The organism is Brachybacterium horti, from assembly GCF_054777615.1.
Genome location: NZ_BAAHAM010000001.1, coordinates 783,780 through 841,450, shown reverse-complemented (window position 1 = coordinate 841,450; position 57,671 = coordinate 783,780). Strand labels below are relative to the sequence as shown.

Annotated in this window: 44 protein-coding genes and 2 pseudogenes (2 of these 46 cut by a window edge); 27 read left to right on the top strand and 19 right to left on the bottom strand. The window is 73.1% G+C overall.

Features of this window, described 5'->3' with window-relative positions:
* The 11 genes in view from ACYVAP_RS03855 to ACYVAP_RS03805 are tightly spaced (at most 1 nt apart) and all read left to right on the top strand, a layout consistent with a single transcriptional unit that may run on beyond the window.
* Positions 1–647: the final stretch of a tyrosine-protein kinase domain-containing protein gene (locus ACYVAP_RS03855; protein WP_498859614.1), read on the top strand. Its footprint begins 925 nt before the window's first position; the window shows 647 of its 1,572 coding nt (coding positions 926–1,572); its start codon lies off the left edge, out of view; its stop codon occupies positions 645–647.
* Positions 647–1,603, top strand: coding sequence for a glycosyltransferase family 2 protein (locus ACYVAP_RS03850; RefSeq protein WP_498859613.1), 957 nt, complete (start codon positions 647–649; stop codon positions 1,601–1,603). The genes ACYVAP_RS03855 and ACYVAP_RS03850 overlap by 1 nt, the downstream gene beginning before the upstream one ends.
* Positions 1,600–2,646 carry a CgeB family protein gene (locus ACYVAP_RS03845; RefSeq protein WP_498859612.1) on the top strand — a complete coding sequence of 349 codons (1,047 nt, stop codon included), beginning with the start codon at positions 1,600–1,602 and terminating at the stop codon, positions 2,644–2,646. The genes ACYVAP_RS03850 and ACYVAP_RS03845 overlap by 4 nt, the downstream gene beginning before the upstream one ends.
* Positions 2,634–3,767, top strand: a complete 1,134-nt coding sequence (locus ACYVAP_RS03840; protein ID WP_498859611.1) for a hypothetical protein — start codon at positions 2,634–2,636, stop codon at positions 3,765–3,767. Before ACYVAP_RS03845 ends, ACYVAP_RS03840 begins: the two co-directional genes overlap by 13 nt.
* On the top strand, positions 3,764–4,474 hold the full coding sequence (locus tag ACYVAP_RS03835) for an acylneuraminate cytidylyltransferase family protein (protein WP_498859610.1): 711 nt from the start codon (positions 3,764–3,766) through the stop codon (positions 4,472–4,474). Before ACYVAP_RS03840 ends, ACYVAP_RS03835 begins: the two co-directional genes overlap by 4 nt.
* Complete coding sequence (locus ACYVAP_RS03830) at positions 4,471–6,717, top strand: N-acetylneuraminate synthase family protein (protein WP_498859609.1); 2,247 nt, start codon at positions 4,471–4,473, stop codon at positions 6,715–6,717. Before ACYVAP_RS03835 ends, ACYVAP_RS03830 begins: the two co-directional genes overlap by 4 nt.
* Positions 6,708–7,826: a glycosyltransferase family 4 protein gene (locus ACYVAP_RS03825; protein ID WP_498859608.1), complete on the top strand. Its 1,119-nt coding sequence runs from the start codon at positions 6,708–6,710 to the stop codon at positions 7,824–7,826. Before ACYVAP_RS03830 ends, ACYVAP_RS03825 begins: the two co-directional genes overlap by 10 nt.
* On the top strand, positions 7,823–8,971 hold the full coding sequence (locus ACYVAP_RS03820) for an ABC transporter permease (protein WP_498859607.1): 1,149 nt from the start codon (positions 7,823–7,825) through the stop codon (positions 8,969–8,971). Before ACYVAP_RS03825 ends, ACYVAP_RS03820 begins: the two co-directional genes overlap by 4 nt.
* Positions 8,968–10,920: a glycosyltransferase gene (locus tag ACYVAP_RS03815; protein ID WP_498859606.1), complete on the top strand. Its 1,953-nt coding sequence runs from the start codon at positions 8,968–8,970 to the stop codon at positions 10,918–10,920. The genes ACYVAP_RS03820 and ACYVAP_RS03815 overlap by 4 nt, the downstream gene beginning before the upstream one ends.
* Complete coding sequence (locus ACYVAP_RS03810; protein ID WP_498859605.1) at positions 10,917–11,873, top strand: glycosyltransferase family 2 protein; 957 nt, start codon at positions 10,917–10,919, stop codon at positions 11,871–11,873. The genes ACYVAP_RS03815 and ACYVAP_RS03810 overlap by 4 nt, the downstream gene beginning before the upstream one ends.
* Position 11,874: 1 nt before the next feature.
* Positions 11,875–12,999 carry a glycosyltransferase family protein gene (locus ACYVAP_RS03805; protein WP_498859604.1) on the top strand — a complete coding sequence of 375 codons (1,125 nt, stop codon included), beginning with the start codon at positions 11,875–11,877 and terminating at the stop codon, positions 12,997–12,999.
* A gap of 7 nt (positions 13,000–13,006) precedes the next feature.
* On the opposite strand, the gene ACYVAP_RS03800 is transcribed toward ACYVAP_RS03805, so the two are convergent.
* From ACYVAP_RS03800 to ACYVAP_RS03785, 4 genes are all read right to left on the bottom strand, one after another.
* A complete protein-coding gene (locus ACYVAP_RS03800; RefSeq protein WP_498859603.1) occupies positions 13,007–13,777 on the bottom strand; it encodes a capsular polysaccharide synthesis protein in 771 nt (256 codons plus the stop codon).
* A 113-nt stretch (positions 13,778–13,890) separates the two neighbouring features.
* Complete coding sequence (locus ACYVAP_RS03795) at positions 13,891–14,739, bottom strand: glycosyltransferase family 2 protein (RefSeq protein ID WP_498859602.1); 849 nt, start codon at positions 14,737–14,739, stop codon at positions 13,891–13,893.
* Positions 14,736–15,602, bottom strand: a complete 867-nt coding sequence (locus ACYVAP_RS03790; protein ID WP_498859601.1) for a glycosyltransferase family 32 protein — start codon at positions 15,600–15,602, stop codon at positions 14,736–14,738. Before ACYVAP_RS03790 ends, ACYVAP_RS03795 begins: the two co-directional genes overlap by 4 nt.
* Positions 15,599–16,753, bottom strand: a complete 1,155-nt coding sequence (locus ACYVAP_RS03785) for a glycosyltransferase family 4 protein (RefSeq protein ID WP_498859600.1) — start codon at positions 16,751–16,753, stop codon at positions 15,599–15,601. The genes ACYVAP_RS03790 and ACYVAP_RS03785 overlap by 4 nt, the downstream gene beginning before the upstream one ends.
* A gap of 23 nt (positions 16,754–16,776) precedes the next feature.
* On the opposite strand from ACYVAP_RS03785, the gene ACYVAP_RS03780 reads away from it, so the two are divergent.
* Positions 16,777–18,771: an ABC transporter ATP-binding protein gene (locus ACYVAP_RS03780; protein ID WP_498859851.1), complete on the top strand. Its 1,995-nt coding sequence runs from the start codon at positions 16,777–16,779 to the stop codon at positions 18,769–18,771.
* A gap of 6 nt (positions 18,772–18,777) precedes the next feature.
* On the opposite strand, the gene ACYVAP_RS03775 is transcribed toward ACYVAP_RS03780, so the two are convergent.
* Complete coding sequence (locus ACYVAP_RS03775; RefSeq protein WP_498859599.1) at positions 18,778–20,034, bottom strand: glycosyltransferase; 1,257 nt, start codon at positions 20,032–20,034, stop codon at positions 18,778–18,780.
* A gap of 500 nt (positions 20,035–20,534) precedes the next feature.
* Here ACYVAP_RS03775 and ACYVAP_RS03770 point away from each other — a divergent pair, with 500 nt between their 5' ends.
* Positions 20,535–22,034: a sugar transferase gene (locus ACYVAP_RS03770; protein WP_498859598.1), complete on the top strand. Its 1,500-nt coding sequence runs from the start codon at positions 20,535–20,537 to the stop codon at positions 22,032–22,034.
* A 2-nt stretch (positions 22,035–22,036) separates the two neighbouring features.
* Positions 22,037–22,462, top strand: a pseudogene (locus ACYVAP_RS03765) (VanZ family protein); the annotation flags it as partial.
* Positions 22,463–22,508: 46 nt separating this feature from the next.
* Here ACYVAP_RS03765 and ACYVAP_RS03760 read toward each other — a convergent pair.
* Positions 22,509–23,399, bottom strand: a complete 891-nt coding sequence (locus ACYVAP_RS03760; protein ID WP_498859597.1) for a nucleotidyltransferase family protein — start codon at positions 23,397–23,399, stop codon at positions 22,509–22,511.
* A 69-nt stretch (positions 23,400–23,468) separates the two neighbouring features.
* Here ACYVAP_RS03760 and manA point away from each other — a divergent pair, with 69 nt between their 5' ends.
* The 3 genes from manA to ACYVAP_RS03745 are packed head-to-tail and all read left to right on the top strand — an operon-like array spanning position 23,469 to position 26,142.
* Positions 23,469–24,671, top strand: a complete 1,203-nt coding sequence (manA, locus tag ACYVAP_RS03755; protein WP_498859596.1) for a mannose-6-phosphate isomerase, class I — start codon at positions 23,469–23,471, stop codon at positions 24,669–24,671.
* On the top strand, positions 24,668–24,976 hold the full coding sequence (locus tag ACYVAP_RS03750; RefSeq protein ID WP_498859595.1) for a PqqD family peptide modification chaperone: 309 nt from the start codon (positions 24,668–24,670) through the stop codon (positions 24,974–24,976). Before manA ends, ACYVAP_RS03750 begins: the two co-directional genes overlap by 4 nt.
* Complete coding sequence (locus ACYVAP_RS03745; protein ID WP_498859594.1) at positions 24,973–26,142, top strand: hypothetical protein; 1,170 nt, start codon at positions 24,973–24,975, stop codon at positions 26,140–26,142. Before ACYVAP_RS03750 ends, ACYVAP_RS03745 begins: the two co-directional genes overlap by 4 nt.
* On the opposite strand, the gene ACYVAP_RS03740 is transcribed toward ACYVAP_RS03745, so the two are convergent.
* Entirely contained in the window at positions 26,105–26,674 is a 570-nt protein-coding gene (locus ACYVAP_RS03740; RefSeq protein WP_498859593.1) for a low molecular weight phosphatase family protein, read from the bottom strand. The two genes, ACYVAP_RS03745 and ACYVAP_RS03740, sit on opposite strands and share 38 nt — an antisense overlap.
* A 343-nt stretch (positions 26,675–27,017) precedes the next feature.
* Here ACYVAP_RS03740 and ACYVAP_RS03735 point away from each other — a divergent pair, with 343 nt between their 5' ends.
* Positions 27,018–28,724 carry a choice-of-anchor G family protein gene (locus ACYVAP_RS03735; RefSeq protein WP_498859592.1) on the top strand — a complete coding sequence of 569 codons (1,707 nt, stop codon included), beginning with the start codon at positions 27,018–27,020 and terminating at the stop codon, positions 28,722–28,724.
* Positions 28,725–28,823: 99 nt separating this feature from the next.
* Here ACYVAP_RS03735 and ACYVAP_RS03730 read toward each other — a convergent pair whose 3' ends face one another.
* Positions 28,824–29,897, bottom strand: coding sequence for a TlpA family protein disulfide reductase (locus tag ACYVAP_RS03730; RefSeq protein ID WP_498859591.1), 1,074 nt, complete (start codon positions 29,895–29,897; stop codon positions 28,824–28,826).
* Positions 29,898–29,970: 73 nt separating this feature from the next.
* On the opposite strand from ACYVAP_RS03730, the gene ACYVAP_RS03725 reads away from it, so the two are divergent.
* Positions 29,971–31,425 carry an aldehyde dehydrogenase family protein gene (locus ACYVAP_RS03725; RefSeq protein WP_498859590.1) on the top strand — a complete coding sequence of 485 codons (1,455 nt, stop codon included), beginning with the start codon at positions 29,971–29,973 and terminating at the stop codon, positions 31,423–31,425.
* A gap of 93 nt (positions 31,426–31,518) precedes the next feature.
* On the opposite strand, the gene ACYVAP_RS03720 is transcribed toward ACYVAP_RS03725, so the two are convergent.
* Positions 31,519–33,324 carry a M48 family metallopeptidase gene (locus ACYVAP_RS03720; RefSeq protein WP_498859589.1) on the bottom strand — a complete coding sequence of 602 codons (1,806 nt, stop codon included), beginning with the start codon at positions 33,322–33,324 and terminating at the stop codon, positions 31,519–31,521.
* A 184-nt stretch (positions 33,325–33,508) separates the two neighbouring features.
* Here ACYVAP_RS03720 and ACYVAP_RS03715 point away from each other — a divergent pair, with 184 nt between their 5' ends.
* The 5 genes from ACYVAP_RS03715 to metE all read left to right on the top strand — a co-directional run bounded on the left by ACYVAP_RS03715 (position 33,509) and on the right by metE (position 40,795).
* The gene (locus ACYVAP_RS03715; protein WP_498859588.1) at positions 33,509–34,939 is read left to right on the top strand and encodes an MFS transporter; all 1,431 of its coding nucleotides are present in this window, start codon (positions 33,509–33,511) and stop codon (positions 34,937–34,939) included.
* Between the two features lie 212 nt (positions 34,940–35,151).
* On the top strand, positions 35,152–36,288 hold the full coding sequence (locus tag ACYVAP_RS03710) for a hypothetical protein (protein WP_498859587.1): 1,137 nt from the start codon (positions 35,152–35,154) through the stop codon (positions 36,286–36,288).
* 268 nt (positions 36,289–36,556) lie between these two features.
* Complete coding sequence (locus tag ACYVAP_RS03705) at positions 36,557–37,330, top strand: transglycosylase family protein (protein ID WP_137769582.1); 774 nt, start codon at positions 36,557–36,559, stop codon at positions 37,328–37,330.
* Positions 37,331–37,523: 193 nt separating this feature from the next.
* Positions 37,524–38,465, top strand: a complete 942-nt coding sequence (locus ACYVAP_RS03700; RefSeq protein ID WP_498859586.1) for a methylenetetrahydrofolate reductase — start codon at positions 37,524–37,526, stop codon at positions 38,463–38,465.
* Positions 38,462–40,795 carry a 5-methyltetrahydropteroyltriglutamate--homocysteine S-methyltransferase gene (gene metE, locus ACYVAP_RS03695; RefSeq protein WP_498859585.1) on the top strand — a complete coding sequence of 778 codons (2,334 nt, stop codon included), beginning with the start codon at positions 38,462–38,464 and terminating at the stop codon, positions 40,793–40,795. Before ACYVAP_RS03700 ends, metE begins: the two co-directional genes overlap by 4 nt.
* 419 nt (positions 40,796–41,214) lie before the next feature.
* Here metE and ACYVAP_RS03690 read toward each other — a convergent pair whose 3' ends face one another.
* Complete coding sequence (locus ACYVAP_RS03690) at positions 41,215–42,210, bottom strand: endonuclease domain-containing protein (protein ID WP_498859584.1); 996 nt, start codon at positions 42,208–42,210, stop codon at positions 41,215–41,217.
* A gap of 349 nt (positions 42,211–42,559) precedes the next feature.
* Here ACYVAP_RS03690 and ACYVAP_RS03685 point away from each other — a divergent pair, with 349 nt between their 5' ends.
* On the top strand, positions 42,560–44,182 hold the full coding sequence (locus tag ACYVAP_RS03685) for a GTP pyrophosphokinase (RefSeq protein WP_498859583.1): 1,623 nt from the start codon (positions 42,560–42,562) through the stop codon (positions 44,180–44,182).
* A gap of 113 nt (positions 44,183–44,295) precedes the next feature.
* Positions 44,296–45,147: a PHP domain-containing protein gene (locus ACYVAP_RS03680; protein ID WP_498859582.1), complete on the top strand. Its 852-nt coding sequence runs from the start codon at positions 44,296–44,298 to the stop codon at positions 45,145–45,147.
* Positions 45,148–45,157: 10 nt separating this feature from the next.
* On the opposite strand, the gene ACYVAP_RS03675 is transcribed toward ACYVAP_RS03680, so the two are convergent.
* The 6 genes from ACYVAP_RS03675 to ACYVAP_RS03650 all read right to left on the bottom strand — a co-directional run bounded on the left by ACYVAP_RS03675 (position 45,158) and on the right by ACYVAP_RS03650 (position 51,545).
* Positions 45,158–45,769 carry an NAD(P)-dependent oxidoreductase gene (locus tag ACYVAP_RS03675; RefSeq protein ID WP_498859581.1) on the bottom strand — a complete coding sequence of 204 codons (612 nt, stop codon included), beginning with the start codon at positions 45,767–45,769 and terminating at the stop codon, positions 45,158–45,160.
* An 84-nt stretch (positions 45,770–45,853) separates the two neighbouring features.
* Positions 45,854–47,074: an alpha/beta hydrolase gene (locus ACYVAP_RS03670; protein ID WP_498859580.1), complete on the bottom strand. Its 1,221-nt coding sequence runs from the start codon at positions 47,072–47,074 to the stop codon at positions 45,854–45,856.
* Positions 47,075–47,139: 65 nt separating this feature from the next.
* A complete protein-coding gene (locus ACYVAP_RS03665) occupies positions 47,140–47,901 on the bottom strand; it encodes an ABC transporter ATP-binding protein (protein WP_498859579.1) in 762 nt (253 codons plus the stop codon).
* Positions 47,898–48,953 (bottom strand): FecCD family ABC transporter permease, encoded by a 1,056-nt coding sequence (locus ACYVAP_RS03660; protein ID WP_498859578.1) that lies wholly within the window; start codon positions 48,951–48,953, stop codon positions 47,898–47,900. Before ACYVAP_RS03660 ends, ACYVAP_RS03665 begins: the two co-directional genes overlap by 4 nt.
* Entirely contained in the window at positions 48,950–50,026 is a 1,077-nt protein-coding gene (locus ACYVAP_RS03655; RefSeq protein WP_498859577.1) for an ABC transporter substrate-binding protein, read from the bottom strand. The genes ACYVAP_RS03660 and ACYVAP_RS03655 overlap by 4 nt, the downstream gene beginning before the upstream one ends.
* Positions 50,027–50,156: 130 nt before the next feature.
* On the bottom strand, positions 50,157–51,545 hold the full coding sequence (locus ACYVAP_RS03650; RefSeq protein WP_498859576.1) for an MATE family efflux transporter: 1,389 nt from the start codon (positions 51,543–51,545) through the stop codon (positions 50,157–50,159).
* A 180-nt stretch (positions 51,546–51,725) separates the two neighbouring features.
* Here ACYVAP_RS03650 and ACYVAP_RS03645 point away from each other — a divergent pair, with 180 nt between their 5' ends.
* The gene (locus ACYVAP_RS03645; protein WP_498859575.1) at positions 51,726–55,274 is read left to right on the top strand and encodes an efflux RND transporter permease subunit; all 3,549 of its coding nucleotides are present in this window, start codon (positions 51,726–51,728) and stop codon (positions 55,272–55,274) included.
* Between the two features lie 214 nt (positions 55,275–55,488).
* Here the strand turns inward: ACYVAP_RS03645 and ACYVAP_RS03640 are convergent.
* From ACYVAP_RS03640 to ACYVAP_RS03630, 3 genes and pseudogenes are all read right to left on the bottom strand, one after another.
* Positions 55,489–56,850 (bottom strand): annotated as a pseudogene (locus ACYVAP_RS03640) (MFS transporter).
* 106 nt (positions 56,851–56,956) lie between these two features.
* Entirely contained in the window at positions 56,957–57,448 is a 492-nt protein-coding gene (locus ACYVAP_RS03635) for an NUDIX hydrolase (protein ID WP_498859574.1), read from the bottom strand.
* 12 nt (positions 57,449–57,460) lie between these two features.
* Positions 57,461–57,671 carry the end of a 5-oxoprolinase subunit B/C family protein gene (locus tag ACYVAP_RS03630; protein WP_498859573.1) on the bottom strand. Its footprint extends 1,877 nt past the window's final position, so only the last 211 of its 2,088 coding nucleotides appear in the window; its start codon lies off the right edge, out of view — the gene reads right to left on this strand; its stop codon occupies positions 57,461–57,463.

Genomic DNA, 57,671 nt, shown 5'->3' with positions numbered 1-57,671 from the left:
GCCCGATGATCGCCTCGGAGTTCGGGATCGACGGGGCCGTGGGCCTGTCCCAGCTGCTCGCCGGGAGCGTGAGCATCGAGGACGCCGTCGCGACCACCCCCACCCGCAACCTCACGGTCCTCCCCGCCGGCCAGGTGCCCCCGAACCCCTCGGAGCTGCTGGGCTCGCGCCGCATGAAGGACCTGCTCGACGAGCTCTCCCGCGACCACTTCGTCATCCTCGACGCCCCGCCGGTGCTCGCGGTCACCGACGCCCAGCTGCTCTCCCGCCACGCCGACGGCGCGATGCTCGTGGCCGTCGCCGGCACGACCCGCCGGCAGGCGCTCGAGCGCGCCGTCGAGGCGATCGGCACGGTGGGCGCGAAGGTCCACGGCGTGGTGCTGAACCGCGCCTCGGCGAGCCGCTTCACCCGCATCGCCTACGGCGACACCGCCTACGGGTACGCCTACGGCTACGGCCGCAAGGGCTACGGGCTCACCGGGTACGGCGTCGAGACGGTGCCGGACGAGGACGCGCAGGAGGAGGCCCCCGTGGTCGCTGCGGAGCCGGCCACCGGCGCGGGTGCGACCGGGGCGGGGAGCTCCGCGGGCGCCGAGCCCGCCGGCACCGCCCGGGGCCGCCGCGCGGCGGATCCCCGCGACTCCTGATGCCGCTCACCCGCCTCGGCGCGATCGTCCCCGTGCACGGGGACCTCGAGCCCGTCCTCCCGCTGCTGGACGCCCTCGCGGGCCCCGGTGTGCCCGAGGCGGAGCGGCCCGCGCGGGTGCTGCTCGTCGACGACGCCTCACCGCGCCCCGTCCCCGCGAGCGCGCTGCCCGCCGGGGTGGAGCTCGTGCGGCGGGAGCGCAACGGCGGGTTCGGCGCCGCGGTGAACACGGGCCTGCGTGCCCTGCGCGACGGGGAGTGCGGCGCCGCGATCGAGACGGTGCTCGTGCTGAACTCGGACCTCACGATCCCCGCGGGCTTCGCCGCCGCGATCACCGAGCACGCCGCCCCGTGGATGCCCGCCGTCGTCGGTTGCCGGGCGGAGGACGCCGAGGGCCGCTCCGGGTACGCCGCCCGTCGCTTCCCGACCACCGGCCACCAGGTCGTCGAATGGCTCGTGCCGCTCGCCTCGCAGCGCCACCGCGACGTGCTGCACCGCGCCGTGGGCCACGACCTCGAGGCGGAGTGCGGTCACGGCATGGTCCCCGTGGACTGGGTCTCCGGCGCCGTGCTGCTGCTGCCCCTGGACGAGGTGCTCGCCGCGGGCGGCTTCGACGAGGGCTACTTCATGTACACCGAGGAGGTGGACCTCCAGCTGCGCCTGCGCCGCGCAGGGATCCCCTCCCTGCTCGACGCGGACCTCACCGTCGTGCACGCCGGCGGCGGCTCCTCCGGCGGGGAGGCGCGTCGACGCCGCTGGCTCGTGGGCGCCCGCCTGCGCTACGCCCGCCGTCACGGCCACGTGCACCTGCTGCGCGCGGGGCTCACCGCCGCGAGCATGGCGAACCTCGCCTGGAACTCCGGCCGCCGCCTCGCGGGGCGCGACGTGCACCCCCTCGACACGGCCCGCGAGGAGCTCACGCTCGTGCACCGCGCCGGGAAGGACCTGCCCCGATGAGCGCCACCCCGCCCCACGGCGCCCGCAGCGACCGTCCCGGCCGCCTGCTGCTGGTGACCCCCGCCTTCCACGGCTACTGGCGCAGCATCGCCGAGGCCTTCGAGCGGCGCGGGCACACCGTCGCCGTCCACCGCTACGACGCCTACGACACCGTCGGCCAGAAGCTCCGCCTCAAGGCGACCGTCGAGCTCCCCGAGCGCCTGCACCTGCCCGGGGAGCGGCGCGCCGCCGAGGGCGCCCGGATGACGGACGCCGCGATCGCCGCGCTGCGCGAGCAGCGGCCTGACCGTGTCGTCGTCATCAAGGGCGACGGGCTCGGCGCGCGCTTCTGGGACGCGCTCGAGGGGACCCCGCGGATCCTCTGGCTCTACGACGACCTCCACCGCCACGACCACACCGAGGACTTCCTGCGCGAGGTGGGCCCGGTCGTCGACTACGCCCGCTCCGAGACGGAGCTGCTGCGCGGCATGGGGGTGGACGCCCACTTCGTGCCCAACGCCTTCGACCCGCACCGCGCACGGCCGACGGGCCGCCGCACCGGTGAGCTCGTGTTCATCGGCTCGGGCTACGCGAACCGCATCGAGGTCCTCACCCATCTCGCGGAGCAGGGCCTGCCCGTGCACGTCTGGGGCCGGGACTTCTCCCGCCACGTCGTGGACCGGGCGCGCACCTTCTCGTGGTCGCGGCCGCCGATCCGCGCCTCCCGGGAGGTGCCGCTCGAGCGGGCGTACCAGATCCACGCCGAGGGAGCCGCCGCGATCGCCGTGCACGGCCTGCAGAACGGGCACGCCATGCGCACCTTCGAGATCCCCGGCATGGGCGGGGTGCAGCTCGTGGACCGCGACGACGTCGACCAGTTCTACGACGTGGGCACCGAGGTCGCGGTGTGGCACGATCAGGACGAGCTGGCCGAGCTGGGACGGCGCGCCGTCACGGACCGGGCATGGGGCGAGGCGATGCGGGCGGCGGGACGCCGTCGGACCCTCGCCGAGCACACCTTCGATCACCGGATCCAGGAGGTCGACTCCCTGTGGCAGGACTGAACCACCCCGAGAGCATCGAGATGTGGGAGGCGTGGTCGCGATCGCGCCGCCGCCCGCAGCGGGTGAAGCACGCCGTCACCGAGCGGGCCCGCGGCCTGCGCCGCCGTCCCGGTGCCGAGCAGACCCCTGTCGCCGAGGAGCTGCCGTGGCTGCTGCGCTCCCGCGCCGCGGACGCCGCCGAGGAGGACGGCGCGGCCGACGGCGGCGCGAGCACGGGCCGCCGGATCCTCGTCGCCGCGGACTCCGCGACCCCCACCTCCCGCGCCTCCCTGCTGAGCGGCCTGCTCTACCACCGCGCCGGGATCGACGTGCTCACCCCCGCCGGGGTGCACCTGCCGGAGACCGAGGGCCCCGAGTGGGGGACCCGCGCCCTGCGCAGCCCCGAGGAGGCCGTCGGACCGGGGACCGGGGCGATCGTCTCGATCGGCCAGCACCTGCGGGCCGGCGCCGCCGCGCACGAGCTCGCGCGCCGCCACGACCTGCGCGAGTTCGTCGTCCAGCACGGGGCGCTCACCCCCTTCGCCCCGCCGCTGCCGGAGGGTGCGACCTTGCTCGCCTGGTCCGATGCGGACGCCGCGTTCTGGCGCAGCGGGCGCGGCGACGTCACCACGCGGACCGTCGGCTCCCAGCTGCTGTGGCAGTCCGCCCACGAGGCGGAGGCGCAGTCGCAGGACGTCGACGCCGTCATGGACGCGCAGCGTCCCGTGTTCCTCGGCCAGCTGCACGGCGCCGAGCTGTCCCGCCGGGTGACCGGCGGCGCCGCCGTGCGCTTCTGCCGCGAGCACGACGGCCTGTACCGGCCCCACCCCGCGGAGGTCGACATGATCTCCCGCGCCCAGCACCGGCTCTGGCAGCGGCGCGGTATGGAGTTCGCGAGCACCGACGTGCCCCTGCGGGAGCTCGCCCACCCGGTGGTCTCCGTGTTCTCCACCGGCGTGCTCGAGGCTGCCGCGCGCGGCAGCCGCGCCTGGGTCTACGCCCCCGGGGCGCCCGCCTGGGTGCACGAGCTGTGGGAGCGCTACGACATGCGACGCTTCGGCGGGGAGCCGACGCCCTCGCCCGTGCGCGACGCCGAGGAGCCCGCCTCCCGCATCGCCCGGGTGCTCGAGGACGCCCTGTGACCGCCCTCGTCGTGATCCCCGCGCGCGGCGGGTCCAAGGGCATCCCGCGCAAGAACCTGCTGCCCGTGGGCGGGAAGCCGCTCATCGCCTGGACCATCGCGCAGGCCCTCGAGGCGCAGGAGGGCGGTGCGGAGGTGATCGTCGCGGTCTCCACGGAGGACGCCGAGATCGCCGAGGTCGCCGCCGCCCACGGCGCCCGCGTCATCGAACGGCCCGCCGATCTCGCCACGGACACCGCGCCGACGGAGCCCACCGTGCTGCACGCGATGGACGTCGTCGAGGCGGAGGGGACGGTGCTCGACGCGGTCGTGCTGCTCCAGGCGACCTCGCCCGTGCGCCGGCCGCACACGATCCCGCGCGCCCTCGCGCAGTTCCGCGCCTCGGGGGCGGACTCCCTCGTCGGCGTCGTCGGCGAGTCGCCGTTCTTCTGGCGGCTGCCGTCGGCCCCGGGGGAGAGCGCGGAGGCGGCGTACGACGTCACCGCCCGGCCCCGCCGGCAGGAGCTGCGCCCCGAGCAGCTGCACTACTTCGAGAACGGCAGCCTGTACGTCACGGCGCCGTCGATCTACCGCGACCACGGCAACCGCATCGGCGGCCGGGTCGATCTCTTCGTGCTCGACGAGGTGGAGGGCGTGGACATCGACACGCTCGCCGACGTCGCCGCCGCGGAGAGCATGCTCGCCCGCCTCGGATGGAGGACCGAATGATCCTGGACCGCGTGACCGCCCCCTACGTCGTGGATGCCGAGGCCACGGTGCTCGAGGCGCTCGGCCGCATCAACGACAACCGCGCGCGCGTGGTGTTCCTCGTGGACGCCCACGGCACGCTGCGCGGCGCCCTCAGCGACGGCGACGTGCGCCGCTGGCTCGTGGGGCACACGAGCCCGGACCTCGCCACGCCCGCGATCGAGGCGGCGAACACCGCCGCCGTCTCCGTGCGCGAGGGCACCGGGGTCGAGGAGATCATCGCGCTGTTCGGCCGCGGCATCGATCGCATCCCCGTCCTCGACGAGCGCGGCCGGCTCGTGGCCGTCGCGATGCCCGGGGACCGCACGCTGCTGATCGGTCGGCACACCCTCGGCGAGGGACGGCCCGCGCTGGTCATCGGCGAGATCGGCAACAACCATCAGGGCGACGTGGACCTCGCCCGCACGCTCGTGGACCGCTGCGTCGAGGCGGGCGTGGACGCGGTGAAGCTCCAGCTGCGGGACATGGCCGCGCTGTACCGCTCCGGCAGCTCCTCGAGCGCGGGGGAGGACCTGGGCCCCCAGTACACGATGAACCTGCTCGCGAAGTACTCCCTCTCCGTGGAGGACATGTATCGGGTCTTCGACCACTGCGCCGAGCGGGACGTCGACGTGCTGTGCACCCCGTGGGACGTGCCCTCCGCGGATGCCCTGGCCCGCTACGGCATCCCCGCCTACAAGATCGCCTCCGCGGATCTCACGAACCGCGACCTGCTCGCGCACGTCGCGGATCTCGGCGCGCCGATGATCGTCTCCACCGGGATGAGCACCGAGCAGGAGATCACGGGCGCGGTGGGCGTGCTGCGCGGGCGCGGAGCGCCGTTCGCGCTGCTGCAGACCCAGTCCACGTACCCCGCGCCCTTCAAGGACGTGAACCTGCGCTACATGGACCGGCTCGCGGAGCTCGGCGACTGCCTCGTCGGCTACTCGGGGCACGAGCGCGGCTGGCACGTGCCGCTCGCGGCCGTCGCCCGCGGGGCGAGCGTCATCGAGAAGCACGTGACCGTGGACCGCACCCTCGAGGGCAACGACCACAAGGTGTCCCTGCTGCCGGACGAGCTCGCCGAGATGGTGCGCCGGATCCGCGAGGTCGAGGAGGCCCTGGGCAGCGACCGCCCGCGCGAGCTCTCCACCGGTGAGCTCATGAACCGCGTGAACCTCGCGAAGTCCCTCGTCGCGACCCGGGACCTGCGCCCCGGGGACGTGGTCACCGCGGCCGACGTCGACGTGAAGAGCCCCGGCCGCGGCCTCCAGCCCGACCGCCGCGACGCCCTGCTCGGCGTGACCCTGCAGCGTGACGTGCCCGCCGGCGACTTCTTCTACCCCGGCGACCTCGCCGGCCGCCCCCGCACCCGCGGCGCCTACGACTTCCGCCGCCCGTGGGGCCTGCCCGTGCGCTTCCACGACTTCCGCTCGCTGCTGGAGGTCTCCACCCCGGAATTCCTCGAGTTCCACCAGTCCGCGAAGGACATGGACCTCGACCCGGCGCCGTTCTTCGCCGGCGGGAAGGTGGACGGCTTCTTCACCGTCCACGCCCCGGACCTGTACCCCGGGGACTTCCTCATCGACCTCGCCTCCCCGGACGACGCGATCTGGGAGCGCTCCGTGCGCGAGGTCCAGCGGGTCGTCGACCTCGCCCGTGACCTGCGTGAGCGCTTCACGAGTGAGCGCGAGCCGATCGTCATCGTCACCATGGGAGGCTTCCTCCCGGACCGCCACCTGCGGCCCGAGGAGCGCGCGCCCCTATACGAGCGCGTGGCCCGCGGCCTCGAGCGGGTCGACGAGGAGGGCGTGCGGCTCACCGCGCAGACCCTCCCGCCGTTCCCGTGGCTCATGGGCGGCCAGCAGTTCCACAACCTGTTCATGGAGCCGGAGGACACGGTCGCCTTCTGCGAGGAGCACGGTCGCCGCCTCACCTTCGACGTCTCCCACTCGAAGCTCGCCGCGAACTTCTTCCAGCGCCCCTTCAGCGAGTACATCGAGGCGATGGGCCCGTACACCGAGCACCTGCACATCGTCGACTCCGTCGGCGTGGACGGCGAGGGTGTCCAGGTGGGCGAGGGCGAGGTCGACTTCCAGGACCTCGCCGAGCGCATGGACCGCCTCGCCCCGGACGCCCCGTTCATCCCCGAGATCTGGATGGGCCACGTGAACACCGGCGAGGGCTTCTTCACGGCTCTGGATCGGCTGCAGGAATGGTTCTGACGTCCTCGGGCAGGCACGGCGGGCCGGGCGGGCACGGCACCGCCGGCACGGTGTCGGTCCTGTGGTGCGTCCCCGTCGCGGAGCTCGGGGGCGTGGCCCGCCATGTCCTCGACGCGACGAGCGCCGGCGTGCCCGGCATTCGCGTGGTCGTGCTGTGCCCCGTGGGGCCGCTCGCCGAGGTGCTCCACGAGCGCGGGCACGCGGTGCTCACCGGTCCCGTCTCCCCGGCCGACGGTCCTCGCGCCGCGGTCACCGCGATCCGAGATGCCCTGCGCCGTCTCCGGCCCGACGTGCTGCACACCCATCTCGCCTTCGCGGACCTCACCGGTGTCGCCGCCGTGCGCGGCCTGCGCTCCGCGCGGGGACAGCGCATCCGGCTGGTCACCACAGAGCACGGGATCTCCGGGGTGGCCGGCTACTACCAGTCCGGCCGCGCCTCGGCGACGACCAGGGCGCTCGCGCACCTCGCGCGCCTGCGCGCCACCGACGCCGTCATCGCGGTGAGCTCCTCGACCGCCCAGCAGCTGCGCGAGCAGTGGGGCGCGCAGAGGATCCGCGTGATCCGCAACGGGGTCGACGCCCCCGTCGCGATGCCCGCGCCCGCCCCGGGGCTGCGGGTGCTGTCCCTCGCCCGGCTCTCCCCGGAGAAGCGGATCGACGCCCTGCTGCGCGCCTTCGCCCTCGTCGCCGCCGAGCACGAGCAGGCGACGCTCACCATCGCCGGCGCCGGACCGGAGGAGCACGCCCTGCGCGCCCTCGTCGAGAAGCTCGGGCTCACCGGGCGCGTGATCCTGCCCGGCCACGTCGACGCCGAGCAGGCGCTCGCCGTGCACGACGTCGTCGCCCAGCTCTCCGTCTGGGAGAACCTCTCCTACACGCTGCTGGACGCCGTCGCACACGGTCTCGGCGCGGTCGCGACGGACGTCGGCGGCAACGCCGAGATCGTCCCGCCCGCCTGCCTCGTGGACGCGGAGGACCCGGCCGACGTCGCCGCGGCGATCGTGCGCCAGGGACTCGACCCCGCGGCGCGGCCCGTCCCGGGCACCGCCCAGGGCGTCGAGGCGATGTGCGCGGGCATCGCGACGGTCTACGAGGAGGTGCTGCGGTGAGGGACGTGAAGCTGCTCGACTACCTGCTCGGGTTCCTCCTCGTGGGCATCGGCCTGGCCCCGCTGCCGCAGGTCGGCTTCCCGCTGGACAACCTCGTGGTCGCCGCGCTCGTGGGCCTCGGCCTGCTGCGCAACCCGCAGCACCGGCTGGGCCGCTACGAGCTGCTCGTGCCGCTCGGCCTCGTGGCGCTGTTCTACCTGGGCGTGCACTCGATGTTCGCGGTCGCGAGCCCCGGCGCGGCGGACTGGCAGACCCGCCTGCTGCGGTTCATGGCGATCTCGATGCTCGTGCTCGTCGTGGGCACCGGACGCATCGACGGGCGCTCCCTCGTGTACGGCGTCGCGACCACCCTGCTGCTCAACGTGCCCCTGTTCTACGCGGGCATCGTGCCCTCCCCGTACGGGAACTACCTCACGGGACTCGTGGGGGACAAGAACGTCGCCGGCCTCGCCTACGCGGTGATCGGCCTGCTCGTCATCCTCTACGTGCGCTCGGCCCCGTGGCGGGTGACCTGGGGGCTCGTCTTCGCCACCTGCCTGTGGCTCACCGGCTCCCGCACCTCGATCACGGCGTTCGGCGCCGCGATCGTGTGGGCGCTGCTCGCCCCGAGGCTCCCGGTGATCGGGCGCTGGGTGCTGGGCGTGGTCACCGTCGTCATCGTGGATCTCCTCTCCGAGGACTATTCGCAGATCGGTGTGTTCTCGGACCGCGAGGGCAGTGACCAGCTGCGCGCTCGCATCGATGCAGCCTCCGAGTTGAAGCTGCAGGACGCCGGCTTCTGGGGGAAGGGCCTCGGCGAGGCCTTCGTGGACCTCCAGGACCGCACCTGGTTCTTCCACAACTCCTACTGGACCGCCCTCGTGGAGGGCGGATGGCCCTGGCTCGTGGTCGTCGTGGGCGTCACGGTGCTGATCATCGTGCGGCCGTTCACGAAGATCGCCACGGCGCGGCAGTTCTTCATCCAGGGCGTGGGCGTCGCGATCCTCATCTGCGCGTGGCGCCTCGGCGAGGTCTTCATGACCACGTACTGGGCGATCGCCATGGGCGTCGCGCTCCAGCAGCTGCTCTCCGCGCAGGCCGACCGGGACGAGGCTCGCCCGGAGCACTCGCTGCAGGGCGGACGAGCCGGAATGGAGCCTCGATGATCGACGTCTCCGTCGTAATCTGCGTGCGGAACGAGGAACAGCGGATCCGTCGCCAGCTCGTCGCGCTCGATGCCCAGCAGGACCACCCGGACTTCGAGGTCGTCGTGGTGGACAATGGCTCCACGGACGGCACCGCCCGGGTCGTGCAGGAGTGGATCGACGCCGGTGGCCATGCCGCCGTGCGGGCCCGGCTCGTCTCTGCGGCGCATGCCCGCAGCATCCCCGCCGTGCGCAATGTGGGCATGCGAGCGGCGGAGGGCCGGGTCATCGCCTTCTGCGATGCGGACGACGTTGTGCGACCGGGATGGGTCGGCGCCTTCGCCCGCGCGGTGTCCCCGGGCGTCCTCGCCGGTGGGCACACCCTCGCCCGGAACGCCACCGGGGAGCTCCGGCCCGAGGTCTTCGGTGACGGACTCATCGCCACCACCTACCTCCCGCACGCCAGCGGCTGCAATGTGTCGATGGAACGAGCAGATCTCGAGCGCATCGGCGGCTTCGACGAGTCGCTGCCGCGATACGGCTTCGAGGACGTCGAGCTCTCCTGGCGGGCACAGGAGAGCGGCCTCCGTCTCGTCTACGTACCGGACGCCGAGGTGGACTTCACCTTGAGCGACAACAGTGCCTCGGTGCGGAAGAAGTTCCTGCTCGGGCAGGGCAGGGTGTTCATGGCGCGGCGCTTCCCCGATTACGACTCGCGCCCCCACAGCGTCGCCTCGAACCTGCGGGACCTGGGAGCCGAGGGGACGGGTCTGCTGTCGACGGCGCTGCGCTCCCGGCGGGTCGACCGGCAGGGGGCATCGCGTGCGGTCGCGGCGGCAGGGCGTGTGGTCGGCTCCGTCCGCTACCCGGCCCGACGATTCGGCGTGACCGCTGAGCCCCGGGAGGACAAGGCAGGTTCGCTGCTTCTCGCGATCGCCACGAACAACGGGGACCTCGGGGGCGGAGAGATCATGCTGCTGCGGATCGCCCGGGCGCTCCGTGCGCTCGGCGTGGAGCCGCTCGTCCTCACCCCGTCGACGCCGGGTGACCTGGCCGCGACGGCGCGCGCCGAGGGCCTCGCCGTCACCGAGCTCGAGTGCCGTGACCGACGGGGCTACGCATCGGCGCTGCTGCGCTGGCGCCTCGCGCACCGCGACGTGCCGCTGTGGTGCAACGGGCTGCTCCCGGCGACCGCGACGGCGGGGATCGGCCCGCGGATCGTGCACCTGCACCGCGTGCCCTCGAGCCTCGGGCAGCGGGCCGCCGCCCGCCTCGCCGCCGCCGGCGCGCGGCAGGTGGCGGTCCCCTCGGAGCTGCTCGCGCGCCTGAATCCGGGAGCGCGGGTGCTGCCCAACTGGACCGACGACCTCACTGTGCGGGCCGACGCGCCCCCGCACGTCCCCGTGCGGATCGGGTTCTTGGGCCGGCTCACCGAGGAGAAGGGCGCGCATGTGCTCGCCCGCGCCGTCGAGATCCTGCTCGAGCAGGGCCGGGACCTGCGTCTCGTGGTCGCGGGGGAGGCGCGCTTCGCCGGAGACGGCGACGGCGCCGCACGGGCCGTGGCCCGGCTCGGGCACCGGGTGGAGCTGCTCGGATGGACCTCCCCTCAGGAGCTCCTGGACCAGGTGGACGTCGCCGCCTTCCCCTCGGTGGTGCCGGAGAGCTTCGGGATGGTCGCCGCGGAGGCGATGGGGGCGGGCACGCCCTTCGTGGTCTCCGACGCCGGCGCCCTGCCCGAGGTCGTGGGCGCGGACCACCCCTACGTAGCCCGTGCGGGCGACGCCAAGGACCTCGCTCGGCAGATCGCCCGCGCGCTCGACGCCTCCGAGGAGGAGCGGCGCACAGCCACCTCCGCAGCACGGAGCCGCTGGGAGCAGCGCTACTCGCCGGCCGCGGGCACGGACCGGGTGCGGGCGCTGCTGCGCGCCTGCGGCGTCCCGTTCCCCGTCCCGCAGAAGGATTACGCATGACCGCCGGGCCCGATCCCGTCGCCTCGATCGTCGTTCCCAGCTACCGCGGGGCCGAGCGCCTGCCCGCGCTCCTGGACTCTCTCGCGGCGCAGCAGGAGGGGACCCCGCCCTTCGAGGTGATCGTCGTGGTGGACGGCGTGGACGACGGCTCCGTCGCCGTGCTCGAGGCCGAGCGGCGCCTCGCGCTGCGATCGATCCTCCTCCCGGAGAACCGCGGCCGCGTCACTGCCCTGAACACGGGCTTCGATGCCGCCCGCGGCGAGGTGCTGATCCGCTGCGACGACGACCTCGTCCCGGGCCCGGACTTCGTGAAGCAGCACGTCGCCGCGCATCCTGCCGCCGTTGCCGCGCGCGGAGTCGTGGGTCTGTATCGCAACGTCTACACGTCGACGCCGTACGCCCGTGCCTACGGGGAACGATCCGACGTCGACTTCCGTGCGGCCGCGTACGCCGCACCCGACTCGCTTCGCTGGCGCTACTGGGCGGGGAACTGCTCACTCCCTCGCCGGCTGTGGGAGGACGTCGGCCCCTACGACGCGGCCTACCGGCTCTACGGCTGGGAGGACGTCGACCTCGGCTACCGGATCGCGGCGGCAGGGCACGAGGTCGCCCTGGTCCCCGAGCTCGAGACGACACACCGCGTCGCCGCGGTGACCACGAGCATCCGCGCTCGGCGCGCAGCACAGGCCGCTGCGGCGAGGCAGATCTTCGAGCGCATCCACGGGAAGGACGTGCTCCCGACCGCGGTCCCGGGATGGTCGGCGTGGAACTTGCTCGTACGGGGGGCCAGCGCGGTGTGCAGAGCCATGGGTCCCGCTCGGTGCGGTGCCGTGGTCGATCGGATGCTCCCGTTCCTTCCTACCCCTCTGGGACGAAAGCTGGTCGCTCTGACGGTCGAGGGTGCCGCACTGGCCGGTTACCGCCGTCCGGACCTGGCGAAGGACATGTTCTGAGATGACCCGCATCGCGATCGCTCATGACTACCTCACCCAGCGCGGAGGCGCCGAGCGGGTGGTGCTCTCCCTCGCCCGGGCCTTCCCCGAGGCGCGCATCCACACGCACTTCTACGCCCCGGAGCAGACGTACCCGGAGTTCCGCGACATTGACATCCGCACCGGCCCGCTGAACCGGATCGGCCCGCTCCGGAGGGACCCGCGGCTCGCGCTGCCGCTGCTGGCACCCGCCTCCGCCGCCCTGCGCATCGACGCGGACGTCGTCATCGCCTCCTCCTCCGGCTGGGCGCACGCCTTCCCCACGCGCGGGCGGCGCATCGTCTACTGTCACTCGCCCGCGCGCTGGCTCTACCTGCCGGACGACTATCTCGGGGACGCCGGCCGCTGGGACCCCAAGCGCCTTGCGCTGACCGCCCTCACCCCGGTGCTCACGCCCTGGGACCGCCGCGCCGCCACAAAGGGAGATGTCTACCTCGCGAACTCCACCGTGGTCCAGGAGCGGATCCGGCAGGTCTACGGCCGCGAGGCGGAGATCGTGTTCCCGCCGTTCAGCCCGGACCTCGTCGAGGGCACGCAGGAGCCGGTCCCGGTGCTCGCCGGCTGGGCGGGGGAGAGCGGCACGGCCGGTGGCCACCACCTCGTGGTCTCCCGTCTCCAGCCTTACAAGCACGTCGACGCCGTCATCCGCGCCTTCGACGCGCTCCCGCAGGAGCGGCTGCTCGTGATCGGCCGCGGCCCCGAGCGGGACCGCCTCCACGCGCTCGCCGGCCCGAACGTGCGCCTGGTCGAGGGGCTCTCCGACGCGCAGATGCGCTGGGCCTACGCGAACGCCCGGGACCTGATCGCCGCGAGCCACGAGGACTTCGGCCTCACCCCGCTCGAGGCCGGAGCGCACGGCGTGCCCACGCTCGCCCTCCGCGCCGGTGGCTACCTCGACACCGTCCGCGAGGGCGTGAGCGGATTGTTCTTCGAGGCGCCCGAGCCGGAGCTGATCGGCGCTGCCGTCGCGCGATCGGTGGGCGAGGACTGGGACCCGGAGCGGATCCGCCAGCACGCCGGGGCGTTCTCTGAGGAGCAGTTCATCGAGAGGCTGCAGGGCGTGGCGGGAACTTCCTCGAGAAGGTGACCGCTGCTCAGCGGTAGGAGGAGATGTCCGGCGTCAGCAGTTCTGACAGCGCCAGTCGCTCGTGGTGCTTCAGAGCGAGTGGATGGATGATCTTGGCGAGAAGGTCATTCCAGCTCACCGGGTATGCCAACACCTCGTTTCGGATCCCCCCGGGGTTCTGTGCCAGCAAAGGGGCCAAGTAGTCCAGGCGTCGTTCGATCTCGGCGACCCACTCGCGAGTGAACGTCGAGTCGGCTCGAGTGATCGCCGCACTGCCCCCGGGCACGATCCTGAAGTAGCGCTTCAGATCACGGCCGAGTTTGCGCGGGAGCTGGGCGACCCACTGCGTTGACCGCTCGGGATACCCGAGCAGCCAGTGTCCTTCCCCGTGTGCCTGGTCGAATGCAGGACCCCAGTGATGACGTGGTGCCTTCACATCGCTGTACCCGCCGCCGTGGTGGTGGAGGAGATACGCGCGCAGATAGTCCGACCTGTGCACCAGTGAGAGGTTCTCGTACGCGGGGTGGAGCGGGTGGCCAGGGACTATCCAGTCGTCGATGTTCCGGGGGGTGACCAGGACGATCTCGATCCCCTCCTGCATTCGGCGGAGCTCATCGAGCCCGCGCCGTCTGACATCGGGGAGATCGCCCTCGCCGGTCCACAGGGTGAAGATGCGGCGCGGGATGTCCGGTGCTCCCTCCGATGCGCGCGCGTCCCAGTTGAGGAAGCTCCTGCGGTACATCCCGTGCCTGTACACGTACGGACGCCTCGCGTCGTGGTCGCGCCAGGCGGCTGACATCACCCGAGTCATGGAGTTCTGCGCCAGGAGCCGGCCGCGCTTGGTGGCGACATAACCCGTGTGCTTCACCTGCCTCGCAGCGTGCAGGGCGGATCCCCGGAGATTCGAGGTGTTCACCGTGGCCCCCAGACGTGATGCCGAAGATTCCCCTGCCACCTGCCGAGTGTCCATCCCGTCGCCCGTGCAGCGGCGAGCCGATGCTGCTCGTCCGGAGCCCATAGCCCCGGAACGCCGCGGAGGGTCTTGCGCATCACCTGCCACTCACCCCGCGGTGTTCCCCCGGGGATCCCGCGGTCGCGATGCTTCGCCCACAGCTGCACATACGTCGCCCCATAGCGTCGGAACTGCCGGAAAGCCCCTCGCATCGTGGGTCGTTCGACCCGGTCTAGGAGTGCTCCTCGTGCGAGGGTGATCTCAAAACCTGCGTGCTGAGCACGCCAGCAGAAGTCGACCTCGTCGTGTCCCCCGACGAAGCTCTCATCGAAACCACCGATCGCGTCGATGACTGATCGGCGGAATGCCATGATTCCACCGGGAACGTAGGGAAGGTAATTCTGGGGGCGCTCCATCTCGTAGGTCTCGGGGTCGCGAGTGCTGAGGATGCCCCCGGCGATCCCCAGCCGGGGGTTCTGTGCCAAGGCCTCGGCGAAGGAGGCGAGCACGTGCGGGTGCGCGCGATCGTCGGCGTCGAGTAGCACGATGATCGCTCCCTGCGCCGCCGAGATCCCAGCATTGCGCGCGCAGTTGACCCCTTGGCGTTCGTAGGCGGGAACGACGCGCAGGTCCAGGCGATCGCTGTAGGACAGGGCGGCGCGCGCTGTATCGTCCCCGGATCGATTGTCCGCGACGATGACCTCGAACAGCGGTGCACTCTCCTGGTCGATGAGAGCGGCGAGCTGGTCCCCGATGGTCGCCGCCGCGTTGAAGGCGGGGATCACGACGCTGAGTGCTGGCCCGGTCATCGATAGTCCTTCAGCTGCGGACGGATCAGGTCGGTGAAGAGGATGTGGTCCTGGTGCTTCAAGGACAGGGGCTGCGTGATGTCGCCGAGGATCTCGGTCCATCGGATGGGGTAGTTCGCGGGGGCCGAGTACGGATTTCCCTGGCCGAAATCCGCCTCCCGAAGGCGCGGCTGGAGATAGTCCAGGCGCGCATGCAGTTCTCTCATCCACTCAGCGGTGAACAGTGAACGAGGGCGGCAGATGAAAGCAGAGGTTCCGAGGGCCGCACGGAAGTGAGCGCGCAGATGAGCTCCCAGTGCATGGGGAAGATCGCCGACGTACTCGGAAGTGACCTCTCTGTAGCCGAGCACCCACACCGTCTCGTCAGAATTCACGCGGTCGATGAGCTGTTGGACCGCTACGGATTGAGGCTTGACGTCCAGATAGGCGCCGCCGTGGTGGTGCATGGCATATGCGCGGAGGTAGTCGCTCCGGTGCACCGCATGGAGGTCCGAGAACGCGGGATGGACAGGATGTCCGTCCACGAGCACATCGTCAGGGGATGCGATGAGCCGGACGTCGACGCCGGGCGTCCGGCGCAGGTTTTCCAGCGCCTCTGCCCGGCGCGGGCTCGGCTCGTCTCCGATCCATACGACCCAGAGGGTGCTCGGCACGTCCAGCTGCTCAGCATCAGCCGGGTCCGGACGATTGAGGAAGGTGTGCGGGAACATCCCGTCGATGTAGACGAAAGGATGCTTCTCCTCGAGTCGTGCGTGCCGGACATCGAATCGTCGCCGAGCGTGGCGCTCCGCGGCGCGGCGAACCTTCTTGCTGGCGAGGAAGGCCTGATGTTTGGCCTCCCGCATCGCGTCGTCAAGCATCATGAGAGCTGCACCTCCGAATCCGATTGACCCCCGGTCGGGTCGTCCAACGCGGCACGCACAGCGCGCGCCCACGTCCCCCAGGACGCATTGCCCCTCGCCCACGTGAGCGCGGCTCTCGAGAAGTGCGTGAATTCGCTGTGCAGGATCCGATCCTCAACCACTCGGATGAAAGGCGTCGGAGTTCCGTCATCGACGACGAGCCACCCCGTCCGGCCGTCGACGACAAGATCGGTCTGGCCCCCGATGGCCGAGGCGATCACGGGTAACCCATGGTGGAGAGCGTCGGTCACGACCACGCCCCCGGCGCTGGCGCGGGTCGGTTCCAGGAGTGCATCGTGCGACAGATAGGCCCTGCTCATCGCCGAACGGTCAAGACGCCCGGCGCGACGGACGAACGCCGGCAGGTCACGGTCCACCTCCCCGACCACGGTGAGCCCGATGTCGTGTCCTCGGCGTCGGAGCTCTGTGACGGCCGCCAACGCGACATCCCCACCCTTGCGTTCCCAGTCACTCGCCACGAACAGCAGCCGCAGCTGATCTCGCTCAGGTGGCTGACGCTCATCGGAAGCATCATCGGCGGTCGCGGCGATCGCCGGACCGAAGTGGGCGACATGTACGCGGGTCGCCGGCACGCCGACGTCTTCGACAAGCCTGTCCTTGCTCCAGCGCGTGGCGACGACGAATGACTCGGTCCTCATCGCGACCTGTCGCTCGGTACGCCGAGCCTTCACCTGATCGGAGGCAGGGACGCGCTGGAAGTCCGGATACGTGGCCGCGAGAGAGGCGAAAGAGGAATCGGTGATCTGGAGGATGCGACGGGTCGCCGGCACGTCGACGAGCTCGGGGGTGGCCGCGATCGCGACGATCGGCAGGTGCGCCGGGAGCGCCTCAAGCGCGCGCACCAGGGAGCGGCTGCGCCGGTGCGTCGTGGGCGGTGACCATGACGGCAGGTGGGCAAGGCCGCGTGCGCCCTGCATGCGGGAGACGGCACGGTCCAGGAGCGCTGTCTCCGTGCTGATCGGTGCCACCTCGACTCGCGAGAACTCGGCTCGCAGCGCGTCCATCATGGGGAGAACCACGCCGGACCACGAGCGGGCGGAGGTGAGGTCCCATGGGCTCGCGACGATGATGCCGTCGCCCCGCTCGCTCACGGCGTCTCCCTGACCAGTTGGTCGTGGTGGGCGGCAGGACGTGCCACGAGGTTCTCCTCCGTGATCTCGGGACCGCGGAACGGCGACTCGTCCGTTCCGTCCGTAGGATATGGCAGGTGACGAGGGATGCTGGGCGCGTCGGCCGAATCCCTACCGCACGGTGGAAGGTGGCCATGACATCCGCGAAGTCCGTCGGCATCCGTGCCACGATCGATCAGCTGCGCACCGTCATGGGGATCGTCCCGTGGCGGATGCGGGGAAGTCTGATCGGTCTGTTGGTCACGTCCCTGATCTCGGCGCTCCTCGACCTCGTCGCGGTTGCGCTGATGCTGCCGCTCACCCAGATGCTCATGTCTCCGGCCGCGGTCCCCGGCGTCGTGCAGCGATTCGTGGTGCCGGTCGTCGGGACCGACGACCGGCAGGCGCTGCTGCTCTCGGTGACGCTCATCGTCGGCATCGCCTTCGTGACGAAGAACCTGGGGCTGATCGGCATCCGGTGGTGGAGCCTGGGGGTCGTGAACAGGGCACTCGCGGTGGCTCAGGCGGCGATGCTCGAGAGGTATCTCCGCTCTGACTACGAGGGGTTCCGGCGTCGTTCCCGATCGGGGATGCTGCAGGCGATCACCAGCGCAGTCCCGCAGGCCTTCAGCGGGGTGCTGCTGGGAGGGATCCTCATCATCACGGACGCCCTCGCCATCGTCGCCATCTTCCTGACGCTGCTCGTCATGGCGCCGCTCGCCTCGGTCCTGGCGATCCTCGTCTTCGGAGGCACAGCCCTCCTGGTCGCCAGGGTCTTCAAGCCGTTCGCGTACAAGTACGGCCTGCAGGGTCTCGCCCTCGAACAGGACGCATGGGCCCATCTGAACCCTGCTATCGAGGGCTTCCGCGAGACAAGGATCTTCCGGAGGGAGCCACTGTTCCTCGAACGCTATCGAGTGAACCGGGAGGCGTACGCGCGCACGTCGCAGCGCCAGGGGATCCTCGGGGAGTCCCCGAAATACCTGCTCGAGATCGCCATGATCGTCGGGATCCTCCTGATCGCCCTCCTGCTCTTCGGTATCTACGACGAGGGGACGGCCTTCGGTCTGCTCGCGGTGTTCGCGGCCGGTGCGGTGAGGATCGTCCCCGCGCTCAACCGCGTGGTGGCGACGACGAACAGTCTCCGGTCCGCGATGCCGAATCTTGCGTTCGCAGCGAAGGAGATCGAGGAGCTCGAGAGTGAACCGGGGAGACTCGACCTCAGCCTCGAGGAAGGGCGCCATCCGCCGGTCCCCGACGAGAGCATCGTGGTCGCGGGTCTCGGCTTCCGGTACGCCACGGGAAGCCGGGACGTCCTCGCCGATGTCGACGTCACCATCGAGCGGGGCACCACCGTCGCGCTGGTCGGCTCCTCCGGAGCAGGGAAGTCCACGTTCGCGGATCTTCTCACGGGCCTCCTCCGCCCGAGCGCCGGAACGATCACGGTGGGGGGGATGGACATTGCCGAGGAGCCGCGACGGTGGATGTCCGAGGTCGCTGTGGTCTCGCAGCGTGTCTATCTCTGGGACGCCCCGATCCGCGATCTCATCACCTTCGGTGAGCCGACGAGCGAGGTCGACGAAGCGCATCTCGCCGACGTCGTGCGTCGCGCGAGGCTCGAGGAGTTCGTCGCAGAGCAGCCCGAGGGGCTCGGCCAGTGGGTCGGTGACGGCGGGGTCCGTGTCTCCGGAGGCCAGGCGCAGCGCATCGGGATCGCCCGAGCGCTCTACGCGCGGCCTCGGGTGCTGATCCTCGACGAGGCCACCAGCGCGCTCGACAACGAGACCGAGCACCAGATCACCGAGACCATCGCCGCGCTGCACGGTGAGCTCACGGTCATCGTGATCGCTCACCGTCTCTCCACCGTCAAGAACGCCGATGAGATCCTCTTCTTCTCCGAGGGGCATCTTGCAGGGCGGGGGACGATGACAGATCTTCACCGCCAGGTCCCCGAGTTCGCTCGGCTCGTGGAGCTCGGGCGGCTCGAGGTCGGGGAATGAGCTCGTTCAGCGCGAACGACGTGCCACGTCGAGCGTCGTCTCGATAGCGTCGAGATAGTGCATCTCGAAGACGTCGAGGCCGTAGGTCCGTCGTGCACGCACCGCGGCCGCGTGCGCGGCGGCGGCCACGGCGTCATCGTTCATCGCCGCGAGAACGCCATGTGCCAGGATCTCGTCATCGTCCGAGACGAGGGCGAACAGCCCCTGGTCGATGCCCTCGGCCCCCACGGGCGTCGTGAGAGTCGGGATGCCTCGGACGATCGACTCGACGACCTTGAACTTCACCCCGGCCCCACGGTCGAGCGGCGAGACGGTCAAGCGCAGGCCGGCATAGGCCTCTTCGAGGTCCTCGATGAAGCCGGTGAGCTCCACGCCGGGAATGCCGGTGAGCCGTGTCCGCGGCTCGTCCTCGAGACCACCACCGATGATGCGGAGCGCGGCGTCCGGTCGTGCCTTGTGCACGGTGGGCCAGATCCTCGTGGCAAGCCTGATCGCGGCGTCGCGGTTCTCATGACGGCGGAGTGCACCGACGAAACCTGCCACCGGAGGACGAGCGCTGACATCGGTGAGAGGAGTGCTCGCATCGACCAGGGGCGGTGGGACGACCGTCAGCCGCAGGGCCGGCGCGATCTTCGAGAGGAGGCGACGGTCCTTGTCCGAGAGCACGAACCCGCGGTCCAGGGCACGCTGTGATCGCCCGAGCCGGCGGAGGTTGATCCTGCGGCGCTCATCGGCTCGGTGACGCTCCTCCGGCGAGGCGGCGGCGTCGACGGCTCGTCCGAGCTTCTGGTCGTTGACGTCGTGGAACATGCAGGTGAGGGATGCCGCGGGGGCCAGGCGTCGGATCAAGGGGGCGAGATGGCCGTACTCCTCCCACTGCAGATCCACGACGTCCGCGCTGCGCAGCAGCGCATGGACTGAACGGTCGAGGAGAAGGTCCCCGATGAAGTGCCAGGGGGCGTCGGCCAGCCCGCGCGCGGGGAGCAGGGGCTGCATGCGGTGCACGGCGGTCAGCAGCGTCCGGTGAGCACCTCGATGGTCCCGCGGCCTCCCGAGGAGGAGAGTGGGTGCAGCGGCCGCATGGAGGCGCAGTGTCTCGGCGTTGGCGACCGTGGCAGGGATGAGGACGGTGACCTCTGCGCCGGTCGAGAGATATGCGCGCACGATCCTGGTGAGGAGGAGGCCACCGGCGTGCAGGGGCACCTCGAGCGCAGGAACCGGGGAGACGACGACGATTCGTCGAGGGCTGACCGTAGTGGGCATCGCGCCCCTCTCGCGTCCGTGGGAAGTGCTCCCGGGGGTCAGGACCGGTTCACTGTAACGGCAGACAGGTGCCGTGAGCAGGCCGGTCGACGGTGCCCGCCGGCGACACCTCGAGGGAGACGGCCGCTCGATGCCCGACGTCCCCGTGGGTTGAGCAGGCCATGAGCTGGTGCCGAGCAAGCCCCGAGAGAGAACTGTGAGTTCGGGAGACAGGTCGCCGCCGCGAGGGGACGGGCGTCCTGATGCGGCGGCGTAGCGGCCGGTGCGGAGTCTCGGCGGATGGTGGGCGGAGCCTCTGACGTGGCGCTCCGGACCCGTTCGTTCGAATACCGGTCGGTCACTGAGCAGGTTCGTGCCTGAGCCGCGTGCAACCGGCCACGAATCGGTTGTTTCCCCTGGAAACCGGGCGTTACGATCAGCCTCGGGTGGGGAAGGGCGGCACGACGACGTGGCCGCCCCAGTCCACCCTGCCGCGTCGTCATGGGAAGGGGAGGAGCCGGATGTCGCTCGCACGTCCCTCCGTCACGACCTCCCCGGCCGGCGACCTCCACGAGGCCCCCTCGCCGCTCCCTGCCTCCCCTGGTGCGCGCGTGCTGCGCCGCCGGCTCGTCCTCATCATGGTGCTCACCGATGCGCTCGCGATCCTCGTCGCCGTGCTCGGCTCCTTCGCCGTGCGGCAGGCGCTGCTGGGCCGTGCCGGGGACCTCTCCGAGAACGTCACGGACTCCGCCTGGGTGATCGGGATCGGCTGGCTGCTCGCGATCGTGTTCTTCCGCGGGTACGACGCCCGGCTCGTCCCCTCCGGCACGGAGCTGTACACGAACGTCGTGCACGCCTCCGCGGCCGCGGCGGGCCTCGTGGGCGCGCTCGTCTACCTCGCCCAGATCGAGCTGTCCCGCGCGTTCTTCGTCGCCCTGTTCGTCATCGGCCCGCCGCTCATGCTGCTCACCCGGGTGATCCTGCGCCGGGTGCTGAACTCGATGCGTCGCCGGGGCCGGTTCCGCCAGGGCGTGATCGCCGTGGGCGGGATCGGGCACGTGGACGGCATCGCGCGCACGCTGCACCGCGAGAGCTGGCTGGGCTACGACGTGGTGGGTGCGGTGACCTACGACGGCGCCGTCGAGCCCGCGTCCCGTCTCGGCATCCCGGTGCTGGGCCGCGAGGCGGATCTCCTGCAGATCGTCGACGCCGTGCGCCCGGGGGTGCTGCTGTTCACCGCGGGCGCCCATGCGAGCGCGGAGGAGTTCCGTCGCACGGCCTGGCAGCTCGAGGACCAGGAGGTGAGCGTCATCGTGGCGCCCGCGCTCTCGGAGATCTCCGCGGGGCGCGTGCAGATGCGCCCGGTCGCGGGCCTGCCGCTCGTGCACATGGACCTGCCGCGCTCGCGGGAGGCGCTGCGCTGGACGAAGCGCGCCTTCGACGTGGTGGTCAGCGCCGTGCTGCTGGTGCTCCTCTCGCCGGTGCTCGCGGTGACCGCGGTGATCGTGCACCGGCACGACGGCGGCCCGGTGATCTTCCGCCAGCAGCGCGTGGGCCGCGGCGGCGTCGAGTTCAGCTTCCTGAAGTTCCGCACGATGGTCACCGACGCCGAGGCGATCCGGGTGGAGATGACGGAGCGCGCCGTGCAGGACCGCGGCAATGCCGTCATGTTCAAGATGCGCCACGACCCGCGGATCACCCGCCCGGGCCGGTTCCTGCGCCGCTACTCCCTCGACGAGCTGCCCCAGCTGTGGAACGTGCTGCGCGGGGACATGAGCCTCGTCGGCCCCCGCCCTGCCCTGCCGCGGGAGGCCGCGGTCTACGACGACGACGCGCGCCGCCGGCTCGACGTGCGCCCCGGCATCACCGGCCTCTGGCAGGTCTCCGGGCGCAGCGACCTCTCCTGGGAGGAGACGGTGCGCCTGGACCTCTACTACGTCGACAACTGGTCCTTCATCCAGGACATCCAGATCCTCGTGCGCACGGTCCGCGCCGTGCTCGCCTCCTCCGGGGCGTACTGACGGTGGCGGCGGGCGCGTCCCGCGGCGCCCCGCAGGGAGACGCCGGCCGCGCCCCCGCGCGCCTGCCGCGCTGGCTGATCGCCCTCGCCCTGCTCGTCCTGCTCGCCGTGCCCGCGGCCGGCGGGGTGCTGCTGCTGACCTCGGACGGCTGGGCCGTGAACCGCGCCAACGTCGCCGTCTGGCAGGCGACCGTGGTCCCGCTGGGCCTCGGCGGCGCGGTCTCCCCGGAGGACTTCGCGGTGCTCGCGAACGTCCTGCTCTTCGTCCCGGTGTTCGCGGCGCTCGCCGTGCTCGTGCCGAGCTGGTGGTGGGTGCTCGCCGCGGCGGCGGTCTCCGGGGCGGTCGAGCTGCATCAGCTCTCCCTCGGGACCCGGGAGGCGTCGATCGGCGACGTGCTCGCGAACACGGCCGGCGCGGCGCTCGGCGTGCTGCTGGGGAGGGCGGTCCGACGGGCCGTGCTCGCCCGGCCCCGCCTCAAGGCCTCGGGCCCGACGGCCGCCGGCCCGGAAGCCGACGACGCAGCATCCCCCGCAGCTGCTGGGCAGCCCGGAACCACCGGTCCCGGCTCTCCCGACGGAGCTCCTGCTGGCTCGGATCATGGCCCAGCCTCAGCGCCAGATGGTCGGGGTTGACGTGGAGCGCGGCGACCAGCAGAGCGGCCCGCTCCCGCGGCCCCCGCGCGTCCCTCAGCCGGGCGATCCAGATCTGGGTGGGGCCGGCGCCCGCGCGGGTCGCCGTCCACAGGTGCTCCCCGGCACCGCCGCGCGCCCGCTCGGGGCGATCGGTGACCAGGGCGAGCGGGACCCGCGCGCCGAGGCGCTCGCCGAGGGCGTCGATCTCCGCGCGCTCGGCGGAGGTCGCGTCGGTCCAGGAGACGCGGACGTCGTGACCGGCCCTCCCCATCGAGTCCCGCGCGGCGTGGACGAGGAGCAGCAGGCGCTGCGCGGGGAGCGCGGGGACGGCGCAGTCCACGCCGCCGAGGTCCCGGGTCTCCCGCGCCTCCCACAGCGTCTCGAAGGTCAGCGCCGGGTCCCGGTCCACGCCGGGGAAGGAGCGGTGGACGTCGACGGTGCCCCACAGGGGATGGTGGAAGGTCGCGGCATGGCCGAAGACGCTGCCGTGCTCGAAGCTCGTCACCTGCGCCCAGCCCTGCCCCTCGAGCAGGCGGCAGTAGCCGGGCACGTCACCGGGGTCGACGAGCACGTCGCAGTCGGTGGAGGAGCGGCGCCCCTCCGCGAGCAGCGGGTGCAGGGCGGAACCTTTGAGATGGAGGATCCGGGCCCCGAGGTCGGCGGCATGATGCTGCAGGACCCCGTGCGCCAGACGGAGGCGCACGGCATCGGGGACCTCCAGACTCGCGCTCACCCGGCCGAGTCTAGGAGCGGATGCGCCACACTGGGCGACATGGGGAGCGAGAGGAGGCCGGGGCGCGGCATGTGGGAGCTCGACGGGCACGTGCAGCACTACGCATGGGGCTCCACGACCGCGCTGCCGGAGTTCCTGGGCCGTGAGGCCGACGGCACCCCGTGGGCGGAGGTCTGGTTCGGGGCCCACCCGCTCGCGCCCTCGCACCTCGGCGGGGGCACCCGGCTGGACGAGGTGATCTCGGCGGACCCGCACCGGATGCTCGGCGACGGCGTGCGCAACGGCTTCGGCGACGCCCTGCCCTACCTGCTGAAGGTCATCGCGCCGGAGCAGCCGCTGTCCCTGCAGGTGCATCCCACCCGCGAGCACGCCGCGGAGTCCTTCGCGGCGGAGACCGCCGCGGGCCTGCCGCTGGACTCGCCGCTGCGCAACTATCGCGACGCGAACCACAAGCCGGAGATGGTCGTGGCCCTCACCCGCTTCACGGCGCTGTGCGGGTTCCGCACGCCCCGTCGGGCGGCCGCGATCCTCGACGGTCTCGGCACGCCGCTCACCGACCGCCTGCACCGTCTGCTCGTGGACAACCCGACGGCGCACGGCATGCGCGCCGCCTTCCGGACCCTCATCGCGAGCTCGATGCGGCCGCCTGCCGCCGCGGTGGACGAGGTCGTCGAGGCGTGCCGGGCGCGGCTGGACGCGGCCACCTCCCCGTCCCCGCGCATCGACCGCACGGTCGTCACCCTCGCCGAGCACCATCCCGGGGACGCGGGCGTCGTCGCCGCGCTGCTGCTGAACCCCGTCACGCTGCAGCCGGGGGAGGCGATGTTCGTGCCCGCGGGCATCCTGCACGCGTACGTGCACGGCATGGGCATCGAGATTATGGCCGCGAGCGACAACGTGCTGCGTGCGGGGCTGACCCCGAAGAAGGTCGACGCCGAGGAGATGCTGCAGTGCGTGAGCGTCGCGGCGGCGCCTCCGCTGCGCGTCGCCCCGGAGCGGCAGACCCCGCGCAGCGTCGCCTACTACGCCCCGGTGGACGACTTCGAGCTGTCGATCACGGACCTCGAGGACGCCCCGGGCCGCTTCCAGCCCCGGCACCTCGTCCCCGGGGGAGGCCCCCGCATCGTGCTGGGCCTCGAGGGGGAGGTGCTCCTGCAGACGGACTCCGGCCGCTCCCGCCTCCCCGCCGGGCGCGCCGTGTTCGTGCCGGCCACGGCCGGGGTGCTGCGGGCCGGCGGCGCGGGGCGCTTCGCACAGGCGAGCGTCCCGTGACCCGTTTCCGGCTGCGGCCGCACGTGCTCGAGCAGGACGAGGACGGTGTGTGGATCGGCGCGCTGCCGCACGGTCCGATCGTGCACCTGGACGGGGTCGGCGAGCTCGTGCTCGAGAGCCTGGGCGCCTGGGAGGACGGCGGCCGCACCGGTGACGGAGCGGCGCTCACCCCCGCGCAGATCGCCGCCCACCTGCACGCGAACATCGAGGGGATGCCGGACGACGCGGAGGCGTCGATCGGGGATTTCCTCGACCAGCTCGTCCTCTCCGGCCTCGTCGAGAGTCTTTCCGAGGAGGGCCGATGACGGATCCCGCTCCGCTGCGCCTCGCCGTCGGCGGGCTGCAGGTCGAGCTCGTCCTCCACGAGGGCCATGCCGCGCTCGCCGCCGAGCTGCGCGAGCTCTGGGCCCCGCAGCTCCTCGACCCGGAGGGCCGCGTCGAGGCGCCGGGGGAGGATCCTCTGCGCCTCGAGCTCCTCGCCCCGGAGGAGACGGGGAGCGCGGGAGCGAGCCGGATCCGTCCCGGTCCCGGCGCCGCCTACGAGGTCTCCGGGCTGATCACGCGGCGCGTGATCGAGCGCCTGATCGGCCGTCGGATCCTCCTGCACGCCGGAGTGGTGGACCACCCTCGCCACGGCACGCTCCTGCTGGTGGGGCCCTCCGGTGCCGGGAAGTCGACGGCGACCAGCGTGCTCTCCCGCGGCGCGGGGTACCTCTCCGACGAGCTCGGGATCCTGGACCCGGAGACCTTCGCCGTCACCGGCTTCCCCAAGCCCGTCTCCCGCGTGGAGCCGGGGACCCCGGGGCTCGGGAAGCGGGACCTGTCGCTCGCGAGCCTCGGCCTGAGCGCGCAGGCGAGCGCCGCGGCGCCGGCGCGGGTTCTGCTCCTGCGCCGCGTGAAGGACGCCGCGGCGGACGCGCCCGGGCCGGCCTCGTCGGCCGTCGAGCCCGTCGGTGACTCGGCGGTGCGGGCCCCGCTGCACGAGGCGCTCGTCGCCCTCGCCGAGCAGTCCTCCTCGCTGTGGCGCGTCGAGGGCGGCGGCCTGCAGCGGATCGCGGAGCTGCTCACCCGCTGCGGGGGCGCCCTGGCGCTGCGCTATCGCGAGGCGGAGTCGATCACGGGGCTGCTCGACCAGGCACCTCCCGCTGAGGAGGAGCCCTGGATGCCGATCGTCGCGGCACCGGGCCGGGGCGCCACGCGGCCCGGCAAGGTGCGGGTCGTCCCTTTCGCGGACGCCGTCGCCACCGCCGACGGCGCCGTCGTGCTCACCGCCGGCCAGGTGGTGCATCTGCCCGGCCTGCTGGGCCTGGTCTGGCAGCTGGTGTGCGAGGCGGGCGGGCTCGACGTGGGGGAGCTCGAGACGGAGGTGGCCGCGCAGATCGGGCCGCATCCCCGCAGCCGTGAGCTCGTCGAGGACGCGATCGAGCAGCTGGTCAGCGCGGGCTGGGCGAGCCGGGGGCCGACGGCCTGAGCAGCGCGGCGAGCGACTCCACGTGCCGGTCCAGGAGATCGGCCGTGGCGCGGGCCTCCTCGAGCGGGCGCCGGAAGGGGTCCGGCACCTCGTGCTGCCGGGTGACGGGCCGCCGGGTCCACGAGGCGATGAGCGAGGGGCTGAGGCCGCCCTCTGACTGGGCCGTCTCGCGCAGCGCGGGGACGGCGCCCAGCAGGCCGGTGCGCCGGGCGACCTGCGGGTACTCGTCCAGGAGGTAGGCCCGCTGCCGGGCGGACATCGTCAGCACGAGATCGGCGTCGAGGTCCGCCGCGTCGACCTGACACGCTCGGAAGCCGGAGGCGTCGACGTCCCGTGCCTCGAGCAGGGTGCGCATCTGCCCCTCCATGGCGTTCCCCTCGAGCGCGTCGATGCCGCGGCTGGCGACCTCGAGGCCGGGGACACGGGCGCGCAGCAGCAGCTCGGCGAAGGGGGAGCGGCACACGTTGCCGGTGCACACGACGAGCACGCGGGGGAGCGCGCGGGCGCGGAGCGGGGCGGCGTGCGGGGTCACGCGGACCAGGCTACGACGGCCGATGGGCGACGACGATCACGGATTGTGACGGCGTAGGAACGATGCTTCCACTGCTGGTCAGCGGGCTGTGAGCCGCTACCGACAGGTAAGGTCACGACTGTATGTCGAAATCTCGGACCTGTCCGATATGCCGGATACCCCACGCGGGTGCGTGAAACCATCTCAACCAGATGGTCGGCACGAGGACGCTCCTGGTCGCGGCCGCATCGAACCCACAGCGCCGGTCCCTTTCGAGGGCCTGCGGAGCATGTCCCGTCATTGTCGAGACCGACCCCCGTCCTGCCCGCAGGCCGGAGGCGCCCCAGCGTGAGAAGAGGTCCTCGTGCCCGTCCCCCGTTCCGTCGAGCCGCGCCCCGCGCACCGGCCCGCCCCCTCCCGCCGCGCCCTCATGCGAGGCGCCGCCTGGTCCGTCCCCGTCGTCGCCGCGGCCTCCGCCGCGCCGGCCTTTGCTGTCAGCTGTGTCTCGGGACAGTTCGACGGCATTGGGCGAGGTCGCATCCTGAGTGGGCAGCTCATCAACATCGGTCTGGGCGAGGAGTCCACTCCGGTTGAGCTCGCAAGCCTCAATGGAGTGATCGCCAGCACCCCAGATGGTGGATACGGGACGGCAGTTGCGCCGTCGAATCTTCCTTCGGTGGATGCTCGCGCTGATGTGCTCGACGTGGAACTGCTCGACACGCTGAACATCGATCTGGGAACCGTCACTCCCGCCCTGTCCAGCATTCTCCAGCTGGTGGCCGACCAAGGGGTGGGGGCCTACAACCAGTTCGCTCTCGCAGATCGCGAAGGCGTGGAGAAGGGGGCTTCGGGACTTGTCGATGGATCGGGGGTCATCCAGCTGGACGGCCCCGGCGGTGCAGGGATGCCGGAGTTCGGAACCATCGATCTTCGGTCGCTCCTCAACTCTCCGCTGCTCGGGAGCTTCCCGGTCGTGGGTGCCCTGGTCAATACGGCGACCGGCGTCGACGCGCTCTCCCTGTCGATCGGAGCGCTTGCTGCGAGCGCCATCGCCGAGCAGAACTGCGAGCCCGATGTCGCAGCGGAGCTCACTCGCAAGTACCTGGTGGCGCATCTTCTGCTGACGGTGGTGCCGGCATCGGATTCGCTCGTCGCGGGCGTCTTTGACACGCTGACCAACTTGACTGTTGACATCGACGCGGGAGCATTGCTCGACGACGTGCTCGATGCGATCAATGCCATCCCCGTGCTTGGTCCTGTTGCCTACGGGCTTATTCAGTCCACTGCCCAGATCGAGGCAAGCGTGTCAGTCTCCACCGAGAGCCTCGGGGACACCATCCCTGCGCCGACGGGAGGCCCGCAGCCACTCTCGATCTCGCTTTCGGACGGCGGGAAGATCGTGATCGATCTTGCTGAAGCGGCAGGCGTCGGCTATGACTCCAGCGGTGACTATCTGAACACTGCGGCACCCAACTCGACGCTCTTCGTCGATACGACGACGCAGGGAGCGACCAACGCGGTCGCGTCTGTCGTTGATGGAATCACGACCTGGCTGTTCGACAGCCTGCTCAGCGCCGTCAGCGTCAACATCAAGATCAAGGCTGGAGTTGGACTGCTTGGGGCGATGGTCGACGTCGTCACCATCTCCGGCCCCTTGAACGATCTGGACGTCAAGCTCCTCATTATTAATCTGGGATCCACCGGAGCAAACGTCATTCGCAATACTGTGAGGCCCCTCATCGAGGGCGCCCTGCGCACCGCGCTGACGAACGCACTTGAGCCGCTTCATGACCTCCTCGGCTCAGTCTTCTCGCTCCTGGTCGACGTGATTCAGATCCAGCTGAACGCACAGAACGATCCTGGCGCGAACAACGCTCCGGCGACACCTGATGCGTTCGCTGAACCCAGTGGCTGGAGCGGACTCACTAGCGGCCGTTACGACGTCGCAGCCCTCCACCTCAGCGTGGTCGGTGCTCTGGATGTCCTCGACCTGTACCTCGCGCGAGGGTCGGTCGGTCCGACGAGCCAGGTCGCCAGTTCGGCAGCTCCGGCGGCGACTCCTGGCGTCTGAGTCCGAGGCGCGATCTCAAGCGCTCAGTCGACGCGAAGCGGCCGGCGCCCACCAGGGCGCCGGCCGCTTCATCGTTTCTCGCTCCCTGACGGTTGTCTCTCAGGACGGCTCGACCGCGGCGAGCTCGCCGGCGGCGCGGGCCTCCTCGATCTGCTCGATGATCTCCTCGACGAACGAGATGACCTGCTCGCCGCCCGTCACCGGGCCACCCGCGAGCTGACCGTCGGCCCCCAGCAGCACCGCCATCGGCGCGCCGCGACCGCCCAGCTGCTCCCGCGCCGTGAAGTCCGGATCGTGCAGCGCATGGCCGGGCACCCGCTCGAGCGTGCGCGGGCGCAGGTTCTCGACAGGGCGACCGAACACGGCGCTCACGAGCATGATCGGCTCGAGGGTCTCGATCCATCCGGGCATCGCGTCGAGCACCCGCTCGCAGGGCCCGCAGCCCTCGGTCGCGAACACCAGCAGCGCCGCACGCGTCGAGGCGAGGCGGCGCAGGGACACGAGCTCCCCGTCCTCCTGCTGCAGGATCGCCGCGGGGATCGCCGAGCGTTCGTAGTCCTCGAGCTCCTCGTCGTCGACCTCGCCGGAAGGGGTGACCAGCTGGTCGCCCCCGTGCGGGGCCGCAGAGGGTGCACGTGCCCCGTCGGCCTCGGCGGTGCGCTCGACCCCGCCCAGCACGAGCACCACGAGCGCCATCGCCACCACGAGCACCACCACGAGCGTGAGCAGCGACAGCGGCGCGCGCACGAGCGCATCGGCGATCTGGCCGCGTGCGGCGGCGGAGATCGTCACGAGCGCGAGGAAGGTGAGCAGCATGTTCCGGGCGAGCGTCGCCTTCGAGACCGTGGGGGAGGCGAGCGAGCCGAAGCACGAGCACTCCACCTTCTCCTCGAAGGTCAGCGCCCGCGCGATGATCACGAGGTACGCCGCCATCAGCAGCGTCGCGAGCACGGCGAGCACCACCTGCAGCGGCACGAGCGGCACCCACAGCAGCAGCGCGAGCACGATCTCCGCCGCCGGCAGCACGGCCGCCACGAGGTGGTGCGTGCCGCGCGCGGGCAGGCGCAGCGAGGTCATGGCGTCCTGCGTGCCGCGCCGCTCGCCGAGCTTCGCGATGCCGGACACCAGCAGGATGATCGACAGCAGGATCGGCGCTGCCACCAGGATGCTCATCGGGCTCCCTTCGTCTTCGACCTCCCCATTATCGCCACCTCCACGACCCCCGGGCGCGGCCTAGGCTGGTGACATGTCGACCCCTGCTGACGACGCCCCCGCCACCTCCCCGGACCAGCACGCGCCGGCCCTCCGCGCCGATGTCGCCTCCCGCATCACGGCCGACGTCGCCGCCCTCGGCGCCTCCGCCGCCCAGGGCCTCGCGCGCCCCGTCGCCGCACGGGTCACGGAGCTCGAGGCGCTGCGCCGCGGCATCCGCGCCCGCCGCCGGGACCTGCAGCGGGCCCTCGCGGCGGATCTCGGCAAGTCCCCGACGGAATCGTCGGTCACCGAGATCGGCCCCGTTCTCGCGGAGATCCAGACCGCCGTGAAGAACCTGCGCTCCTGGACCCGCCCCGAGCGCTTCTCCCCGGGGACCCTGCTCGCCCCCGCCCGCGGCAGCATCGTGCGCGAGCCGCTCGGGACGGCGCTGATCATCGCGCCCTGGAACTACCCCGTGAACCTCACCCTGTCCCCGCTGGTCGCCGCGATCGCGGGCGGCAACACGGTGCTGCTGAAGCCCTCCGAGCTGGCCCCCGCCACCTCCCGCGTCATCCGCAGCCTCGTCGAGGAGCACCTCGACCCGGCGTGGGTGCGCGTGGTCGAGGGCGCCGTCGAGGAGACCACCCACCTGCTCGCCGAACGCTTCGACATCATCTTCTACACGGGCAACGCGAGCGTGGGCCGGATCGTCGCCCGTGCCGCCGCCGAGCACCTCACCCCGACCGTGCTCGAGCTCGGCGGGAAGTCCCCGGTGTTCGTGGACGAGGGCACCGACCTCGCGACCGCGGCCCGGCGGATCGTGTGGGGCAAGTTCACCAACGCCGGCCAGACCTGCGTGGCCCCCGACTACCTCATGGCGACCCCGGCGACCCTCGAGGCGCTCGTCCCCGAGCTGCGGGAGGCGGTGCGGGAGATGTACGGACGCAACCCCATGCGCAGCGCGGACTACGGGCGCATCGTCTCCGAGCGGCACTTCGACCGCCTGCGCTCGCTCGTCGACGACGACCTCGCCGTCGTGGGCGGCACCGCCGGCGCGGACCGCCGCCAGCGCTACCTCGCCCCCACGATCCTCGCGGGCGCGAGCTGGGACGACCCGGTGATGGCGGAGGAGATCTTCGGCCCGATCCTGCCGCTGCTGCCCGTCGACGGCCCCGCGGAGGCGATCGCCCGCATCAACGCCGGCGAGAAGCCGCTGACGGCGTACGTGTTCAGCCCCTCCCACGAGGTCGAGGAGCGCTTCGCCGAGCAGACCTCCTCCGGCTCCCTCGCCCTCGGCCTCACCCTCGCGCACCTCGGCACCACGGCGATGCCCTTCGGCGGGGTGGGGGAGTCCGGCCACGGCGCGTACCACGGGAGGGCCGGCTTCGAGGCGTTCACGCACGCCAAGCCGATCGTCCGCAAGCCGCTGCGCCCGGACACCCTGCGCACGATCTACCCGCCCTACCGGGCACCCCGCCGCCGGATCCTGGGCCGCCTCTTCCGCTGACGCCCCGACCGGCGCCGCTCCTCATAAGGGCGGCCCCGCCCCTGCCGATGCAGGGACGGGGCCGTCGTGCGGTGCCTGTTCCGGGGCCGGTGCTCAGCCGCCGTAGGGCGCCGGGCCCGAGGGGGCCGACGAGCCGGGACCCTGGCCGTACGGGTCCTCACCCTGCTGCGGGCCCTGCGTGTACGGGTCCGACGGGCGCGCCTGGCCGTAGGGGTCGCCGCCCTGGCCGTACGGATCCGCGCCCGCACCGGGACGGGAGATCCGGGTGGCGCCGCCCTTCGAGACGTCCGCCGGGGTCGCCGGGGCCGACTGCCGGCCGTAGCCGCCGGCCGGGGCGGCCGGAGCGGACGGCTGGCCGTACCCGCCCGCGGGGGCGGAGGTCGCCGACGGCTGGCCGTAGCCGCCGGCCGGGGCCGCACCGTAGCCACCGGTGGGAGCACCGCCGGTGGGAGCCGGGCCGTTCGACGGGCCGCCGAAGGGGCCGCCCGTCGGGCCACCGGCAGGACCGCCCGCCGGCCCGCCCGTCGGACCGCCGGGCCCGGTCGGGGGTGCCGTCGGCCCCGCAGGACCGGACGGGCCCTCCGGAGCGATCGAGCCCACCCGGCGGGCGAGCAGCGGCGCCGCCTGCTGCATCTGCCGCATCGAGGGACGCGCGGAGTAGTCGCCGCCCACGAAGCGGCCCCACTGGTCCCCGCTGCCCGCGGGGCGGATCGCATCCGCCTGGGCAAGCATGCCGAGCGCCTCGGAGGGCGTCGGGTACGGACCGGAGAAGGTGGAGCCCGCGGGCAGCGGGCCCTCGAACAGGCGCTTGCCGGGCCGGATGAACATGCGGCCCGGCGCGGAGCGGTCACGCAGGGCGTGCGCGCGCCAGGTGTTCACGGGGTGCGTGGACTGCCACTGGGTCAGGTGCACCCAGAAGCCCTTCTCGCTCGCGGCGCGGTCCGCGAGCTCGTGCACGTTGACCTCGGCGTTGAGGTACTTGCCGCCGGCGAGCACGCCCATCACGCCCCACGAGCCCTCGGGCGCGTGGAGGTAGCCGTAGTTGTCCGCCGTGTACTCCTGCGAGCGGGACAGCGCCATGCCCACGAAGGGGATCTGGTAGGCGAGCTGCGTGAACAGCAGGCGGAAGTAGGAGACGTGGCCGGCGGCGAGGTGGCCCACCTCGTGGCCGATGATGAAGCGCAGCGCCTCCGGGTCGCGCACCGTGCCGCCCACCTCGAACAGGTCCGAGTAGACGACGACCGTGCGGCGGAACCCGTGGCCGGAGGCGAAGGCGTTGATCGTGCCGTTGCCGGCGAGCACGTACGCATCCGGCACGCGCCGCAGGCCGAACTCCTGCGCCGCCTCCGCGACCATCCGGTAGCCCTCGGGGAACTGGGTGGGGGACATGCGCACGCCGAACACGCGCATCTGGGCGTAGATCAGGGCGCGCTGGATCCACAGCAGCAGCGGCAGCGACAGCACGATCGCGGCGATCTGGACCACGAGCGGGTTGAAGCCGAGGGACTCCCAGTCGTCACCGCGGGCGGCGAGCCAGATGGTGATGATGCCGATGGAGATCAGCGCGAGGACGGTGAGCACCGAGATCACGGCCGCGATGACGACCATCGGGATCTCCCACGGGTGGCGCATGCCGCGCCGGCCCATGACCCCGTGGGTCGTCGCGCCGTTGACGAGGTTCGGTGCGTCGGTGCGACCGCCCTGCGGGCCCGTCGGACCGCCCGGACCGAGGGGACCGCCGGGGCCCGCGGGCCCACCGGGACCGGACGGGCTGCCGGGGCCGCCGGGACCGTAGGGGCCGGAGGGCGCACCGGGGGAGCCGGCGGCGGGACCCTGCCCGTAGGGCGTGGGGACGGCGGGCCGATCCCACTGGGGGCCGGAGGACGGCGGGACGCTCATGACTGCTCCTTCGAACGTGGACGGCTCGACGGTACCGCCGCGAGGTGCATGCTCACAGAGCGCTGTGGACGGTCCCGACCTGCGGACGAGCCCGGGCCGACCTTCGGCGGGATCGGATCCGACGCACGGAGGGACCGGGGGAGGGGCCTGCCGCGACCGACGCCGCCCGGCCTATGCTTCTGTGGTGATACCCGATCCCAGCGCGCCGACCCCTCCGGTGCGCCGCAAGGCCCTGCTCGCCGTCCTCATCGCCCCGCTGTTCATGGCCCTCGTGGCGATGAGCGTCATCAACGTCGCGCTCACCGCGATCGGGACGAGCTTCGAGGCGGACAGCGGCGCACTGCAGTGGGTCATCTCCGGCTACGCCCTCGCCTTCGCGGTGCTGCTCGTGCCCGCGGGCCGCCTCGGCGACGCGACCGGCCGCCGCCGGATCTTCATCGCGGGCGTCGCGATCTTCACCGTGGGCTCCCTGCTCAGCGGGCTCGCGCCGAGCATCGAGGTGCTCAACGTGTCCCGCATCCTGCAGGGTGTCGGCTCGGGACTGCTGAACCCGCAGACGGTCGCGCTGATCCAGAAGCACTTCCGCGGTCACGACCGCGCCCGCGCCTTCGCGCTGCTGGGCACCGCCGTCGCCGTCGCCACCGCGTTCGGCCCCGTGCTGGGCGGCGCGCTCATCCAGCTGCTGGGGAACGACACCGGCTGGCGCTGGATGTTCTTCATCAACCTGCCGATCGGCGTCGCCGGGATCATCGGCGCATTCCTCATCATCCCGGGCGACTCGGTGCGCTCGAAGCGGCTGCCGGACCTCGACCCCGTGGGCACCGCGCTGCTGACCCTCGCGATCCTCGGCGTCATGTTCCCGTTCCTCGAGCGCGGCGCGAGCGCCCTCGTGTGGCTGACCTTCCCCGTCGGGCTCGTGGTGCTGGGCCTGTGGTGGATGTGGGAGCACCGCTACCGCTCCCAGGGCCGGCCGCCGATGGTGGACCCGGCGATCTTCTCGAGCCGCCCGTTCCGCAACGGCATCCTCATCGTCTCCATCTACTTCCTGGGCGCCACGAGCGTGTGGATCATCGTGCCGCTCTACCTGCAGATGCACCTGCACCACACGGCCTTCGAGGCGTCGCTGCTGGGCCTGCCCTCGTCGATCGCCGCCGCGATCAGCTCCCAGGTGGCCGGCCGGCGCGTGCTCGCCATGGGCCGGCGGCTCGTGATCATCGGCTTCGCCGTCGCCTTCTGTGGCCTGCTGGGCACGGCGCTCGCCGTGGGTCCCGTCGAATGGGGCTGGCTGCCGTTCTGGTTCCTCGCCGTGCCGCTCACCCTCATGGGCGTCAGCCAGGGCATGACGATCTCGCCGAACCAGACCCTCACCCTCAACGCCGTGGACCCCCGTTACGGCGGCGTCGCGGGCGGCATCCTGCAGCTCGGTCAGCGTGTGGGCGCCGCGATCGGCACCGCGATGATCCCCGGCATCCTCTTCTCCCTCACCGAGTCCGGGACCTCGTGGCTCGAGGCGTTCATCATGGTCGCCGTGATCATCATGGTGCTCACGCTCGCCGCGATGGGGGTCAGCATCATCGACCGCAACCGCGAGAAGTCCGCCCCCGGGGCGCTATGAGGGCGCGGCGGCGGGGGCCGGCGGGGAGCGGGGAGCACCGCCGGGTCATCCCGCTGGGCTGGGGCGGGGCCGACGGGGCTGATGGGGCCGACGCCGCTGGCGGAGCCGGCGGCGCCTATGCGTCCGACGGCCCCGTCGCGGGGGATGCGCGGAGCGGAGCCGCGGCCGACGGCGGGGACTCGGCTCCCACGCCCGCGCGCCGACGCCGCGCCGTGCGGGTCTGGGGCGGCGTCGCCCTCGTCCTCGCCCTGGTCATCGCGATCCCGCTCGTGCTGATGAACCCGCGCACCCCCGAGCGGGCCGCCCGCGAGTACCTCGACGCGCTCGTCGCCGGGGACGCCGGCGTGCTGAAGGAGCATCTCGCGGCGACGCCGGACGCGAGCCCCGTCGGCCTCGTCGACGCCGTGCTCCAGGGCGCGGAGCGGCGGGTGGCCGGCTACGACGTCGAAGGGGTGCGCATCGCCGGGGACACCGCGACCGTGACCAGCACCCTGACCTGGTCCGACGGTGCGAAGCCGGCGACCCTCGCCCTCACCGCGCATGCCGAGGGCGCCGGCCCGCTCCGGGCACGGTCCTGGGTGCTGGATCCCGTCGCGCTGCAGTCCGTCTCCGTCGGTGTCCCGCTGGGGGCGGACCACCTGGAGATCGGCGGGGTGGAGGTGCCGCTGCCCGAGGCGACGGAGCAGGTCCGCTCGGAGGCGGGCGCCGTCGTCGCCGAGGACCCGGAGGCGGGCGTGGCAGCCCTGCTCCAGGGCGACATGACGCTGGCGAACCTGCAGCTGCCGCCGGGGACCTACGACGTGGCCGCCGGCAGCCGGGGCGGGCTCGTCCAGGGGATCCCGCGGACCATCCGGACGACCCTGCCCGGTGCGCCGACGCCGACCCGCTTCCCGGCGACGCTGGCCATGGCGCTCACCGCGGAGGGGGAGGCGGAGGCCGAGCGTGAGGTCGCCGACCTGGTCGCCCGGTGCGCAGGGAGCACCTCGGCGGTGCCGGAGGGCTGCCCCTTCGCGATCCCCGGCGGCTCCGCGGCGGAGCAGGGCGGCTGGGAGATCCTCTCCGAGCCCCGGTCGGGGAACTTCACCGATGCGGGCGGCACGAGCAGCTGGCTGATGACCACGGAGGAGGGCGGCTCGGCCCGCTTCACCCCGCAGGACGCCTCCGGTCGGGCGGAGACCGTCGCCTTCCCCGTGCGCGCGACGGTGGTGCTCTCTCCGGAGGGGGAGCTCGCCGCCTCCTGGGGCACCGGGGAGGGGCCCTCGGGGGCGATCTGCGTGGACGCCACGACCGGGGAGCAGGGCGTGACCCTCGAAAATCCCGAGGACCCGACGGTGCTCGTCTGCGGCTGAGCACCCGGCCGGGAGCTCGCGCGGGCGGGCGCGGAGAATGACACCGCTGTGATTCGCGGAAATGGTGCCGCGCCGCGCATTATCGGTAAAAGTTTGGCAAAGCGTGGATTCGGAATAGGTCACCAGACCTGGCCCCCGGGGTGGGCGACCTGCACGCTTGACGGGAGCTCGCCGCAGGCGTGCAGGTCATGAGCCCGCGCACCTGATCCCCCGGCACCGCTCGACCTTTCCCCCGCTTCCCCGAGCCGCTTCCCCCGAGGAGTCCTCCATGGCCACCACCAACACCCACCGCGCCGACGGCGGCGCCGTCTACTTCCGCGGTGCCCGCGTGGCGCCCAAGGTCGCTGCTGCCACCGGCGGTGCCGTGATCGCCGCCGGCCTCTCCGTGGGCGGCGCCGGCATCGCGAGCGCCGACGACTCCGTGTGGGACAAGGTCGCCCAGTGCGAGTCCGGCGGCAACTGGTCCATCAACACCGGCAACGGCTACTACGGCGGCGTGCAGTTCTCGAAGTCGACCTGGAAGGCCTTCGGCGGCACCGCCTACGCGTCCACCGCGGACAAGGCCACCAAGGCGGAGCAGATCGCCGTCGCCAAGCGCACCCTCAAGACCCAGGGCCCCGGCGCCTGGCCCGTGTGCGGTAAGAAGGCCGGCCTCACCCGCTCCAACGGCGGCGCCGACGCCAACGCACAGCCCTCGGGGTCGAGCTCGTCGAGCTCCGGCTCCGCGAGCTCCGGCTCCGCGAGCCGTGACAGCGTGCGCGAGAGCGTCTCCTCCGGCACGCTCGTCGTCGACGGCAAGTTCGGCCCGAAGACCACCCGTGAGCTCCAGAAGTGGGTCGGCGTGACGGCGGACGGCTCGCTCTCGACCTCGGACATCAAGGCCCTCCAGAAGAAGGTCGGCGCGAAGGCGGACGGCAAGATCGGCTCCGAGACCACCGGCAAGCTGCGCCAGAAGATGGGCCTGAAGAAGAACGGCGTGTGGGACTTCCGCTCGTCCTACGCGACCACCAAGGCGCTGCAGACCTACCTCAACAACCGCTGACCCGGAGCGGCCCCGCGCCGCAGGCCAGGACGCGCCGGTCCCCCTCGGGGGCCGGCGCGTCGTGCTGTCCGGGCCCGTCACCAGCGGGTTCATGGAGGAGCTCGCACGTCACACGACGACGCACCGCGCCACCTTCGGCACAGGCCGTCACATTCCTTCCCCTGGGCCCCGCGCGCCTCGTAGGTTCGCCGCCATGTCCGCCACCTCGACGCTGCCCGACCGTGCCCCGGCCGCTCCCGCACGCCGCCGCCCCGCCCTCAGCTACGAGCTGTTCCCGGCGCGCAGCGACGTGTCCTTCGAGCGCCTGCGCACCACGATCGCGGCCCTCGAGCAGACCGCCCCCGACTACGTCTCCGTGACCTCGAAGACCGGTCAGGGCAACCTCGACCGCGTGCTCGAGGTGACCGAGCACCTCCTCGACGCGACCACCCTGCGCCCCCTCGTCCACCTCACCTCGATCGGCTCCACCCGCGCCGAGCTCGCCGCGATCGTCGGTGCGCTCCTGGACCGCGGCGTGCGCGGCGTGCTCGCCCTGCGCGGCGACCAGCCCGAGGGGCATCGGCTGGACGACGACGAGGTCCCCTTCGCCCGCCCCCTCGTCGAGCTGATCCGCGCCGTCGAGCGGGAGCGCACGGCCGCCCTCGCCGGCGGCCGCCTCAGCGTGGGCGTCGCCGCCTACCCGCACCGCCACCCCGAGTCGCCCACCGCCCAGCACGACCTCGAGGTGCTCATGGCGAAGGAGCGCGCCGGCGCGGACTTCGCGATCACGCAGGTCTTCTTCGACCCCTGCGCCTACGAGGCCCTCGTCGAGCGCGCCCGCGCCGCCGGCATCGGCCTGCCGATCGTCCCCGGATTCGTCCCCGCCACGAACCCGCGCCGGCTCGCCCGGCTCGCCGAGCTCTCCGGGGTACAGGCCCCCACGGAGCTGCTCCACACCCTCGAGACCGCCCGGGACGACGCCGAGCGCCACCGCATCGGCGTGGCGCACACGGCGGGCCTCGCCGCGCGCGTGCTCGACGCCGGCGCCCCCGGCCTCCACCTGTTCACCTTCAACCGGCATGTCGAGGCCCTCGACGTGCTCGACGCCCTCGACCTGGACCGCTGGTCCACCACCACCACAGGAGACTCCCGATGACCCACGCCGCCACCGCCCTCCCCGCCGCGCTCCCGCTGGGCTACCCGCGCATCGGCCCGGACCGCGAGCTGAAGAAGGCCGAGGAGGCCTACTGGGCCGGCCGGCTCGATGCGGACGGCTTCGCCGAGGCCACCCGCACCCTGCGCCGCGCCACCCGCGCCCGCCTCGCCGAGCTGGGCCTCGCCGGCGCCTCCGCCGCGCCCGAGTCGTTCTCCCTCTACGACCAGGTCCTCGACGCCGCCGTCGCGACCGGCATCGTCCCCACCCGCCTCGCCGGCGTGCTCGGCGCGGACGGCACCGTCGGCACCGACGGCTACTTCGAGCTCGCCCGCGGCACCGCCGAGCAGGGCCCCCTCGAGATGACCAAGTGGTTCGACACGAACTACCACCACCTCGTTCCCGAGATCGGCCCGGACACCGACCTCCACGTCGCGTCCACGCGGGTCGTCGACCTGTTCCGCGAGAGCCTCGAGGACGGCGAGGGCACCCGCCCGGTGCTCGTGGGCCCGCTGACCCTCCTGCTCCTGTCCAAGCCGGCCGACGACGCCCCCGAGGGCTTCGACCCCCTGGACCGCCTCGACGAGCTCGTCGCCGTCTACGCCCAGCTGCTCTCCGCCCTCCGCGAGGCCGGCGCCCCCTGGGTCCAGATCGAGGAGCCGGTGCTCGCCGCCGACCAGCGCCTCGACGCCGCACAGCTCGCCGAGGCCCTGCAGCGCTCCATCGGCCGTCTCGCCGCCTCCGAGGACCGCCCCGCGATCCTCCTGGCCACCCCCTACGGCGGCATCGGCGACCTGCTCGCCGCCGCCCTCGCCACGGGCGTCGAGGCCGTGCACCTCGACCTCACCCGCGGTGACCTGCCGAGCGTCGCCCAGCTCTCCGGCGTGGGCGCCACCCGGATCGTCGCGGGCCTCGTCGAGGGCCGCACCGTGTGGCGCACCGAGCTGCCCACCGCCGCCGCGCGCCTCGCCGAGCTGCGCTCCCGCATCACCGAGGCCGGCGGCGACGGCGAGAACGTCTCCGTCTCCTCCTCCGTGTCGCTCCAGCACGTGCCGCACACCCTGGACCGGGAGACCTCCCTCCCCGCCGAGCTCGTCGCGACCCTCGCCTTCGCCGACGAGAAGATCACCGAGATCGTCGAGCTCGCCGCCGGCCAGGTCGCCCCGGGCTCCGTGGACGGCCCCCGCTCCGTGCCGCGCACCTTCGCGGGCGTCCGCGACGAGGCCGTGCGCGAGCGCGCCGCCGCCGTGACCGACGCGGACTCCACCCGCACCGACCACGAGGTGCGCGAGGAGGCACAGCGCCGGGCCCTCGGTCTGCCGGACCTGCCCACCACCACCATCGGCTCCTTCCCGCAGGTCACGGAGGTGCGCCGCGCCCGCGCCGCCCACCGCCGCGGCACGCTCGACGCCGCGGGCTACGAGCAGGCGATGAAGGACGAGATCGCCCGCGTCATCACGCTGCAGGAGGAGCTCGGCCTGGACGTCCTCGTCCACGGCGAGCCCGAGCGCAACGACATGGTGCAGTACTTCGCCGAGAACCTCGACGGCTTCGCGGTCACCGAGCACGGCTGGGTGCAGTCCTACGGCTCCCGTTGCACGCGCCCGTCGATCCTCTTCGGCGACGTGTCCCGGCCCGCGCCGATCACCGTCCCCTGGGCCACCTACGCGCAGTCGCTCACCCCGCACCCCGTCAAGGGCATGCTCACCGGCCCGGTGACGATCCTCGCGTGGTCCTTCGTGCGCGATGACCAGCCGCTCGGCGAGACCGCCGACCAGGTGGGCCTGGCCCTGCGCGACGAGGTCGCCGATCTCGAGACCGCCGGCATCCGCATTATCCAGGTCGACGAGCCGGCCCTGCGCGAGCTGCTCCCGCTGCGCCGCGCGGACCACGCCGCCTACCTCGATTGGTCGGTGCGCTCGTTCCGTCTCGCCACCTCCGGCGTCGAGGACACCACGCAGATCCACACGCACCTGTGCTACTCCGAGTTCAACGTGGTGGTCGACGCGATCAACGCCCTGGACGCGGACGTCACCTCCATCGAGTCCGCCCGCTCCCGCGGCGAGATCCTCGAGGCCGTGGACCCGGACGCCTTCCCCCGCGGGATCGGCCCGGGCGTGTGGGACATCCACTCCCCGCGCGTGCCCACCACCGAGGAGATCGTGGACCAGCTGCGCCGCGCCCGCGCCGTGGTCGGCGCCCGCCGGCTCTGGGTGAACCCGGACTGCGGCCTCAAGACCCGCGCCTACGCGGAGACCGAGGCCAGCCTCCGCAATCTCGTCGCCGCCGCCCGCGCGGCCCGCGAGGACGCCGAGGTCCCCGCCGCCGTCTGACCCCGGCCCGGGCCGCCGTGGGCCGGCCCCGTCGGCCCGCCCCGGTCGTCGCCTACGGGACCTCTTCGTACGGGTCCACCCCTATGCGGGTCGACCCGTACGAAGTGGTCCCGTAGGCCCCCAGCACCCGGCATCAGCGATCACGCCTGTGGTGCGGCGGGGTCGTGGCGTGGTGGGGCTGGCGTGGCGGCGTCGTTCGCTGCGTGCCCGGCCGTCGGCTACGGGACCTCTTCGTACGGGTCCACCGCTATACGGGGCGACCCGTACGAAGACGTCCCGTACGACCTCAGCAACGAGGGGCTGCCGCTCCGCTCTCCTCGCCTTCCGTCGCACGCACCCCCGGGCGCGGCGGGGACCGAGCGACCGGGCCCTGCCTGGCGCGCCGCCGACCACGTCTCGAGCGGCCTCGCCTCGCGGTGTCATGCTGCCGCGGGACGGAGGTGGTCGCCTCGCCGGAGGGCGGTCAGCAGGCGAGCCTCGGTGTCAGCCCACGCGAGGAACACCTGCTTCCACGTGAGGCGGGTGACCACGTAGCCGCGGGTGCGCAGGGCGAGGTCACGGGTGCGGTCGCGCTCGTAGGCGTCCTCGGAATCGTGGAACTCGCGGCTGTCGCACTCGATGACCCAGGAGGAGCCCACGACGAGGTCCACCCGACCCACGCCCGGGATCACGACCTGGCTCCGCACCGGCACGCGCCTCGCCTCGAACCACCATCGGACGCGGGTCTCGGTCCCGGAGCCCGCATCGTCCCGGATCCGGGTGAGGTCGCGACGGGCACGGACCGGGAGCCCGGAGATGATCCGCTCTGCCTGGTTCCTGCGCAGGCGTCTCCTCTCGAGTGCCGACTCGAAGAGGATCGCCGCGTGCACGGTGGGCAGGCAGCGGGCGGCGTGATCGAGGACCAGCGGCAGGTCGGGGACCGGATCATGGCTCGGCCAGGACCGTAGTGCCGGACCGTGGAGGAGGAGCGGCACCGACAGCTTCTGCACCTGCTCCACCGGGCGGCCGTTGCGGCGACGGATCGGCGCTGCGCGTGGCACCTCCTGAGCAGCATCGGGGCCGATGCGGGCGCCTCGGGCGATTCGGGGTCGGAACACGTGCACGGCGCCGAGCGACGGTGGCACCCACAGGCCGTGGAGCGCCGCGGCGTCGAGACAGGTGGGCCTGACACCAAGGCCGAGCAGCGCCTCGAGGTCGGCCGGGGCGCGGTCGTCGACGCGCCAGGGGCCGACGTGGCGAGTGGTCCCGGCCGGCGCTGCAGGTGTCCCTGATCCGGGGTCGGTGGCTCGCGACTGATCGCCGTGGGGCTCGCCGGACGTCGTGGCCCCGTGGCCGGCGGGGACAGCGCCGCTCGCGTCGGGACTGCACGAGGCGCTCGAGGGGTCATTGCGGTGGGAGATGCCGAGGATGCGCATGAGCTGAGGGGACCACCTGGCACGGGCCGACGCGCGACTGGGTGGCAGCGCTGGGGACGAGGGGCCGATGGGGAGGAACGGCCTGCTGATCGGTACGGACCGCCGGAAGTCACCCAGCACCTGGCGGACGTGGCCCCGGCTCCCGACCGGCGGCGCCCGCCCGTCCCGTGGGGTACGACGTCCGCCTGGACGCCTCGCCTCCTCTCCGTCGGCTCCCGGGGTCTATGGGACCACTTCGTACGGGTCGACCCATATGCCGGGGGACCCGTACGAAGACGTCCCGTGCCCGACCACGGCGACGTCGGGGTGGGGGCCTAGGGTGGGCGCAGACGCACAGGGGGAGGACCGTATGGCTCGACGGACGAACGGCAGCGCGGCAGGCAACGGTGGCACCAACGGCACCAACGGCACCAACGGCACCAACGGCGCCAACGGCGCCAACGGCAGCCGTGGCACCGGCAACGGCGGCGCGGCCGGCGATCGCGACGCGGCCGGCAACGGCGGCACCACCGGCAACGACGGCGCGACCGGCAACGGGGTCGCCACCGCCGCCGGCGACACGGTAGGCGGGGCCGCGGCGCCCGTCGACGCCTCGCTCTGGGAGTGGCTGCCGCAGGCGGCGCACGAGGTCGAGGTGGGGCTGCGGGGGCTGCTCTCCGAGGCGTCGATCAACGCCCATGACGTGACGGCGCGCGCCAAGCGCTACGAGTCCTTCGTCGAGAAGTGCCGCCAGAAGGGCTACACGGAGCCGCTGCGGCAGGTGACGGACACGGTCGCGGTGCGGCTGATCATGTACTCGGCGACGGACCGCGAGCGGGCGTCGGAGCTGGTCAGGGAGCAGTTCGAGCTCGCGGAGGATCTGGACACGAGCGAGCGGGACACGGTCTCGCCCTCGCGTCGCGGCTACGACTCGACGCACCTCGTGGCGATCGCGGAGCGGGAGGACGCCGAGCATCCGGTCGCGCCGCGCGGGTCGAGCCTCGACCGCTACTTCCGCACCTTCGGCGGGCTCGAGATCCAGATCCGCACGGTCGCCGCACACGCCTGGGCGGAGTTCGAGCACGCCCGCCGCTACAAGGGCGAGGGCTACAGGGCCGTCGGCGATCTGGACCGGCTCACTATCGACCAGCTCTTCGGGGCGGCGGCGGATGCCCGGCACGCGCTGGACGAGATCTTCGTGGCGATCGACCGGGTGCTCGCGAACCCCGCCGGATCCGCCGAGGCGGATCATGCCGATGCCGCGGAGGACGGTGCGGAGGAGGAGACGACGGCGCCGGAGGTCGAGCTGCTCGACGTCGAGGCGCTCACCGCGTACCTCGCGCACCGCTTCCCCGAGGACTCCGAGGGCTCGGAGCGGGGCGTCGCCTTCGCGCTCGAGCTCGTGCAGGCCTGCGGGCTGCGCACGGTGCGGGGCCTGGACGCGGAGCTCTCCGCGATCGACAGCGCGGAGGTGCGCCGGCTCATGGACACGTCGACGACGGTCACGCGCGTGCGCCGCCTGGACGACGAGCTGCTCGCGGTGCTCGGCGAGGAGTACATCGAGCGCACGGCGAGCATCGGCAACGGATCGCGACGCGGTGACCAGCTGCGATGGCGGTACGACCGTCTGCGCGGCAAGGTCACGGTGCGCCGTCGGACGGTCACGTACCAGCTCTTCGGGGCCGACGTCCCCGCCGACCTCACGGGCCGCGCGATCCCCGCGGTGCGGGCGGTGCGGGAGGTCGCCCGGATCGTCGCCACGGTCGAAGGCTCCGCGCAGGTGGTGCGGGACGGGGCGATCAGCCGCCTCGAGGACCTCCCGCTCGAGGCCCGCGCGCGCCCCGTACGCCTGGCGGACGGCACCACCCTCTGGGTCGCGACGGCACTGGGCCGACGGGCCGCGGAGCGCCTGCTCGAGGACCTCCTCGACGGCGCCGAGCGCACGGACGTGCGGGTGCTGCGCAACGGCGAGCCGCTCTCCACGGGCGGCTGAACGGCGGCAGGACGCCCGACGGCGACGGGTCTCGCCCGACGACGCCCCGATCGCCGTGAGGCCGACGTCGGACACGGCCGGTCGGCGCCATCGGAGCGTGGCAGGCTCGTCCCATGAGCCTCCCCGCCGACAGTCACGTGCACAGCGAGTTCTCCTGGGACACCGGCGGGCCGCGCTCCGCCGCCGCCGGGACGATGGAGGCGACCTGTGCACGCGCGGTGCGGATCGGCCTGCCGGCGCTGTTCTTCACCGAGCACCTCGACCTTGAGGACGCCTGGTTCAGCGACGAGGAGGACTTCGCCGAGCACGAGAAGCACCTGCTCGGGGCCGACGGGATCGTCGCCGTCCCGCGCTTCGACGTGGACGGCTACCTCGAGAGCGTGGAGCGCTGCCGGGCGATGTTCCCGGAGCTGCGGATCGGCACGGGTCTCGAGTTCGGCCAGCCGCACCTGCGTCTGGAGGCGGCGCGGCAGCAGCTGGACCTGGGCCTGTTCGATCGGATCATCGGCTCCCTGCACACGCTCGAGCACGAGGGCCGGCGGGCGGAGCCGAACACCCTGTTCCGCCGCCTGCCCCCGGAGGAGGTGCTGCGCCGCTACCTCGCGGAGGTGCCCGCGCTGGTCGCCGGGGACGAGCCCTTCGAGGTCGTCACCCACCTCGACTACGCGCTGCGCTACTGGCCCGAGGAGGAGCACGGCCCGGTGGACCCGCGCCGCTTCGAGGGGGAGATCCGGGCGGCGATGCGGGCGATCGCGGGCAGCGGCCGCGCGCTCGAGATGAACACGCGCCGCCTGTGGCCGTGGATGCCGCAGTGGTGGAGCGAGGAGGGCGGGCGCGCCGTGAGCGTCGGCAGCGACGCGCACGCGCCCGCGGCCCTCGCCCACGGCTTCCCGGTGGCGGCCGCGATGGTGGAGTCCGTCGGGTTCCGGCCCGGCAGGGACCCCCGGGAGCTGTGGCGCCGCTGAGCCCGAGGGCTCAGATGTCGAGCACGCGGCCCGTCTCGACGCCCTCGACGGCGCGCACATAGGTCGCGGCGACGTCGGCCGCGGGGACGGGCAGGAACCCGGGGAAGCTCGGGTGGTAGCCCTCCGCCTCGGCGAGCACGTTGGGGCTGACCGCGTTGATGCGTGCCCCGCCGGGGAGGGTCGCCGCGTGCGCGTGCACGAACCCCTCGATCGCACCGTTCGCGACGGAGGCCGCGGCGCCCGTGGGGACGGGGGAGTGGGAGAGGATCCCGCTGGTCAGCGTGAAGGAGCCGCGCTCGGCGAGCAGCGGGGCGCCGTGGACGACGAGCGCGATCTGCCCGAGCGCCTTGTCGAGCAGGCCGGCGCGGTAGTCCTCGACGGTGAGCTCCGAGGCGGGCTTGAAGGGGACCTTGCCGGTCGCGGCGACGACGGCGTGGAGGGGCCCGGCGGCGGTGACGCGGCGCAGGAGGTCCGCGACGGAGGCCTCGTCGGTCAGGTCGACCTGCTCGCCGGTGGAGCGGGAGGCGCGCACGACGTCGTGGCCGCGCTGCTCGAGGAGGTCGGCGACGGCGCCGCCGATCAGGCCGCTCGCGCCGACGACGAGGACTCGCTGGGTGGTCATGCGGGGGCTCCGTTCACTCGGGTGCGGCCCGGGAACGGACCGCGCCCCCAGCATGCACCGCCCGCCTGGGCACCGTGCCCGGGTTCAGCGGCCGAGCTCCGCTGCGAGGTCGTGGAGCAGCGCCGGCTGCCACCAGGCCCAGTCGTGGCCGCCGCTGTGCAGGTCGAGGGTGACCTCGGCGCCGCTGCCGTCGAGGGCGTCGGCGAGCGCGCGGGCGTCGGCGGCCATGGTCCCCTCGAAGCGTCCTGCGTGCAGCCGCAGCCGCAGCGGTGCGTGGCCGGCGGCCTCCCGCAGCGGGCCGACGAGCGCGCCGTCCGGGTAGCGCCACAGGGAGACGGACTGCGCGATCGCGACGCCGATCGTCCCGGGGGCGCGGGCGGAGGTGAACAGGGCGGTGAGGCCGCCGTAGCTGGCCCCGGTGATGATCGTGCGGGCAGGGTCGTCGGTCACGGCGAGGTGACGACCGTCGGGCGCGGTGAGGCCCGCGGCGCGGAGCCGCGGGACGAGCTGCTCGGGGATCCAGCGGGCCTGCCCGCCGGGTACGCCGAGCACGTCGCCACGATGCTCACCGGCGTCGACGAACACGGCGACCAGGGGCGGCAGGACGCCCGCCTCGACGCCGCGGCGCAGCCGCTCCGGGGTGCCCAGCTGCTCCACGTGCTCGGCGCCGTCGGTGACGACGAGCAGCGGCAGCGGCGCGGGGCCCGCCTCCTCCGGGGCCCACCAGCGCACGCGGGGCGCGTCGGGGCCGAGCGGCAGATCGTGCACCTCGGCGGGGGTCTCGGCGTCGTCGCGGCCGGCGCGGAAGAGGCCGTCGAAGGGGAGGGAGAGCACGGAGCGCTCGGCGCCGCCGCGGGCCGCGCCGTGGCGGTGCGCGCACAGGGCGTCGGGCAGCACGGGCGCGCCGGGAGCCTTGAGCCCCGCCTCCCACCAGGGCGGATCGCCGGGCCCGTCGTGCTCGACGAAGCCGTAGCTCGCGCGCCAGTCCGCGGGCGCCTCGAGCACGATCTCCCACCAGCCGTCCCCGGCGGGCACGAGGTCGAGGGCGTCGGCCGGCTGCGGCCGCCACCAGCCGGAGGCGTGGAGGGCGACGGCGCGGGCCCGGGGCGCCCGGTGCCGCAGGCGCAGCAGCACGCCGTCCGCGCCGCGGGAGAGGACCTCGGGGGCGCTGCCGGTCGCGGGGGCGGGCGGCAGGGTGCGCGGGTCGCGGCGGCGCACCGGCAGCGGGTCCTCCATCGCGGGCGGGTGCGGGAGCGGCTCCCAGCGGGCGGGGTCGAGTAGGTCGGTGAGCTGATCGGCGGGCACGGGTGCTCCTTCGCGGGCGGGACGGACGGGGACGGAGGGGTCGGTGACGGCAGGAGGCGGGAGGACTAGACGGGGACGATCAGCGGCCGCCCGGTGACGGGATGGGCGAGGACGGCGACCGGCTGCCCGTAGACCTCCGCGATCCGCTCCGCCGTGAGCACCTCCTCCGGGGTGCCGAGCGCGGCGAGGCGCCCGGCGTCGAACATGGCGACCCGGTCGCAGAAGCGGGCGGCGAGGGAGAGGTCGTGGAGCACCACGAGCACGCATCGGCCCTCCCGGGCGAGCCCGGCGGCGCGGCGCAGCACGCTCTCCTGGTGGCGGAGGTCCAGGGCCGCCGTCGGCTCGTCGAGCAGCACGATCGGCGCGTCCTGGGCGAGGGTGCGGGCGAGGACCGCGCGGGCGAGCTCCCCGCCGGAGAGGGTCGTGACGTCGCGACCGGCGAGATGCGCGACCTCGGCGTCCGCGAGGGCGGTCTCGACGATCGCGTCGTCCACCTCGGAGGCCTCGTGCGGGGCGCGGCCCATCTCCACGAGCTCCCGCACGGTGAAGGAGAACGCCTGCTGGTGCTGCTGCGTCATGACCGATCGCAGGCGGGCGAGCTGCCGCGGCGGCGCCTGGTGCGGGGTGAGGCCGCCCAGGGTGATCCGGCCGCGAGCCGGGGGCATGTCCCCGGCGAGCAGGCCCAGCATCGTCGACTTCCCGGCGCCGTTGGGGCCCACGAGGGCGAGCAGCTCGCCCCGGCGGGCGGTGAGGGTGACGCCGTCCAGGAGCCGCGACTCGCCGATCGAGAAGCCGACCCCCTCGACGACGACCGCGTCCCCGCTCATCCGTGCACCGCCCGGGAGCGCAGCACGAGCAGGAGGAAGAAGGGGGCGCCGATCGCGGCGGTGAACAGGCCGATGGGGACCTCCGCGGGCGGGGCGACGATCCTCGCGAGGGTGTCCGCGACGACGATCAGGAGCGCGCCGAGCACCGCGCTCACGGGCAGCAGGGCGCGGTGGCCGGGCCCGCACAGCAGCCGCACGATGTGCGGGACGACGAGACCGATGAACCCGATCGTCCCCGCGAAGGCGACGCTCGCCCCGGTGAGCACCGCGGTGATGACGATGACCAGGCGCCGGGTGGCGTTCACGTCGAGGCCCAGGTGGCGGGCCTGGCGCTCGCCGAGGGTGAGCAGGTCGAGCCGCCGGGACAGCAGCACGAGCACGACGATGCCGGCGAGCACGGGCCCGGTCGCGAGGGCGAGGCGGAGGCCGTCGATCGAGCCGAGGGATCCCATCTGCCAGAACACGACGGTCTCGAGCTCGTCGTCGTCGGCCGCGAAGGTGAGGAAGCCGGTGACGGCGGCGAAGGCGGAGCCGATCGCGATGCCGACGAGCAGCAGCCGCGAGGTGCCGCCGCCGGCGGCGGGGCGGGCCAGGAGGTAGATGAGCCCGGTCGCGAGGAAGCCGCCGGCCATGGCCGCCGCGGGCAGCGCCCAGGCGAGCAGGGCGGTGGTCAGCGGCGGCAGTAGCACGATCGCGGCGACCGCGCCGGTGGTGGCGCCGGCGCTCACGCCGATGATGCCGGGATCGGCGAGGGGGTTACGGAAGAGGCTCTGCAGGCTCGCCCCGGAGACGGCGAGCGCCGCCCCGGTGAGCACGCCGAACAGCACCCGCGGGAGCCGCAGCTGCATGACGACGGTGGTCTCGAGGGCGCCGCGGCCCGCGCCGATCCCGAGCAGCTCGTGGCCGAGCACGGCGAGCACCGTGCGCGGGTCCAGGCCGATGGGGCCGGTGCCGATCCCCACGACGACGGCGAGCAGGAGCGCCGCCCCGCCGACGGGCAGGGCGAGGGACGGGGGGATGCGGCGGGTCCGCTCGGTGCGGGCGCGGGTCACGCGGCGGCGAGCTCGGCGAGGGCCGTGGCGAGGGCGAGCGCCCCGGCGCCGACGGCGGTGCCGGAGACCTTGATCTGCTCGCTGGGCATGAGCAGGAAGTGCGAGGACTGCCCGGCGGGCGTCTGGGCGAGGGTGGGGAAGGCGGTGAGGAAGCCCTCGAGGCCGCCCCATTCCTCGAGGTCGCCGGTGCCGGTGACGACGACGTCCGGGGCGAGGTCCAGCAGGCCCTCGTCGCTGTACTCGACGGAGTAGCCGCGCAGGCCCGCCTCGACGCCGCAGTTCACGGCGCCGATCGCCTCGATGATGTCCGCTGCGGCGGTGCCGGTGCCGACCACGGCGTTCGCGCCGCCGGCGCCGGAGGAGGTCACGACGAGCACGCGGAGGGCGGCGACGGCGTCCCCGCTGGCCTCGGCGGCGCGGGCGAGCTGGTCCTCGACGGCGACCGCGAGCTCCTCGCCTGCGTCGGGGTCGCCGATGAGGGCGGCGACCGCGCGGATCTTGTCGGCGACGCTCTGCTGGTCGTCGATGACGGCGGCGGAGATCCCGGCCGCCCGGAACTGGGCGGCGACGTCCCCGTGGCGCTTGGTGTTGTTGCCGAGGAAGAAGGTGCCGTCGACGGCGAGCAGGCCCTCGGTGCCGGTGGACTGGCTGAACTCGAACTGCTCGGGAGCGGCGAGCGCCGCGGCCGCGACGGAGCCGGTGGGGGCGGCGTAGACGTCCTCCTGGAGGCCCATGGCGGCGAGCATGTCCGCCACGTCCTCGCCGCCCACGATGGTGCGGGACACGTCCTCGACGGTGACCTCGGTGCCCGTGCCGTCGGTGAGGGTGACGGGGAGCGCGGGGGTCGCGGTGGTGGTGGGGACGTCGGTGCCCTCGACCCAGGTCCAGCCCTCGGGGAGGTCCGACGGCGCTCCGCTCGCGGAGCCCGCGCCGCCCGTCCCCGCGCCGCCGGCGTCGGAGGCCCCGGCGGCCTCCGCGGCGACGTCGGCGGATCCGCCCCCGCAGGCGCTGAGCGCGAGCAGCGCTCCGGCGGCGGGGACGGTCGAGAGCAGGGTGCGGCGGGGCAGGTGCACGGCGGGGGCCTCCGAGGAGCGGTGGACGCAAAGGCAAGCTTCGCTTAATAGGTGAGGGTTACCTTACTCGGCTCCGCGGGCGGTCCTCCCCGCCGTCCATCCCTCGGCCCGCCCACGAGCAGCCCCGCCCTCAGGCCCCCGTGCGCATCCAGGCGTCGCCGCGCGTGCGCAGGCCCAGCGTGATCGCGCGCGCGATCATGTACAGCAGGTTCGTCGCGACCCACAGCAGCGCGGTGCCGAGTGGCCCGGCCGGGGCGACGACGCCCACGGCGATCGCGCCCGGCATCACCGCGGCCGCCGCGACGATCCCCGCCCGCGCGAGGTAGGGGGCGTCCCCGGCGCCCATGAGGATCCCGTCGAGCACGAACACGTAGCCGGCGATCGGCTGGGCGACCACGAGCACCCACAGCGCCGCCCGCAGGTTCTCCTGCACGAGCGGGTCCGGGCTGAACACCCCGGGCACGGCGTAGCTCGCCGCGAGCAGCACGAGCCCCACCACGACCCCGCCGCCCACGCCCCAGCGGGTCAGCCGGCGGGTCACCGCGTGCACGGTTCTCGTGTCCGCCGCGCCGAGGTAGCGGCCGGTGAGCGCCTGCCCCGCGATGGCGAGGGCATCCAGCGCGAGGGAGAGCAGCATGAACACGGTGGTCGCGAGCTGGTGGGCGGCGAGCTGCACGTCGCCCAGCCGCGCCGCGACGACGACCGTCACGATCGTCACCACGCGCAGGCTGAGGGTGCGCACGAGCATCGGCACCGACTCCCGGCCCGTGCTCATCACCCCGTGGAGGTCCGGCCGCAGGCTCACCCCCGCGCCGCGCGCGTAGCGGCGCACGGCCGCGAGCAGCACGAGCGCCATGAGCCACTGCGCGATGACGGTGCCGATCGCGCTGCCCGCGATCCCGAGCTGCAGGCCGAGGATCAGCAGCGCGTTCAGCGGCACGTTGAGGATCGCGCCGCTCACGGCGACGACGAGCGGCAGCCGGGCGTCCTGCATGCCCCGCACCAGGCCCGTCGTCGCCTGCACGGCGAGCATGGCCGGCAGGCCGAAGGCGGAGATCCGCAGGTAGATCACGGCCTGCGCGGTGACCTCGGGGCTCGCGCCGAACAGGGCCAGCAGCCATGGGCCGATCACGGCGAGCAGCATCGCGCACACCGTCCCGATGAGCAGCGCGAGCCAGGAGGCGTCCACCCCGCGGGAGATCGCCTCCCGTCGACGGCCCGCCCCGATCGCGCGGGCCACCGCGGCCGTCGTCGAGTAGGCGAGGAAGATCGACAGCCCCACGACCGTCATGAGCACCGTCGAGGCGATGCCGAGGCCGGCGAGCGCCGTCGTCGAGACCCGGGCGACGAACGCGGAGTCCGCCATGACGAACAGCGGCTCGGCGACGAGCGCGCCGAGGCTCGGCACGGCCAGGCGCAGGATGTCGCGGTCCACCGCGCGGCGCGCGGCACGGGGATCACCCGGCGAAGGGGTGGGGGACGGGGAAGCGGGGGAGGAGGGGGAGGAGGGTGGCGCCACCCGTCCATTGTGGCGGCTCCCCGGAACGTCACAGCGGATCGTGACCGAACCCCTACCGACGTCGGATACGGCGGCGCATCGGGCTGTGGAACAGTACCTGCGGGGGCCTCCGGAGCCGTGACCCCCGGTCGCGGCCGTGCGGTCGCGTCGCCGCCGTCGGCCGCAGCCCCAGGGAGCGCCATGCATCGTCTCGCCCATCTCAGCCTGAACAACCGGGCCTTCATCGCGCTCGTGTGCATCGCCGTCTCGATCGTCGGTGTGTTCGCCATGTCGACGATGCGCCAGGAGCTCATCCCCTCGGTCTCGCTGCCGCAGATCCAGATCGTCACGACCTCCCAGGGCTCGACCTCGGAGCAGATCGAGGAGCGGATCTCCTCCCCGATCGAGCAGGCCGTGAGCGGCATCGAGAACGTCGAGTCGACCTCCTCGACCTCGCAGGCGAACACGTCGATGGTCACCCTCGAGCTCACCTACGGCACGGACGTCTCCCGCTCCGCGAACCAGGTCGACGCCGCGCTCACCCGCATCGAGGACCAGCTGCCCGACGGCACGGACCCGCAGGTCATCGCCGGCGGCTCCGGTGACATCCCCGCCGTGGTCCTCTCCGTCTCCTCGGACCTCGACCCCTCCGAGCTCGCCGACCGCCTCGACTCCCAGGTCGTCAAGGAGCTCGAGCGCGTGGACGGCGTCTCCTCCGTCGCCGTGATCGGCGCCCCCGAGGAGATCGTGCGCATCACCCCGGACGAGGACGAGCTCACCGCCAAGGGCCTCACCGACAACGACATCAAGACCGCCCTGGACGACAGCGGCCTCTCCGCCCCCGGCGGCACCGTCACCGACTCCGACCGCAGCCTCGACGTGGTGCTCGGCAAGTCCATGAGCTCCCTGAAGGACCTCGAGTCCATGGTGCTCATGCCGGCGGACTCCTCCGACACGACCTCGCAGACGCCCGGCCAGACCCCCGAGGTCACGACCCTCGGCGACGTCGCGAAGGTCGAGCGCACCACGCAGGACGCCACCTCGATCTCCCGCACCGACGGCCGCGAGTCGCTCGTCCTCATGGTCACCGCGACCGCCGACGGCAACGTCGTCGACGTCTCCCGGGGCGTCGAGGACACGATGGCGGATCTGCTCCCCGGCGTGGGCGGCAGCGCGAAGAGCGACGTCGTCTTCGACCAGGCGCCGTTCATCCAGGAGTCGATCGTCGCGCTCGCCGAGGAGGGCGCGCTGGGCCTGCTCATGGCCATCGGCGTGATCCTGCTGTTCCTGCGCCGCGTGCGGCCGACGGTCGTCACCGCGATCTCGATCCCGACGTCGCTGCTCATCGCGTTCATCGGCATGCTGGTCTCCGGCTACACGCTGAACATGCTGACCCTCGCGGCGCTCACGATCTCCATCGGCCGCGTCGTCGACGACTCGATCGTCGTCATCGAGAACATCACCCGCCACCTCTCCTACGGCAAGCCGCGACGCCGCGCGATCCTCGACGGCGTGCGGGAGGTCGCGGGCGCGGTGACCGCATCGACGCTCGCCACGGTCGTCGTCTACCTGCCGATCGCGCTCGTCGCCGGCATGGCCGGGGAGCTGTTCCGGCCCTTCGCGCTGACCGTCGCGATCGCGATGCTCTCCTCGCTGCTGGTGTCGCTGACGATCGTCCCGGTGCTCGCCTACTGGTTCCTGCGGGCGCCCAAGGCGGCCGCCGCCATCACCGACCCCGACGACCCCGCCCAGCAGGCGAAGGTCCGCGAGGACGCCGAGGCGAAGGAGGAGAAGGGCTGGCTGCACCGCCTCTACGCCCCGATCCTCCACCTCACCCTCGACTCGCTGCCGCGGCGCCTGGGCACGGTCGCCGTCGCGATCCTCGTGCTGATCGGCTCCGGCTTCCTCGTCCCGCTGATGACGGTCAACTTCCTCGGCGACACGGGGCAGAACATCGCCTCGATCACCCAGACCCTCCCCGCCGGCACGAGCCTCGAGCAGTCCTCGGACAAGGCCACGGACGCCGAGAAGGCGCTCATGGACGTCGACGGCGTCGAGACCGTGCAGACCACCATCGGCGGGGGCGGCGCGCAGGCCGGCCTCGGCGGCGGCGCGGGCGGCGAGAACACGATCAGCTACTCGATCACCACGGCGACCGACGTCGAGGACCAGCAGGCCCTCACCGAGAAGCTCGTGGACACGCTGAAGGACCTGCCCGATGCGGGCGAGGTCGAGTCCTCCGACGTCGGCTCCGCGACCGGCTCCTCCACCGTGGACATCGAGATCACCGGCCCCACCGCCGAGGACCGCAAGAAGGCGAACGACGCGATCCTCGCCGAGCTCGACCCGCTGCCCTCCGGCGTCACCGACGTCTCGAGCGACCTCGAGGGCGACGAGCCCACCGCGGTCGTCACCGTGGACCGCACGGCCGCCGCGGAGAGGGGCCTCACCGAGAACGCCGTGATCGGCATGGTCGCCGCGCAGCTCTACCCGGGCTCGATCGGCACCATCGCCCTGGACGACTCCGACCTCGACATCTACGTCGAGCAGGGGGAGAAGGTCGACACCCTCACCCAGCTGAAGGACCTCGAGCTCGCCCCGGGCCTGCCGCTCACGGACGTCGCCGAGGTCTCCGAGCAGGACTCCCGCCCGTCGATCTCCACCAAGGACGGCGTGGAGACCGTGACGATCTCCCTGACCCCCGCCGGGGACGACGTCGGCACCGTCTCCGAGGCCGCGAACGCCGCGATCGACAAGGCGGACCTGCCCGAGGGCACGGAGGCCACCCTGGGCGGCACCTCCGCGGACATCAACGAGACCTTCGGGCAGCTGGGCCTCGCCATGGCCGCCGCGATCCTGCTCGTGTACGTGCTGCTGGTGTGGATCTTCAAGTCCCTCATCCAGCCGCTCGTGCTGCTCGTCTCGATCCCCTTCGCCGCGGTGGGCGCGTTCGGCCTGCTCGTCATCACGGGCGTGCCGCTGGGCCTGCCCTCGATGATCGGCCTGCTCATGCTCGTGGGCATCGTCGTCACCAACGCGATCGTGCTCATCGACCTCGTCAACCAGTACCGGCGTGACGGCATGGCGCTGGACGAGGCGCTGCACCTGGGCGCCTCGAAGCGACTGCGGCCGATCCTCATGACCGCCGCCGCGACGATCTTCGCGCTCATCCCGATGGGCCTGGGCCTCACCGGCAACGGCGGCTTCATCGCCCAGCCGCTCGCGGTGGTCGTGATCGGCGGCCTCGTCTCCTCGACCCTGCTGACCCTGGTCATCGTCCCCGTGCTCTACCGCATGGTGGAGGGCCCGGGGGAGCGTCGCCGCCTGCGCCGCGAGGCCCGGGAGACGGAGCAGCGGGCGCAGCGCGACGCGGCCGACGCCGAGCGCCGGGAGCGTCACCGCAGCGAGAGCGCGACGACGGGCGAGGACGTCGCCGCGGCGCCGCCCGCCCCGACCCCCGCCTCGACCGGCACGGCCTCGAGCGGCACCGCCTCGACGGGCAGGGTTCCGACCGGCACGGCCTCGACCGGCACTGCTGCGACAGGGATCGGCTCGACCGGGTCCGCCGCAGCGGGATCCGCCCCTGCGGCGGGTGCTGCCCATGGCCGACGGGCGGCGACGCCCGCGACGGGCACGCCGGCCGTCGGGCGCCCGTCGGCCCCGGTCTCCGGTGCCGAGCGCGGCCGACGCGCGAGCCTCAAGGAGCGCGGCGGCATCGTCGGCATCCTCCGGCGCCGCTTCCGCCGCTGAGCCGGGATCCCCTGCGGCGCCGCTGAGCCGGGCGCCGCTCCGGGAGCGAGCGAAAGAATGGGCACCTCAGGGAGCATGTCCTGCGCGACATGCTCTCTGAGGTGCCCATCGTCCGTGCCGTGCCGTGCCGTGCCTAGCCGTGCCGGGCCGTGCTGGGGGCTACCCCGCGTCGCGCCGCTCCGCACCCCGCACCGCACCCGGGAACCCCGCCGGGTCAGTCCTCGAGGGCGCGCCCCCGCTGCTCGGGCAGCGTGAAGGCCGCGAGCGCCGCGACGCCGAAGGCCGCCGCGAACACCGCGAAGGCGAGCACCGTGCTCCCCGCGACCACGAGCACCGGGACCAGGAAGGGCGCCACGAGCGAGGCGATCCGGCCGAACCCGGCGGCGGCGCCCGTCCCCGTGCCGCGCACCGCGGTGGGGTAGAGCTCCGGGCCGATCGCGTACAGCGCGCCCCAGGCGCCCAGGTTGAAGAAGCTCAGCAGGCAGCCCGCGACGATGATCGCCGTCTCGGAGCCGGCCGAGCCGTAGGCGACCGCCGCGATCGCGGAGCCCGCGAGGAAGATCGTCAGCGTCCAGCGCCGGCCCAGGCGCTCGATGAGCCAGGCGGAGACCGCATAGCCGGGGATCTGCGCGAGCGTGATGATCAGCGTGAACGTGAAGGACTTCGTGAGGTCGAAGCCGCGCTACACCAGCAGCGTCGGGATCCAGATGAAGGCGCCGTAGTAGGAGAGGTTGATGCAGAACCACACCGTCCACAGCGCGGCGGTGCGCCCGCGAAGGCCGCGGCTCCAGATGCTCTCGTGCGGCGGGGCGGGGGCCTCCGCGCCGGCGCTCCAGGTGTCCTCCGCGGTGGGGTGGTCGGCGTCGGTGAACCCGGCGGACTCCTCGAACTGCCGCACCACCTGCTCCGCCTCCGCATGCCGGCCGCGGCTCTCGAGGAAGCGGACCGACTCGGGCATGCCCACGCGGATCACGAGCGAGTAGAGCGCCGGGACCATGCCGATCGCGAGCGCCCAGCGCCAGCCGGAGGGGCCGTTCGCCGCGACGAGCGTGCCGATGAGCGCGGCGAGGATCCAGCCGATCGCCCAGAACGCCTCGAGCCACACGATGACGCGGCCGCGGATCCGGCGGGGCGCGAACTCGGAGACGAGGGTCGAGGCGACCGGCAGCTCCGCGCCGAGGCCCAGGCCCACCACGAAGCGCAGGGCGATGAGCACGGCGAGGCCGCCCGCGAGGGCGGAGGCGCCGGTCGCGAGGCCGTAGACCAGGAGGGTGAGCGCGAAGACGCTGCGCCGGCCGATCCTGTCCGCGAGCAGCCCGCCGACGGTCGCGCCGATCGCCATGCCCGCGAAGCCCGCGGAGGCGATGAGCGACCCGTCGGCCTTGTCGATGCCCCAGTGCACGGTGAGCGCGGCGATGACGAAGGACACGAGGCCGACGTCCATCGCGTCGAGCGCCCAGCCGATGCCCGACGCGCCGAGCAGGCGCCCGTGGCGGCGGGTGAAGGGAAGGCGGTCGAGGCGCTCGGCCCGGGTGAGGGGCGCGGCGCTCGAGGCGGCGGAGGTCGGGGACATCATCGGCTCCGGAGGAGGGGAGGGGTGAGGACGGGGAAGGACGAGCGCCATGATCCCGCATCACCGCGCCCCGCGCGCACCCCGGCCACCGTGAGGCGGCGGGGGCGGCTCAGCCGACGGGCGGGGAGAGGAGATCGACCTCCGCCTCGCCGCGCAGCACGGCGAGGGCGCGCTCGGCGCGGGCGGCACCCCACGGGGAGAGCAGGTGCGCCTCGGACTCCTCGACGAGGCGCCAGTCGTCGAGCTCCGCCTCCTGGGGGACGATCCGCGCCTCGAGCTCCGCGGCGGGCATCATCCCGGCGTCGAACACGAAGTGCACGCCCATCGGGGCGCCCGCGGCGGCGCGCGAGGGCACCCAGTTCAGGGCGAGCAGGCGGCCGATCTCGACGTCGAGGCCCAGCTCCTCCTGCACCTCGCGGCGGGCGCAGCCGCGCGGGTCCTCGCCCGGGTCGACGCCGCCGCCGGGCAGCAGCCAGTGGTCGCGGTAGTTCGGCTTCTCGATGACGAAGCGTCCGCGCTCGTCGCGCAGGATCACCGCGGCGGAGGTGATGACCTTGGGCAGGGTCGCGAAGTAGGCGGGATCGGGCAGCAGTCGCGGCATGCGCCCATCGTGTCACCCGGGCGGGGAGTTCTCCGTGCGGTCCGCAGGGCCGCGATCGCGCACGGGCCCGGGGAGGCCGGGTGGCGCGGGGGCGAGGCGAAGCCGCGTGCCCGGCGCGGCCTGGGCGAGCAGGTCCAGCCCGGCCAGGGTGACCACGCCGATGACGGGGTAGCCGCCGGTCGTGGGATGGTCCGGCCCGAACACGACGGGCAGCCCGGAGGGC

Excerpts from the sequence above, each read along its gene's own strand:
- ACYVAP_RS03805 (WP_498859604.1), top strand. The coding sequence starts at position 11,875 with ATGACCCGCATCGCGATCGCTCATGACTACCTCACCCAGCGCGGAGGC.
- ACYVAP_RS03845 (WP_498859612.1), top strand. The coding sequence starts at position 1,600 with ATGAGCGCCACCCCGCCCCACGGCGCCCGCAGCGACCGTCCCGGCCGC.
- metE (WP_498859585.1), top strand. The coding sequence starts at position 38,462 with ATGACCCACGCCGCCACCGCCCTCCCCGCCGCGCTCCCGCTGGGCTAC.
- ACYVAP_RS03730 (WP_498859591.1), bottom strand. The coding sequence starts at position 29,897 with ATGAGCATCCTGGTGGCAGCGCCGATCCTGCTGTCGATCATCCTGCTG.
- ACYVAP_RS03775 (WP_498859599.1), bottom strand. The coding sequence starts at position 20,034 with ATGCCCACTACGGTCAGCCCTCGACGAATCGTCGTCGTCTCCCCGGTT.
- ACYVAP_RS03745 (WP_498859594.1), top strand. The coding sequence starts at position 24,973 with ATGACGGATCCCGCTCCGCTGCGCCTCGCCGTCGGCGGGCTGCAGGTC.
- ACYVAP_RS03770 (WP_498859598.1), top strand. The coding sequence starts at position 20,535 with ATGTCGCTCGCACGTCCCTCCGTCACGACCTCCCCGGCCGGCGACCTC.
- ACYVAP_RS03675 (WP_498859581.1), bottom strand. The coding sequence starts at position 45,769 with ATGACCACCCAGCGAGTCCTCGTCGTCGGCGCGAGCGGCCTGATCGGC.
- ACYVAP_RS03850 (WP_498859613.1), top strand. The coding sequence starts at position 647 with ATGCCGCTCACCCGCCTCGGCGCGATCGTCCCCGTGCACGGGGACCTC.
- ACYVAP_RS03700 (WP_498859586.1), top strand. The coding sequence starts at position 37,524 with ATGTCCGCCACCTCGACGCTGCCCGACCGTGCCCCGGCCGCTCCCGCA.
- ACYVAP_RS03830 (WP_498859609.1), top strand. The coding sequence starts at position 4,471 with ATGATCCTGGACCGCGTGACCGCCCCCTACGTCGTGGATGCCGAGGCC.
- ACYVAP_RS03815 (WP_498859606.1), top strand. The coding sequence starts at position 8,968 with ATGATCGACGTCTCCGTCGTAATCTGCGTGCGGAACGAGGAACAGCGG.
- manA (WP_498859596.1), top strand. The coding sequence starts at position 23,469 with ATGTGGGAGCTCGACGGGCACGTGCAGCACTACGCATGGGGCTCCACG.
- ACYVAP_RS03725 (WP_498859590.1), top strand. The coding sequence starts at position 29,971 with ATGTCGACCCCTGCTGACGACGCCCCCGCCACCTCCCCGGACCAGCAC.
- ACYVAP_RS03795 (WP_498859602.1), bottom strand. The coding sequence starts at position 14,739 with ATGACCGGGCCAGCACTCAGCGTCGTGATCCCCGCCTTCAACGCGGCG.
- ACYVAP_RS03685 (WP_498859583.1), top strand. The coding sequence starts at position 42,560 with ATGGCTCGACGGACGAACGGCAGCGCGGCAGGCAACGGTGGCACCAAC.
- ACYVAP_RS03705 (WP_137769582.1), top strand. The coding sequence starts at position 36,557 with ATGGCCACCACCAACACCCACCGCGCCGACGGCGGCGCCGTCTACTTC.
- ACYVAP_RS03645 (WP_498859575.1), top strand. The coding sequence starts at position 51,726 with ATGCATCGTCTCGCCCATCTCAGCCTGAACAACCGGGCCTTCATCGCG.
- ACYVAP_RS03635 (WP_498859574.1), bottom strand. The coding sequence starts at position 57,448 with ATGCCGCGACTGCTGCCCGATCCCGCCTACTTCGCGACCCTGCCCAAG.
- ACYVAP_RS03680 (WP_498859582.1), top strand. The coding sequence starts at position 44,296 with ATGAGCCTCCCCGCCGACAGTCACGTGCACAGCGAGTTCTCCTGGGAC.
- ACYVAP_RS03790 (WP_498859601.1), bottom strand. The coding sequence starts at position 15,602 with ATGATGCTTGACGACGCGATGCGGGAGGCCAAACATCAGGCCTTCCTC.
- ACYVAP_RS03690 (WP_498859584.1), bottom strand. The coding sequence starts at position 42,210 with ATGCGCATCCTCGGCATCTCCCACCGCAATGACCCCTCGAGCGCCTCG.
- ACYVAP_RS03825 (WP_498859608.1), top strand. The coding sequence starts at position 6,708 with ATGGTTCTGACGTCCTCGGGCAGGCACGGCGGGCCGGGCGGGCACGGC.
- ACYVAP_RS03720 (WP_498859589.1), bottom strand. The coding sequence starts at position 33,324 with ATGAGCGTCCCGCCGTCCTCCGGCCCCCAGTGGGATCGGCCCGCCGTC.
- ACYVAP_RS03810 (WP_498859605.1), top strand. The coding sequence starts at position 10,917 with ATGACCGCCGGGCCCGATCCCGTCGCCTCGATCGTCGTTCCCAGCTAC.
- ACYVAP_RS03800 (WP_498859603.1), bottom strand. The coding sequence starts at position 13,777 with ATGTCAGCCGCCTGGCGCGACCACGACGCGAGGCGTCCGTACGTGTAC.
- ACYVAP_RS03665 (WP_498859579.1), bottom strand. The coding sequence starts at position 47,901 with ATGAGCGGGGACGCGGTCGTCGTCGAGGGGGTCGGCTTCTCGATCGGC.